General features: G+C 70.9%; 58 protein-coding genes and 3 pseudogenes. 31 read left to right on the top strand and 30 right to left on the bottom strand.

Going from position 1 to position 54,015, the window contains the following annotated elements; translation table 11 throughout:
- The first annotated feature begins 135 nt into the window (after window positions 1–135).
- Window positions 136–540: a hypothetical protein gene (locus AB0I66_RS07270; RefSeq protein ID WP_363206775.1), complete on the top strand. Its 405-nt coding sequence runs from the start codon at window positions 136–138 to the stop codon at window positions 538–540.
- Window positions 541–559: 19 nt separating this feature from the next.
- On the opposite strand, the gene AB0I66_RS07265 is transcribed toward AB0I66_RS07270, so the two are convergent.
- A complete protein-coding gene (locus tag AB0I66_RS07265; protein WP_363206774.1) occupies window positions 560–2,389 on the bottom strand; it encodes a GAF domain-containing protein in 1,830 nt (609 codons plus the stop codon).
- Between the two features lie 232 nt (window positions 2,390–2,621).
- On the opposite strand from AB0I66_RS07265, the gene AB0I66_RS07260 reads away from it, so the two are divergent.
- Window positions 2,622–3,998 (top strand): FAD-linked oxidase C-terminal domain-containing protein, encoded by a 1,377-nt coding sequence (locus AB0I66_RS07260; protein WP_363206773.1) that lies wholly within the window; start codon window positions 2,622–2,624, stop codon window positions 3,996–3,998.
- A 34-nt stretch (window positions 3,999–4,032) separates the two neighbouring features.
- Here AB0I66_RS07260 and AB0I66_RS07255 read toward each other — a convergent pair whose 3' ends face one another.
- On the bottom strand, window positions 4,033–4,392 hold the full coding sequence (locus AB0I66_RS07255; protein WP_363206772.1) for an STAS domain-containing protein: 360 nt from the start codon (window positions 4,390–4,392) through the stop codon (window positions 4,033–4,035).
- Between the two features lie 374 nt (window positions 4,393–4,766).
- On the bottom strand, window positions 4,767–6,068 hold the full coding sequence (locus AB0I66_RS07250; protein WP_363206771.1) for an MFS transporter: 1,302 nt from the start codon (window positions 6,066–6,068) through the stop codon (window positions 4,767–4,769).
- Between the two features lie 56 nt (window positions 6,069–6,124).
- On the opposite strand from AB0I66_RS07250, the gene AB0I66_RS07245 reads away from it, so the two are divergent.
- The 4 genes and pseudogenes from AB0I66_RS07245 to AB0I66_RS07230 all read left to right on the top strand — a co-directional run bounded on the left by AB0I66_RS07245 (window position 6,125) and on the right by AB0I66_RS07230 (window position 8,762).
- Window positions 6,125–7,093, top strand: coding sequence for a DUF5937 family protein (locus AB0I66_RS07245; protein ID WP_363206770.1), 969 nt, complete (start codon window positions 6,125–6,127; stop codon window positions 7,091–7,093).
- A 35-nt stretch (window positions 7,094–7,128) separates the two neighbouring features.
- Window positions 7,129–7,800 carry a DNA alkylation repair protein gene (locus AB0I66_RS07240; RefSeq protein ID WP_363206769.1) on the top strand — a complete coding sequence of 224 codons (672 nt, stop codon included), beginning with the start codon at window positions 7,129–7,131 and terminating at the stop codon, window positions 7,798–7,800.
- 27 nt (window positions 7,801–7,827) lie between these two features.
- Window positions 7,828–7,935: pseudogene (locus AB0I66_RS07235) on the top strand (alpha/beta hydrolase fold domain-containing protein); the annotation flags it as partial.
- 47 nt (window positions 7,936–7,982) lie between these two features.
- Window positions 7,983–8,762, top strand: coding sequence for an NAD(P)-binding domain-containing protein (locus AB0I66_RS07230; RefSeq protein ID WP_363206768.1), 780 nt, complete (start codon window positions 7,983–7,985; stop codon window positions 8,760–8,762).
- A gap of 96 nt (window positions 8,763–8,858) precedes the next feature.
- Here the strand turns inward: AB0I66_RS07230 and AB0I66_RS07225 are convergent, their stop codons facing one another.
- Window positions 8,859–9,260 carry a nitroreductase family deazaflavin-dependent oxidoreductase gene (locus AB0I66_RS07225; RefSeq protein ID WP_363206767.1) on the bottom strand — a complete coding sequence of 134 codons (402 nt, stop codon included), beginning with the start codon at window positions 9,258–9,260 and terminating at the stop codon, window positions 8,859–8,861.
- Window positions 9,261–9,560: 300 nt separating this feature from the next.
- On the opposite strand from AB0I66_RS07225, the gene AB0I66_RS07220 reads away from it, so the two are divergent.
- Complete coding sequence (locus tag AB0I66_RS07220) at window positions 9,561–9,752, top strand: hypothetical protein (protein ID WP_363206766.1); 192 nt, start codon at window positions 9,561–9,563, stop codon at window positions 9,750–9,752.
- Window positions 9,753–9,875: 123 nt separating this feature from the next.
- On the opposite strand, the gene AB0I66_RS07215 is transcribed toward AB0I66_RS07220, so the two are convergent.
- The 4 genes from AB0I66_RS07215 to AB0I66_RS07200 all read right to left on the bottom strand — a co-directional run bounded on the left by AB0I66_RS07215 (window position 9,876) and on the right by AB0I66_RS07200 (window position 13,118).
- The gene (locus tag AB0I66_RS07215; protein ID WP_363206765.1) at window positions 9,876–10,370 is read right to left on the bottom strand and encodes a MarR family winged helix-turn-helix transcriptional regulator; all 495 of its coding nucleotides are present in this window, start codon (window positions 10,368–10,370) and stop codon (window positions 9,876–9,878) included.
- Window positions 10,367–10,849 (bottom strand): MarR family transcriptional regulator, encoded by a 483-nt coding sequence (locus AB0I66_RS07210; RefSeq protein WP_363206764.1) that lies wholly within the window; start codon window positions 10,847–10,849, stop codon window positions 10,367–10,369. The genes AB0I66_RS07215 and AB0I66_RS07210 overlap by 4 nt, the downstream gene beginning before the upstream one ends.
- A 109-nt stretch (window positions 10,850–10,958) precedes the next feature.
- Window positions 10,959–12,314, bottom strand: a complete 1,356-nt coding sequence (locus AB0I66_RS07205) for an AMP-binding protein (protein ID WP_363206763.1) — start codon at window positions 12,312–12,314, stop codon at window positions 10,959–10,961.
- Between the two features lie 156 nt (window positions 12,315–12,470).
- Window positions 12,471–13,118, bottom strand: a complete 648-nt coding sequence (locus AB0I66_RS07200) for a helix-turn-helix domain-containing protein (RefSeq protein WP_363206762.1) — start codon at window positions 13,116–13,118, stop codon at window positions 12,471–12,473.
- Window positions 13,119–13,352: 234 nt separating this feature from the next.
- On the opposite strand from AB0I66_RS07200, the gene AB0I66_RS07195 reads away from it, so the two are divergent.
- Together AB0I66_RS07195 and AB0I66_RS07190 are read left to right on the top strand one after the other, a co-directional pair.
- A complete protein-coding gene (locus AB0I66_RS07195; RefSeq protein WP_363206761.1) occupies window positions 13,353–14,951 on the top strand; it encodes a GMC oxidoreductase in 1,599 nt (532 codons plus the stop codon).
- A gap of 21 nt (window positions 14,952–14,972) precedes the next feature.
- On the top strand, window positions 14,973–16,322 hold the full coding sequence (locus AB0I66_RS07190; RefSeq protein ID WP_363206760.1) for a lipase family protein: 1,350 nt from the start codon (window positions 14,973–14,975) through the stop codon (window positions 16,320–16,322).
- Window positions 16,323–16,361: 39 nt separating this feature from the next.
- Here AB0I66_RS07190 and AB0I66_RS07185 read toward each other — a convergent pair whose 3' ends face one another.
- The gene (locus tag AB0I66_RS07185) at window positions 16,362–16,766 is read right to left on the bottom strand and encodes a MerR family transcriptional regulator (protein ID WP_363206759.1); all 405 of its coding nucleotides are present in this window, start codon (window positions 16,764–16,766) and stop codon (window positions 16,362–16,364) included.
- A gap of 48 nt (window positions 16,767–16,814) precedes the next feature.
- Here AB0I66_RS07185 and AB0I66_RS07180 point away from each other — a divergent pair, with 48 nt between their 5' ends.
- A complete protein-coding gene (locus tag AB0I66_RS07180) occupies window positions 16,815–17,699 on the top strand; it encodes an NAD(P)-binding domain-containing protein (protein ID WP_363206758.1) in 885 nt (294 codons plus the stop codon).
- A gap of 30 nt (window positions 17,700–17,729) precedes the next feature.
- Here the strand turns inward: AB0I66_RS07180 and AB0I66_RS07175 are convergent, their stop codons facing one another.
- Window positions 17,730–18,614: an ANTAR domain-containing protein gene (locus AB0I66_RS07175; protein WP_363206757.1), complete on the bottom strand. Its 885-nt coding sequence runs from the start codon at window positions 18,612–18,614 to the stop codon at window positions 17,730–17,732.
- Window positions 18,615–18,872: 258 nt separating this feature from the next.
- Here AB0I66_RS07175 and AB0I66_RS07170 point away from each other — a divergent pair.
- Window positions 18,873–19,093: pseudogene (locus tag AB0I66_RS07170) on the top strand (CBS domain-containing protein); the annotation flags it as partial.
- Between the two features lie 323 nt (window positions 19,094–19,416).
- Here AB0I66_RS07170 and AB0I66_RS07165 read toward each other — a convergent pair.
- The 3 genes from AB0I66_RS07165 to AB0I66_RS07155 are packed head-to-tail and all read right to left on the bottom strand — an operon-like array spanning window position 19,417 to window position 21,064.
- Complete coding sequence (locus AB0I66_RS07165) at window positions 19,417–19,854, bottom strand: glutaredoxin domain-containing protein (RefSeq protein WP_363206756.1); 438 nt, start codon at window positions 19,852–19,854, stop codon at window positions 19,417–19,419.
- A gap of 57 nt (window positions 19,855–19,911) precedes the next feature.
- The gene (locus tag AB0I66_RS07160; RefSeq protein WP_363206755.1) at window positions 19,912–20,412 is read right to left on the bottom strand and encodes a hypothetical protein; all 501 of its coding nucleotides are present in this window, start codon (window positions 20,410–20,412) and stop codon (window positions 19,912–19,914) included.
- Window positions 20,413–20,464: 52 nt separating this feature from the next.
- Entirely contained in the window at window positions 20,465–21,064 is a 600-nt protein-coding gene (locus tag AB0I66_RS07155) for a helix-turn-helix domain-containing protein (protein ID WP_363206754.1), read from the bottom strand.
- A gap of 147 nt (window positions 21,065–21,211) precedes the next feature.
- Here AB0I66_RS07155 and AB0I66_RS07150 point away from each other — a divergent pair, with 147 nt between their 5' ends.
- On the top strand, window positions 21,212–22,657 hold the full coding sequence (locus AB0I66_RS07150) for an amidase (protein ID WP_363206753.1): 1,446 nt from the start codon (window positions 21,212–21,214) through the stop codon (window positions 22,655–22,657).
- On the opposite strand, the gene AB0I66_RS07145 is transcribed toward AB0I66_RS07150, so the two are convergent.
- Window positions 22,654–23,739 carry a helix-turn-helix domain-containing protein gene (locus tag AB0I66_RS07145; RefSeq protein WP_363206752.1) on the bottom strand — a complete coding sequence of 362 codons (1,086 nt, stop codon included), beginning with the start codon at window positions 23,737–23,739 and terminating at the stop codon, window positions 22,654–22,656. The two genes, AB0I66_RS07150 and AB0I66_RS07145, sit on opposite strands and share 4 nt — an antisense overlap.
- Window positions 23,740–24,002: 263 nt before the next feature.
- On the opposite strand from AB0I66_RS07145, the gene AB0I66_RS07140 reads away from it, so the two are divergent.
- From AB0I66_RS07140 to AB0I66_RS07125, 4 genes are all read left to right on the top strand, one after another.
- Entirely contained in the window at window positions 24,003–24,581 is a 579-nt protein-coding gene (locus tag AB0I66_RS07140) for a hypothetical protein (protein WP_363206751.1), read from the top strand.
- 99 nt (window positions 24,582–24,680) lie between these two features.
- Window positions 24,681–25,358: a helix-turn-helix domain-containing protein gene (locus AB0I66_RS07135; protein ID WP_363206750.1), complete on the top strand. Its 678-nt coding sequence runs from the start codon at window positions 24,681–24,683 to the stop codon at window positions 25,356–25,358.
- Between the two features lie 32 nt (window positions 25,359–25,390).
- On the top strand, window positions 25,391–25,879 hold the full coding sequence (locus AB0I66_RS07130; RefSeq protein WP_363206749.1) for a DUF3291 domain-containing protein: 489 nt from the start codon (window positions 25,391–25,393) through the stop codon (window positions 25,877–25,879).
- Window positions 25,880–25,961: 82 nt separating this feature from the next.
- Window positions 25,962–26,468: a polyketide cyclase gene (locus tag AB0I66_RS07125; RefSeq protein WP_363206748.1), complete on the top strand. Its 507-nt coding sequence runs from the start codon at window positions 25,962–25,964 to the stop codon at window positions 26,466–26,468.
- A gap of 98 nt (window positions 26,469–26,566) precedes the next feature.
- Here AB0I66_RS07125 and AB0I66_RS07120 read toward each other — a convergent pair whose 3' ends face one another.
- The 4 genes from AB0I66_RS07120 to AB0I66_RS07105 form a co-directional block, all read right to left on the bottom strand.
- Entirely contained in the window at window positions 26,567–27,538 is a 972-nt protein-coding gene (locus AB0I66_RS07120) for a SigB/SigF/SigG family RNA polymerase sigma factor (protein ID WP_363206747.1), read from the bottom strand.
- A 35-nt stretch (window positions 27,539–27,573) separates the two neighbouring features.
- Complete coding sequence (locus AB0I66_RS07115) at window positions 27,574–28,518, bottom strand: VOC family protein (RefSeq protein ID WP_363206746.1); 945 nt, start codon at window positions 28,516–28,518, stop codon at window positions 27,574–27,576.
- A gap of 141 nt (window positions 28,519–28,659) precedes the next feature.
- Complete coding sequence (locus AB0I66_RS07110) at window positions 28,660–28,956, bottom strand: hypothetical protein (RefSeq protein WP_363206745.1); 297 nt, start codon at window positions 28,954–28,956, stop codon at window positions 28,660–28,662.
- 141 nt (window positions 28,957–29,097) lie between these two features.
- Window positions 29,098–29,649 carry an alpha/beta hydrolase gene (locus AB0I66_RS07105; RefSeq protein WP_363206744.1) on the bottom strand — a complete coding sequence of 184 codons (552 nt, stop codon included), beginning with the start codon at window positions 29,647–29,649 and terminating at the stop codon, window positions 29,098–29,100.
- Between the two features lie 324 nt (window positions 29,650–29,973).
- On the opposite strand from AB0I66_RS07105, the gene AB0I66_RS07100 reads away from it, so the two are divergent.
- Entirely contained in the window at window positions 29,974–30,381 is a 408-nt protein-coding gene (locus AB0I66_RS07100) for a YciI family protein (protein WP_363207827.1), read from the top strand.
- Between the two features lie 8 nt (window positions 30,382–30,389).
- Window positions 30,390–31,571 (top strand): DUF6596 domain-containing protein, encoded by a 1,182-nt coding sequence (locus AB0I66_RS07095; RefSeq protein ID WP_363206743.1) that lies wholly within the window; start codon window positions 30,390–30,392, stop codon window positions 31,569–31,571.
- On the opposite strand, the gene ligD (AB0I66_RS07090) is transcribed toward AB0I66_RS07095, so the two are convergent.
- Complete coding sequence (gene ligD / locus AB0I66_RS07090; protein ID WP_363206742.1) at window positions 31,555–32,559, bottom strand: non-homologous end-joining DNA ligase; 1,005 nt, start codon at window positions 32,557–32,559, stop codon at window positions 31,555–31,557. The genes AB0I66_RS07095 and ligD (AB0I66_RS07090) overlap by 17 nt on opposite strands.
- Window positions 32,556–33,239, bottom strand: coding sequence for a DNA polymerase ligase N-terminal domain-containing protein (locus AB0I66_RS07085; protein ID WP_363206741.1), 684 nt, complete (start codon window positions 33,237–33,239; stop codon window positions 32,556–32,558). Before AB0I66_RS07085 ends, ligD (AB0I66_RS07090) begins: the two co-directional genes overlap by 4 nt.
- Window positions 33,240–33,535: 296 nt before the next feature.
- Between AB0I66_RS07085 and AB0I66_RS07080 the strand changes: the two genes are divergently transcribed.
- From AB0I66_RS07080 to AB0I66_RS07070, 3 genes and pseudogenes are all read left to right on the top strand, one after another.
- Entirely contained in the window at window positions 33,536–34,417 is an 882-nt protein-coding gene (locus AB0I66_RS07080; protein WP_363206740.1) for an SDR family oxidoreductase, read from the top strand.
- A 55-nt stretch (window positions 34,418–34,472) separates the two neighbouring features.
- Complete coding sequence (gene ligD / locus AB0I66_RS07075; RefSeq protein WP_363206739.1) at window positions 34,473–35,384, top strand: non-homologous end-joining DNA ligase; 912 nt, start codon at window positions 34,473–34,475, stop codon at window positions 35,382–35,384.
- Window positions 35,385–35,427: 43 nt separating this feature from the next.
- Window positions 35,428–35,487 (top strand): annotated as a pseudogene (locus tag AB0I66_RS07070) (hypothetical protein); the annotation flags it as partial.
- A 109-nt stretch (window positions 35,488–35,596) separates the two neighbouring features.
- On the opposite strand, the gene AB0I66_RS07065 reads toward AB0I66_RS07070, so the two are convergent.
- Entirely contained in the window at window positions 35,597–36,397 is an 801-nt protein-coding gene (locus tag AB0I66_RS07065) for a VOC family protein (protein WP_363206738.1), read from the bottom strand.
- Window positions 36,398–36,676: 279 nt separating this feature from the next.
- On the opposite strand from AB0I66_RS07065, the gene AB0I66_RS07060 reads away from it, so the two are divergent.
- Both AB0I66_RS07060 and AB0I66_RS07055 read left to right on the top strand, forming a co-directional pair.
- The gene (locus AB0I66_RS07060) at window positions 36,677–36,922 is read left to right on the top strand and encodes a DUF6479 family protein (RefSeq protein WP_363206737.1); all 246 of its coding nucleotides are present in this window, start codon (window positions 36,677–36,679) and stop codon (window positions 36,920–36,922) included.
- A 117-nt stretch (window positions 36,923–37,039) separates the two neighbouring features.
- Window positions 37,040–38,077 (top strand): Gfo/Idh/MocA family oxidoreductase, encoded by a 1,038-nt coding sequence (locus AB0I66_RS07055; protein ID WP_363206736.1) that lies wholly within the window; start codon window positions 37,040–37,042, stop codon window positions 38,075–38,077.
- Between the two features lie 102 nt (window positions 38,078–38,179).
- Here AB0I66_RS07055 and AB0I66_RS07050 read toward each other — a convergent pair whose 3' ends face one another.
- A complete protein-coding gene (locus tag AB0I66_RS07050) occupies window positions 38,180–39,136 on the bottom strand; it encodes an NADP-dependent oxidoreductase (protein ID WP_363206735.1) in 957 nt (318 codons plus the stop codon).
- 78 nt (window positions 39,137–39,214) lie between these two features.
- On the opposite strand from AB0I66_RS07050, the gene AB0I66_RS07045 reads away from it, so the two are divergent.
- The gene (locus AB0I66_RS07045) at window positions 39,215–40,192 is read left to right on the top strand and encodes a helix-turn-helix domain-containing protein (protein WP_363207826.1); all 978 of its coding nucleotides are present in this window, start codon (window positions 39,215–39,217) and stop codon (window positions 40,190–40,192) included.
- Window positions 40,193–40,447: 255 nt separating this feature from the next.
- On the opposite strand, the gene AB0I66_RS07040 is transcribed toward AB0I66_RS07045, so the two are convergent.
- The 3 genes from AB0I66_RS07040 to AB0I66_RS07030 form a co-directional block, all read right to left on the bottom strand.
- Window positions 40,448–41,086 carry a disulfide bond formation protein B gene (locus tag AB0I66_RS07040; protein WP_363206734.1) on the bottom strand — a complete coding sequence of 213 codons (639 nt, stop codon included), beginning with the start codon at window positions 41,084–41,086 and terminating at the stop codon, window positions 40,448–40,450.
- Window positions 41,086–41,250 carry a DUF5993 family protein gene (locus tag AB0I66_RS07035; protein WP_363206733.1) on the bottom strand — a complete coding sequence of 55 codons (165 nt, stop codon included), beginning with the start codon at window positions 41,248–41,250 and terminating at the stop codon, window positions 41,086–41,088. The genes AB0I66_RS07040 and AB0I66_RS07035 overlap by 1 nt, the downstream gene beginning before the upstream one ends.
- A gap of 103 nt (window positions 41,251–41,353) precedes the next feature.
- Window positions 41,354–41,773, bottom strand: a complete 420-nt coding sequence (locus tag AB0I66_RS07030) for a hemerythrin domain-containing protein (RefSeq protein ID WP_363206732.1) — start codon at window positions 41,771–41,773, stop codon at window positions 41,354–41,356.
- 275 nt (window positions 41,774–42,048) lie between these two features.
- On the opposite strand from AB0I66_RS07030, the gene AB0I66_RS07025 reads away from it, so the two are divergent.
- Window positions 42,049–43,239 carry a hypothetical protein gene (locus AB0I66_RS07025; RefSeq protein ID WP_363206731.1) on the top strand — a complete coding sequence of 397 codons (1,191 nt, stop codon included), beginning with the start codon at window positions 42,049–42,051 and terminating at the stop codon, window positions 43,237–43,239.
- 24 nt (window positions 43,240–43,263) lie between these two features.
- On the opposite strand, the gene AB0I66_RS07020 is transcribed toward AB0I66_RS07025, so the two are convergent.
- Window positions 43,264–43,875, bottom strand: coding sequence for a dihydrofolate reductase family protein (locus AB0I66_RS07020; RefSeq protein WP_363206730.1), 612 nt, complete (start codon window positions 43,873–43,875; stop codon window positions 43,264–43,266).
- Window positions 43,876–44,148: 273 nt separating this feature from the next.
- Between AB0I66_RS07020 and AB0I66_RS07015 the strand changes: the two genes are divergently transcribed.
- Window positions 44,149–45,300, top strand: coding sequence for a hypothetical protein (locus AB0I66_RS07015; RefSeq protein ID WP_363206729.1), 1,152 nt, complete (start codon window positions 44,149–44,151; stop codon window positions 45,298–45,300).
- Window positions 45,301–45,388: 88 nt separating this feature from the next.
- Complete coding sequence (locus AB0I66_RS07010) at window positions 45,389–45,733, top strand: DUF664 domain-containing protein (protein ID WP_363207825.1); 345 nt, start codon at window positions 45,389–45,391, stop codon at window positions 45,731–45,733.
- Here AB0I66_RS07010 and AB0I66_RS07005 read toward each other — a convergent pair.
- Window positions 45,624–46,670, bottom strand: coding sequence for a YafY family protein (locus tag AB0I66_RS07005; RefSeq protein WP_363206728.1), 1,047 nt, complete (start codon window positions 46,668–46,670; stop codon window positions 45,624–45,626). The genes AB0I66_RS07010 and AB0I66_RS07005 overlap by 110 nt on opposite strands.
- A gap of 102 nt (window positions 46,671–46,772) precedes the next feature.
- Between AB0I66_RS07005 and AB0I66_RS07000 the strand changes: the two genes are divergently transcribed.
- The 4 genes from AB0I66_RS07000 (at window position 46,773) to AB0I66_RS06985 (ending at window position 49,799) form a co-directional block, all read left to right on the top strand.
- Window positions 46,773–47,348: a DinB family protein gene (locus AB0I66_RS07000; protein ID WP_363206727.1), complete on the top strand. Its 576-nt coding sequence runs from the start codon at window positions 46,773–46,775 to the stop codon at window positions 47,346–47,348.
- Between the two features lie 34 nt (window positions 47,349–47,382).
- Window positions 47,383–48,486: a winged helix DNA-binding domain-containing protein gene (locus AB0I66_RS06995; protein ID WP_363206726.1), complete on the top strand. Its 1,104-nt coding sequence runs from the start codon at window positions 47,383–47,385 to the stop codon at window positions 48,484–48,486.
- A 173-nt stretch (window positions 48,487–48,659) separates the two neighbouring features.
- Window positions 48,660–49,067 carry a RidA family protein gene (locus AB0I66_RS06990; protein ID WP_363206725.1) on the top strand — a complete coding sequence of 136 codons (408 nt, stop codon included), beginning with the start codon at window positions 48,660–48,662 and terminating at the stop codon, window positions 49,065–49,067.
- Window positions 49,068–49,145: 78 nt separating this feature from the next.
- Window positions 49,146–49,799 (top strand): hypothetical protein, encoded by a 654-nt coding sequence (locus AB0I66_RS06985; protein ID WP_363206724.1) that lies wholly within the window; start codon window positions 49,146–49,148, stop codon window positions 49,797–49,799.
- Here AB0I66_RS06985 and glgB read toward each other — a convergent pair.
- The 3 genes from glgB to AB0I66_RS06970 all read right to left on the bottom strand — a co-directional run.
- A complete protein-coding gene (gene glgB, locus AB0I66_RS06980) occupies window positions 49,735–52,047 on the bottom strand; it encodes a 1,4-alpha-glucan branching protein GlgB (protein ID WP_363206723.1) in 2,313 nt (770 codons plus the stop codon). The two genes, AB0I66_RS06985 and glgB, sit on opposite strands and share 65 nt — an antisense overlap.
- Before the next feature lie 61 nt (window positions 52,048–52,108).
- Window positions 52,109–53,455, bottom strand: a complete 1,347-nt coding sequence (locus AB0I66_RS06975; protein ID WP_363206722.1) for a maltokinase — start codon at window positions 53,453–53,455, stop codon at window positions 52,109–52,111.
- Between the two features lie 14 nt (window positions 53,456–53,469).
- On the bottom strand, window positions 53,470–54,015 hold a 546-nt coding region (locus AB0I66_RS06970), incomplete at its 5' end, for an alpha-glucosidase C-terminal domain-containing protein (protein WP_363206721.1).

The raw sequence follows: 54,015 nt of genomic DNA, 5'->3' as shown, positions 1-54,015 counted from the left end.
GAGAGGTCGTCGACAGGCCATGTTGCGCCCTATTCCTGCCGGGAATTGGAGTGGGTTGTTCCTGGAAACAAGGATTGCTGGCCGATGCCCGTTCCGATAGCGTGCCCGCACCATCGGAGGCGTGAGGAGAGTGCCATGCCATTCGTTTTGTGCTCGGACTTCACGATCTTTCCCGACGACCTGCAACTGGGGCCGATCTTCACCCTGTCGGGAATGGATTTCCAGGATGCCCCGAGCAGCAAGTTCACCTCCTTCGTCAACCGCACTGCCGGGCTGAACGGCCTGCAGTTCGGTGACGTCGGGCTCGAGGTCACCCTGCCCACCATCGTCCCGTGGGCACGTATGCACGTGGGTCAGTTCAACACCGCGTTCACCATCGAAGCCATCGACCCGAACGGCACCACAGTGCACACGTATTCCGCCAACAAACCCAACTCCTATTACTTCGCGAATTTCCCCAGGGGGGATATCGCGTCCTTCCGTTTCACTGGCGGCGGAAACGAGGGAGTCATCGTCTCGCTCTGCGTATTCGTGCCCTGAAGCAGCCCGGCCAGGTGTTTCACGCTGCTCCGTACACCGTGTCCAGGAGGTTGGTGACGAAGCTGTCGAGGTCGTCGAGCCCGGCCGCCGCCTGCGTGGCGGGGCCCTCGGCCACCAGATGGGGGAGGGAGGCGTGCAGGGCCAGCGTGACGGCGGCGGCGCGCTGCGGGGTGACAGGGAGGCCGGCGCTGCGCTGCGCGTTGGCCAGGTACGCCCCGACCGTGGCCGCCAGGTCGCCGCCCCGCCCCCGAGCCCGGTCGTGATCGAGCAGCGGGCCCACGGTCGTCCGGACGAAGACCTGCGCCTCGTCGGCCCCGGCTTGGGCGAACAGGGAACGATAGGCGCCCAGTTCGGCCGGCTCGGCCACCACGCCCTGCCTGCCGAGGGCCCGCAGCATCGTCGCCGTCTGCCTGGCCTCCCGGTGCGCCCGGCGGATCTCCCCGACGCCCTGCCCGCACGCGGCGAGGCCGACGGGCCCGGCGAGAGCGCGCTGTTCCACCAGTGCCCTGAGCGCGGCCAGGTCGAGACCCGGCACCAGGAACGTGATCTGGTCGCCGAGCTGGGCGCTCCAGCCCGTTGTCTCCTGGGCGAGCCGCGCGATCTGGTCGGCCGTGTGGTCGGTGTCGCGGACGTCCACGACGGCCACGGCCGCCACGGAGTCCACGTCCATGCCCGCGCCCAGCGCCCGGCGCCGTACACCGGCCTCGTCGGCCTCGGCGGAGAGCAGCGAGGTCAGCACCTCGCCGCGGGTGCGCAACTGCGTCTCCAGGACCGAGCGTTCCAGCGCGGCCACCAGCGCGACGGTGACCGCGCCGATCGAAAGCAGCCGTACGTCCTCGTCGTGGAACGCGCGCTCCCCGGTCGCCACGAGTGACCCCGTGTGCCCGCCGCGGACGACCACGGGCAGGGCCACGCCGTGGCGGCCGTCGTGCTCGAACCGGCGTGCGGACTGCGGCTCGTCGCCCGTCCAGGGCCGCGGGCGCTCGCACCGCGGCCCGGCGACCAGTTCGCCGTGCGAGTCGAGGACCGACACCGTAAGACCGGTGGCGCCGGTGATGGCCTGCGCGACCTCGCGATAGCCGCCCCCGCCGACCACGACGTCGGTGAGCCGTTCGCGCAGCTCGGCCTCGGCCCGGCGCAGAGAATCGCTGGCGCGCAGCGTCAGGTTGGCCTCGCGCAGGTCCGCGATGAGCGCGGCGTTGCGCAGGGCCACCGCCGCGTGGGCCGCCAGCGCGGCGAGCAGCTCCACCTCGCGGCCGGTGAACCGGCGCGGGCTGCGGTCGGCGGCGAGCAGCACCCCGACCGGCTCGTCGTCGACGATCATCGGCACGCCCAGGATCCCGCCGAGCTGCTCGGCGGCCGCGGCACTGTCGACGGCGGGGGAGCGGTTGATGGCCGGGTCCTCGCGGTAGCGGACGGTCGACTGCGGAGCACCGCTGCGCAGGACGAGTCCCCCGAGGCCCGTGCCCGGATCGAGTTCGATGCCCCGCAGGGTCGAGCCCATCGAGCCGTCGACGGTCTCGATCCGCAGCCGCCGGTCGTCGTGGAGCACCATGATGTAGGCGAGGTCCACGGAGAGCAGGCGCCGCGCGTGCGCCGCCACTTCCCGCAGTACTCCGCTGGACGCGGTCAGTGCCCCCAGGCGCCGGGCCAGGTCGTTGAGCGCCGCGAGCTCGGCCGACTCGCGCTGCTGGCGGTTCATGCGCCGCAGGATCTCGCGGGCGTGCGCGGCGGAGTCCTCGACTTCCGCGGCGGGCCGGCCCTCGGCGAGCAGCGCGCGGCGCAGCGCGTCGATCTCGTCGGGCGACGGAGCCTCGGACAGCAGCCGCAGCCAGCGGTTCTCACCCATGTGCACCCCCTCATGATGCAGGGAGCCCCGCGAGCCCACTGTGGAGGGTCTCTCCGTGGCAGGGGCCGGAGCATGGAGATCATCTCCGTACGGATCGCCGTGCCGCCGTGTTTCGATCGACATCAGCAGCACCGCCCGCGCCGGCCCGGCGGTTCTGCGCCGAGGGGACGGATACAGGCATGCACGCCACCGGAAGGCCCGCCTCGGGGCGAACCCACCGAGAGGACACACGATGAACACCACGGTCGTTCGAGCGATCCTCGAGCACCTTCCCGCCGACCGGGTGCTCACCGATCCGGACAGCGTCGAGGCGTTCCGCCGTGACCAAGCGGCATGGGCGCCCAGCGGTCGCCCCGCGGCCGTCGTCCGCGCGACCTCCACCCAAGAAGTCGCCGACACGGTCCGCGCCTGTATCCGTCACCGCACCCCGGTCGTGGCCCGCGGGGCGGGCACCGGCCTTTCCGGGGGAGCCAACTCGGGCGAGGGGCACGTGGTCGTGGCGCTCGACGCCATGGACCGGATCGTCGAGGTGAGCCCCTTGGAGCGGCTCGCCGTCGTCCAACCCGGGGTGATCAACGACCACTTGCGGGACGCGGTGGCCGAGCACGGTCTCTGGTACCCGCCCGATCCGGCCAGTTCTCCGTGGTCGACCATCGGCGGCAATGTGGCCACCAACGCCGGCGGCGTCTGCTGCGTCAAGTACGGCGTCACCGGTGACTACGTCCTGGCCCTGGAGATGGTCAACGGACGCGGCGAGGTCGTGCGGCTCGGCCGGCGTACCGCGAAAGGCGTGGCGGGCTACGACCTCACGGGGCTCGTCGTCGGGTCGGAGGGGACGCTGGGCATCATCACGGAGGTGACCGTCCGCCTGCGGCCCCTGCCGCCGTCCGCGGTCACGGTCGCCGGGCATTTCGGTTCCGTCGTGGACGCGGGAGCCGCCGTACGCGCGGTCGCCGAGGCGGGGCTGACCCCCTCGGCGCTCGAACTGATCGACCGGCACTGCCTGCGTGCCGTGGACGCGTGGAAGAACATGGGCCTCTCGCTCGACGCGGACGTGGTGCTCCTCGGCCGGATCGACGAGCCGGGCGATACCGGCGCCGCCCAGGCCGAGCGCATGGTCGACTGCTTCCGCGATGCGGGCGCCTCCTGGGCCGAGCGGTCCACCGACGAGCACGAGGCCGACGCTCTGTTCGCGGCCCGCAGGCTCGCCTATCCCGCGCTGGAACGCCTGGGCCCGGTGCTCACCGAGGACGTCTGCGTGCCCAAGGAGCGCATCCCGGAGATGCTCGGCCGCATCGAGAAGACCGCCGCCCGGCACGACATCCTCATCGCCAACATCGCGCATGTGGGTGACGGAAATCTGCACCCCCTGTTGATCACGGAGCCCGGCGACGACGGCGCACGCACGCGCGCCCAGGCCGCCTTCGAGGAGATCATCGCCGACGCGATCGCCCTGGGCGGTACGGTCACCGGCGAGCACGGAGTGGGCCTCCTCAAGCGCCCGGGGCTCGCCGCGGAGGTGACGCCGGAGGTGATGGCCATGCAGCGGGCCGTGAAAGAGGCCCTCGACCCGTACGGGGTGTTGAACCCCGGCAAGGTGCTGTCCTGAACGGCACCGTCGGCCGGCGGCTCGCGGAGGGGGACTACGACAGACCTTCCCCCGGGTTGCGCCTGCCCTCGGTCCTGGGCTGCTCCGCCAGCAGTCGGTCCACGCCGAGGAGCTGAAGGATCTGCCGTACGGCCTTGGAGGGGTGGAGCACGACGAGGCGGCCGCCCGCCGCCCTGCTCCGTTCGTGATGTGACAGGAGCGCGTTCACCCCGGAGGAGTCGATGAAGGTGACGTTGGCGAGATCCAGCTCGACCCGCTTGCCCAGCAAGGGCTCCAGCACCGTCGTCAGCGACGGCACGCTGTCCATGTCCAGGTCCCCGCACACCCGGATCAGCACGGGCTCCAGGCCCAGGACCGCATCCACATGCAGGGGTTGAGGTGAAGCGGGAGCCATGCTGCGTGGTCTCCTCAGGTACATGGACCGGTCGGTCGGTGGCTACTCCTCCGTCGCGCATGAATATGCCCCGAAATGCTGCGCCGCACGCACGGCAGAAGTGGAACGCTGCTTGCAGGAACACCCCGGGCGGAGTCGGTGCCGTGCTGGGGTGGGCAGACCTCCGGATCATACGGTGCGTCTGCGCGGGCCTCGCCTGGAGTGCTCCCTCCTCGAGAGGCGAGGCCCGCTCCCTCGACCAAGTGCACAGGAGCCCGCGCGACTCCCGGTCGGTGCGGCACTTGAGAGGCTGCCCTCGCTGCCATGCCTGCCCTCGTCGGCGGCAGGTAGACGGGCCAGATCGCGTCAAGCAGAGGCGAAGGGGCCGGCGGTGCTCAGGCCGGCCGCTGCACGGGGGTGGGGCGGGCCTCGTTCGCGACGGCGGTCTGCGGCAGTTCCCGCCGGGTGCGCACGGGGGACAACAGGACCGGCAGGAACGCGACCGACATCAGGACCCCGCCCACCCACAGCGCTGCCCGCAGCCCGGCGAACTCACCGAGCACGCCCGCCACGGCGGAGCCGACCGCGATGGCGCCGGTGAGAAGAAAGCGGAAGGTGGCGTTCATGCGCCCCAGGAGGGCGTTCGGCGTCAGCTGCTGGCGCAGGCTCACGCCGAGCACGTTGTCGACACCCATCTTGAAGGTCACCATCAGCCAGCCGGCAGCGGCCACATACAGCCAGACACCGCGGCCGATCAGCGGTACGAGCAGGGCGGCGGGCGCCAGGCAGAGGCCGACGAGGCCGAGGGTGCGGCCATAACCGACGCGTCCCGCGATGGGGCGCGCGGTGCGGGCGCCGAGGAAGATGCCGACCCCGCCGACCGCCCAGTAGAGACCCAACACGCCCTCGGGCAGATGCAGGTCGCGTACGAAGAGCAGCGGGAGCAGGGTGTTCACGATCACCGCGCCGAAGTTGAGCACGGCGGCCGTCAGGGCAAGGGCCCGCAGCTCCGGATTGCCCAGTACGTGCCGAAGGCCCTGGCCTATCTCGGCGCGCAGACCGGTGGCGCGGTCCTTTTCGCGCGGAGCGGGCTGTGACGGGCGCACGCCCGTGAGACTGATCGCCGAGGCCAGGTATCCGACGGCGCTGCAGGCCACCGCGAGCGGGGCGGTGAGCAGCTGGACGAGTGCGCCGCCCGCTCCCCGGCCCGCGACGCTGCCCGCGGCCTGGAGGCTGACCATCGCGGCATTGGCCCCCACCAGCCCGTCCCGGCCCACCAGTTGGGGCAGTACGGTCTGCGAGCCGACGTCGAAGAACACGGTCGCACAGCCGTTGAGCAGCACGACCACATAGAGCTGGCCGAGCGTGAGGTGGCCAAGTCCCCAGGCCACCGGGATCGAGGCGAAGAGCGCCGCCCGCACCACATCCGCGGCGATCAGCACCCGCCGTTGCCGCATCCGGTCCACCCAGGCCCCGGCGGGCAGTCCGATGAGCAGGAAGGCCGCGGTGCCGAGCGCGGCGAGCAGCCCCACCTGCCCTGCGCTCGCGTCCAGCGCGGTGACAGCGAGCAGCGGGACGGCGACGTACCCGATGTTCGTGCCGAGCTGGCTGATCGCGGTCGCGGTGAACAGGGCGCGGAAGTCGGCTGTCCACAGGGAGCTCGTGCTGCCCGAGGGGCGGTCCGGTCGTCGGTGCATGGCGCACAAGCTGCCCCATGACCTGCGCAGCCCTTTAATGATTTAGCGTGAGCTGAATGCTGCAGATCGAGTTCACGGCCGAGGACGTGGCCCGCACCCGCTTCGCGGTCTCTCCGCTGTGGGAGGTCGTGGCCAGCGTGCGGGTCCTCAAGGGCGCAGACGAACAGGGACTGCACCGCGACTGGGCCGATCAGGTCCGCCCCCGCCTCGCGGCCACCAAGTTGGATCTGGCGCCGCTCTCTGCCCTGGTCCAGGTCCCCACGTATGGCATCCCGGGCTTTCTGGTTCCTCCGCCGACCACCCCGCAGCCCTCTCTCGACGTGGAACTCGCGGCGCTGCGCACGACCCCCCTGGAACTCCTGCGCACCACGTCGGAAGCGGCTCAACCGGGCGTCCAGGCCCTGCGCGCGGATCCCGGGCGCGGCCTCGGCCGGCTCGCGGACACCATCGCCGCCTACTGGGAAGTGGCGATCGCCCCGCACTGGCCGCGCATCCGTGCCCTGCTCGAAGGCGACATCCTGCACCGCGCCACACGCCTGGCCGAGGGCGGCGCCCGGCGTCTCTTCGACGACCTCGACCCCCAACTCGCCTGGGAATCGGGCACCTTGAACCTGCAGCACCGCTTCGTCCGCGGCGAACGTACCCTGGACGGCCGCGGCCTCCTGCTCTGTCCCTCCGCGTTCATCTGGCCGCGCATCTTCTCCACGGTGGGCCACGACTCCTGGCAGCCGACCCTGCGGTATCCGCCCCGGGGCGTCGGCACGCTGTGGCACCCCCGCGCCGTGGCGCCCTCCACCGCCCTGGCCGCCGTCCTTGGCCGCTCCCGGACTCTTCTCCTCACCCACCTCACGGCCCCCGCCACCACGACCGACCTCGCCGCGCGCACCGGCCTCACCCCCGGCGGCGTATCGCAGCACCTGACGGCGATGCGGGCCGCGGGCCTGGTGACCGCGCACCGCACAGGACGGCTCGTGCTCTATGCGCGGACGAGCGTGGCGGAGGCCCTGCTCACGGCGGGCGGCTAGGCTGCTTTCTCGTACGTGACCGACGGGAGGCTGAGGTGGCCGGGACGGCGTTGGCCGAGGTGCTGGCCGAGCTGGCCGACCTCGAGGACTCGCGGGTACGCGAGGCGAACGAGAAGCGCGGTGACGATCACGGCGTGAACCTCGGCAAGCTGCGCGCCCTCGCGAAACGGCTGAAGACCCAGCAAGAACTCGCGCGCCAACTCTGGGGGACCGAGGACACCGCGGCGAGACTGCTGTCGCTCCTGATCTGCCGCCCGAAGGCATTCGAGCGCGACGAGCTGGACGCCATGCTGCGCGAGGCGCGCGCACCCAAGGTGCACGACTGGCTCGTGAACTACGTGGTGAAGAAGAACCCTCACGCGCAAGAGCTGCGCCTGACCTGGCTCGCCGATCCTGATCCCGTGGTCGCGAGTGCGGGCTGGGCGCTGACCACCGAACGCGTGGCGAAGAAGCCCGAGGACCTGGACCTCGCGGTGCTGCTCGACGTCATCGAGGCGGAGATGAGGGACGCGCCGGAGCGTCTGCGGTGGGCGATGAACCACTGCCTGGCCCAGATCGGGATCGACCGCCCCGAGCACCGCGCCCGGGCCGTCGACATCGGCGAGCGCCTCGAGGTGCTCAAGAACTACCCCACCTCCCCGGGCTGCACGTCACCGTTCGCGCCCACCTGGATCTCCGAGATGGTGCGCCGACAACAAGCGGGCTGAGAGGCTGACTTGGCCGGCTGCCGGAGGGCGCTCGTGGTGGTGCCCACGCGCGACCCGCCGGCCGATCACGGCCGCCGTTACGCCGAACGCCTGCAAGCGGCCGGGACACCTGCAAGGCTCACCGAGTACCCGGGTGTGCTCCGCACCGCCCTCGCCACGTGACCGGACAGGAGAAAGACGCAGTGAAGAGCATCGGCATCATCGGGGTCGGCGAGATCGGCCGGGCCATCGTGACGGGTCTGTGCGACACGGGTCTGCGTGACGGCGCCGAGAAGTCGCCGCAGGTGTACCTCTCCCCGCGCGGGGCCCGCACATCAGCGGAGTTGGCCGCGCGCCACGAAGGCGTACAGGTCTGCGCCGACAACCAGGAGGTGGTGGACCGCTCCGAGGTGGTGATCGTCGCCGTACGCGCGAAGGACCGGCACGAAGCACTCGCGGGCCTGCGCGTGGACGACGGCAAGACGGTGATCAACGTGATGGCCGGCGTCGCCAACGACGACCTGCGCCAGACACTCGCCACCGACGCCGCGCTGGTGCGGGCCATCCCCCTGCCCTCCATACGCGAACGCCGCTCCGTCACCGTGACGTTCCCCTCCCACCCGGTGGCGGACGCGCTCTTCGAACGGCTGGGCGGGGCGCAGCCGGTCGCGGACGAGGAGGCCTTCAACGTCTTCTCCGCGCTGACGGGGACGCTGACCACCCACTACGCCTACCTCGCCACGCTCACCTCGTGGGCCGTCGGCCACGGCATCGCCTCCGACGACGCCGACCGCTACGTCCGCGGGCTCTTCCAGGCCGTCGGCCGCGCTCTGAGCGACGAGAGCCGCACCCTGCACCAACTCGCCGCCGACCACGAGACCCCCGGCGGAAACAATGAACGCATCCGCACCACCTGGTTCGACCCGGCCAACTCCGCAGCGCTCGACAAGGCCTTGGACGGCCTGCTCGCCCACTTGAGGTAGCCGGGGACGGACAGCAGGGGGATACGTAGGAAAGACCGGGCCGCGCCCGCGCGTCTCCGGCAACTCGCCTACGTATCCGCCCTGTCGGCCCGCGCCTCAGACGCGTTCCAGGACCACCACCGGGATCTGCCGGTCGGTCTTGGTCTGGTACTCGTCGTAGGCCGGCCAGGTCGCGGCCATCGTCCGCCACATGTCCGGCTTCTCGTCCGGCGTCGCCGTACGCGCACGGGCGGTGTAGCGGTCGCCCTTGATCTGCACCTGCACCTCGGGGTTCGCCTCGATGTTGCGGAACCACAGGGGCGGCTGGTCGGCTCCGCCGTTGGAGGCCACCACGAGCACGTCGTCGCCGTAGGGCTGGTAGATCAGGGGAGTGCTGCGCTGCTCACCGCTCTTGCGGCCGACGGTGGTGAGGATCAGCACCGTGGTGTTCTGCCAGTCGTGGCCCACCTCGCCATCGGTCTCGACGTAACGCTCGACGTGCTCTTTGCCGAACAGCATCTGCTGGCTCCTTCGTGTGCTCGTTGGATCGTGCGTGTTCTGCCTGCGCCGACCATCTCTTCATGGTCACTCTGCGGTTTCCCGCCAGCGTGGCCGCGAATCGGCGCGCCCGGCCTCACGACACCCCGGCGAGGGCCACAATCACCCTCGAACCGGCGGGTCGGCGCGGGAAGGCCCCCTTCTACCCACTCCTCCCCGGCTGAAGACAGCACACAGGGAACTTCAGGCGTATGGACGGCTTGCGGAAGCAGTGCGATCACGCCCCCAATACCCCTGCCCTCAGGCCTCGTTGAGCGGAACATGGACGATGACACGCGAGACACGCATCTCGCGCAGCCCCAAGGTCAACTCCTCACCGGCGCCTACTGGTTGGACTCCCTCGTCTACGCGGGAGACGCGTGCATGTGGTGCACGCAGGCGACGCGCGACGAACCCGGCAGGACCCGGACCGGCCAGGAGTACGGTCACGGCCTCACCGCGGGGACGCTCTGACCTGCGAGAACAAGGCGAAGAACACCGTGCCGTAGCGGCGTGGCGGCCGCCACCCGAACATAGGCGCGGTTGTACTCGGCCGCCCCGGCCCGGTAGTAGGTGAGTTGCTCGCCCAGTAAGTCCTCAGGCTTCCGCCAGTTCGGCGTTCGCGCGCTCGGTGACCAGGGTCAGCACACGGCCCGCGACCGCGAGGTCCTCGGCCGGGATGCCGGTGTACAGGCGGGCGGCGATCTGTGCGGCTTCGGCACTGGTGGTGGCGTGCAGTTCCCGTCCGGCGCCCGTCAGGCGGATCCGGGACGCGTCCGCCGGGTCCTTCTCCAGCAGCTCCGTGGACGTCAGCTCCTCGATGACGCCGTGCACGACCGAGTCGTCGACCTTGAGCGAGCCGGTGACGTTGCCGACGAGTTCGTCCTGGCTCATGGGCTCGCCCGCGGTCGCGAGGACCTGGAGCGTCACGTTCTGCGGGAACGTCGTGCCATTGCGGGTCAGCACGCGCTCCAGGAGGGCGCGCGACGCGTAGTGGGCCAGGGCCACGACCCGGCCGTTGGCCGTGGGTGCGGGGGCTGACGCCGGTATGGGTGCGGTGGTGGCTGTGGTGGTGGGCGCGGTGGTGGTCATGTCTGCTCCTCGTTGTTCTCGGTGTGTGGATCAAGAGGTGCGTCGAGCAGGATCGCCAGCTCGCGGGTGAACTGCCGTGTACGCGGGCTGCTTTGCCCTCCGAGCGGTTCGAGCCACTGGTCCAGCAGGCCCTGGACCACCTTGATCGCGCGGAGTGTGACCTCGCGTCCTTGCTCGGTGAGCGAAAGCCGCATGGCGCGTGGGTCGTTCGGATCGCGGGTACGGGCGACGAGCCCGGCGGCTTCCAGGGCGCGGGCGAGCTTGGAGACGTACAGCGCCTCAAGCCCCGTGTGGTCGGCGAGCTGACGCTGGCTGGGCTGCTGCCCGGAGCGCGACATGCCGTACAGCGACGCCATCAACGCGTACTGCGCATGGGTGAGGCCCAGGGGCCCGACCGCCCGGTCGACGGCCACCCGCCATTTCATCGACAGGCGCCAGACCAGAAATCCCGCTGTGGCGCCCTCAGTTGATGTACTCACAGCAAAGTACGGTACATGGCTACTATATCCATGGCTACTATTTTCCTGCGACTCAGGACCCCAGGGCTCAGCACCCGGGCTCAGTACCCCGGTGCTCAGTGCCGCATCTCTAGGCGTGGTCCTCGACGACCAGATGTCCGTCTTCGGTGAGGCGGGCGATGTGGCCGGACTTGAGGAAGCCGTCGGAGGTGAAGGCGCGGGCGTTCTCCTCGGGGGCTTTGTAGTAGCCGCGCGGGGTGCAGGGGCCGCGTGTCCAAAGCTGTCCGGGAGTCCCTGTCGGTACGTCGGTGCCGTCCGGGGCGATGATGCGGATCTCGTCGTCCGGCGAGAGGGGGCGGCCCTGTGTATGACGGATGGCGTCGTCGGTGTCGGTGTCGGTGTCGGTGAGACGAGTGAGGGACAGCAGTCCCTCGGCCATCTCGAAGACTTGCTGGACATGGCAGTGGAAGGTCGAGCGGACGCGGGCCGCGAGGTCGGCGTCGAGCGGCGCGCCGCCGACCTGGACGAGGCGCAGGCTGGAGAGGCCCTGTCCGCGCGGGACGTGAGGGAGGGTGTCGAGCCACAGCCGTGCGTCAGCGGGGGTGAGCGAGGTGACCGTGACCTTTTCCGTCTCGATCGCGCGGAAGGCCGCTTCGGCCGCATGCGACGTGCCGGCGGGCTCGTCGACCAGTACGACGGTGGCGCCGACGGCGAGGGCTCCGGCGATGCCCGGGCAGCCGAAGGCGAAGTTGGTCGCGGCCGGGAGGGCCGCCAGGTAGACGTCCTCGGGGCCGAGGCCGATGAGTTCGGCTGCGGCGCGCGTCTGATACGCGTAGTCGTTGTGGGTGCGCGGGACCAGTTGGGATGCGGCTGCGTCCGACGGCAGGAGGAACGCGACGTCGTTCGGGTCGTACGGGCGGTCCGGGTCCCGCGGGGCGTCCAAGGAGTTGAGGGGGAAGAACAGACATCCGCTGGGGGCGGTGGAGAAGCCGCCTTGAGCGCCGTCGGGGCCGTCGAGGGTGAAGGCGCGGCGCAGACGCGGGTGGTCGTCGCTGAGCATCGAGACCATCTTGGCGTGGTCGAAGCCGTGGTGGACGCCAGGTCCCACGTACGCGGCGGCTTCGGTGACCTGGGCGAGGTGCCCGATCTCGTCGGCGCGGAGGGAGGTGGGCGCCGGCACCGGGAAGGCTCCGGCGCGCATGAGGGCGTACACGGCGATGACGAACTCGGGCACGTTCGGGAGCTGGACGATGACACGGTCGCCCGCGCGGACGCCACGGAGTGTCAGCCCGGCGGCCATGCGGTCGACGCCGCGGTTCAGTTCACGGTAGGTGAGGCGACGTTCCCCGTGGACGAGGGCGGTGCGGGTGGTGTGGATGCGGGCGTGCTCGGCGAGGAGTTGGGGCAGGGCGGCGCCCCGGTAGTAACCCCGGTCGTAGTGGCGGCCGATGGTCTCGGGCAGGTGCGGGGTGCAGCCGTCCAGCATGGTCCAGACTCCTTCCGGGCGCGTGACCATGTGGATCACGGCCGCTCACACTCGCATGCCGGATGCGGAAGCAACAACCAGCACTTGTGCGCCACGGCCCCGGGGGCGTCGTCTCTCGCCTCCCGTCGGATAACGGGGCTGTGGGGCTGTCGAGCCTCAGTAAGGCAGTCCCTCCGCCGCCGCATGCAGGGCCGCGAGCAGGCATGCGGTGATTTCCGCGCCGGACGCCTCGGGGTCGTCCGCGTACCGCTGGGCGAAGTCCTCCGCCGCCGCGCGCAGCGCGCCGTTCAGGGTGGCCGCGTGGACCTTCACGCTCAGGTCGTCGGCGTTGCCGCCGGACCGCTGGGCAAGGAGCCTGCCGAGTACGGGCAGGGCCTCGTCGTGGGCCTGGAGCCAGACGGAGCGCAGGGCCGGGTCGGTGGAGGTCATCCGGATCAGGTCGAGGATGACGGGGGTGTCGGCGGGCAGCTCGCCGATCCGGCAATACTCCGTGAAGAAGTCCAGCAGGCTCATGTCCGGTGGCCAGTGGCGCAGTTGCTCGACCGCGAAGTCCAGTCCGGCCGAGAGGAGGGGCAGTACGCAGCTCTCCTTGGTGGGGAAGTGGCGCCACATCGTGCGGGCGGAGATTCCCACTGCCTGCGCTATCTGTTCCCCTGTGGTGGCGGTGACGCCTTGTGAGGTGAACAGGCGGACGGCCTCACGGGCTATCTCGAAGCGGAGAGCTGCCTTCCGCCGTTGGACGAGCGACGGTCTGACGTCGGCTTCCGCCGTCCGCCAGCGCTCTGTGAATGGCGCCTCGCGCACTCTCGACTCTCCTCTGCCTGGATCACGGCAGCATAGCGAGCCACCAGATGACTCACGCAGACTCCTTGTCACAGACTGACACCCAGCCTTACTCTCCCGTAAGTAACCAGCGGGTAACCCGCGTTGGTCTCTATGTCATGTGCGCGTCAAAACATGCGCCGATGTGCACGCGCCATCGACGAAGGCGCCTCCTCCCTCCTCCCTCCTCACGCCCCGCCCGTCAAGGAGCCGCTCATGCCCCCGCCCAGCAGACGAGCCCTGCTCACCGGCGCCGCCGGCCTCGCGGCCGCGAGTGCCCTGCCGTTACCAACCGCCTCAGCCGCGCCGGCCGCAGTACGCCTGACCCGGGAAGAACACCGGGTCGTCATCATCGGCTCAGGCTTCGGAGGAGGTGTGGCGGCGCTCCGCCTGGCACAGGCGGGCGTGCCGGTGACCGTGCTCGAACGCGGCCGGCGCTGGCCGACGGGGCCGAACGCGGAGACGTTCCCCAGGGTGTCGGGCCTCGACAAGCGGATGCTCTGGTACGGCACCCTGCCGGCCGCGGTCAGGCCCCTCGCCAGGCTGCTGGGAACCCCGCTGAACTTCGCGCCGTACGCGGGGCTCCTGGAACCCGTCCTGGGCGAGAACATTCTCAGCGTCTGCGCGGCCGGGGTCGGCGGCGGATCGCTCGTCTACCAGGGCATGACCCTGCAGCCGTCGGAGGCGGTGTTCAACACCTGGCTGCCCGAAGAGCTCGACTACCGCCGCATGAACGAGATCCACTACCCGCGGGTCGCGAAGATGCTCCAGGTGGCAACGGCGCCCGACGCGCTGATCGCCAGCCGCAACTACACGGCGGCTCGGGTGTTCGCCGAGCGGGTGCGCGGGGCCGGGTACGACCTCGAGAAGATCCCGATGCCGATCGACTGGGACTACGCCCTGGCCGAACTGCGCGGGGAGATGAAGCCCTCGTACACGAACGGCGACTGCGCTCTCGGCGTCAACAACGGCGGCAAGCACTCCGTCGACGTGACCTACCTGCGGGAAGCCGAGGCGACCGGCAAGGTCACCGTCGCGACGCACCACAACGTCACCTCGGTGGCGCGGGCCGCCGACGGCCGCTGGGAGGTGCGGGTCGACCGCACCGACGACTCGGGGCGGGTGCGGGAGCGGAAGATCCTCACCGCGCGCGGTCTGGTCATGGCGGCCGGCAGCGTCAACACCAGCAAGCTCCTCGTGCGCGCGGCGGCCACCGGCACCATCCCCGACCTGCCCGACGGGCTCGGCGAAGGGTGGGGCACCAACGGCGACCGCATCTACGCGTGGACGAACCTGCGGGAGGACTTCGGCAGCGAGCAGGGCGGCCCCGTGGTCTACGGCAGCAAGGCGTGGGAGAACCCCGACACCGCGCACACGATCATCCAGGCGTCGCTGCCGCCCCTGGGCCTCGACACCAGGACGACCATGCTGGTCGGTTTCGGGGTGAGCCCGGACCGCGGCCGCCTCCGGTACGACGCCTCCACCGACTCCGTGTCGCTGCACTGGCCATCGGGTGGCGACGCGGACAGCCACCGCCACATCCACCGGCGGGTCACCGAGATGTCCAAGGGGCTCGGTGTACTCACGGACACCAACTCCCTGGTCAACAGCACCTGGCACCCGCTGGGCGGCGCGGCGATGGGTGCCGTGTGCGACATCGACGGCCGCGTACGGGGCCAACGCGGGCTCTACGTCCTCGACGGCGCGCTCATCCCCGGCACGACGGGAGCGTGCAACCCGTCCATGACCATCGCCGCCGTGGCCGAACGCGCGATGGACGCCATCACAGCCCACGACATCGACTCGATCATCTGAATCCCGAGCGAGGAGCACACCATGAGCCGCAAGAGACATCCTTCGCGCACATCCCGTTCGCTGGCGGCGGGCGTCGTCGTCGGCACCGTCTGCGTGGGCCTGTCGGGGGCACCGGCCACCGCGGCCGACGATGAGCCCGTCGTCTCCCGGGGCGTCACCATCCCCACCTTCTACAACCCGCCCGCCGAACTCCCCGCCGAAAACGGTGCGTTGATCCGCACCGAACCCATGCCGCTCGGGCTGAGCATCCCGGGCCTCGACGGGCGCCCCATGCCGGGCACCGCGAGCCGCCTGATGTACAAGTCCACCGACTCGACCGGGAAGCCCGTCGCGGTGACCGGCGCCTACATCGAGCCCTCGGCCGCCTGGACGAAACCCGGGCCGCGCCCGCTGGTCGCGGTGGCCTCGGGCACCATGGGCCAGGGCGACCAGTGCGCTCCCTCCTTCGCCCTCCAGCACCCCCTGACCCTCAACGGCGAAACCGTGTCCGTGGGGTACGAGGCCTTGGCCGTCTACCGGATCCTGGCCACCGGGGCGGCCGTGGTCATCACCGACTACGTGGGCCTGGGCGCCACCGACCGCGCACACACCTATGTCAACCGGCTCGATCAGGGGCACGCCCTGCTTGACGCGGCCCGAGCCGCCCGCTCGGTACCCGGGGCATCGGTCACCGCGGAGTCCCGCACCGGCCTGTACGGCTACAGCCAGGGAGGTGGCGCCAGCGCGGCGGCGGCCGAACTCCAGTCGTCCTACGCCCCCGACGTCCGCCTTGCCGGGACCTACGCCGGCGCACCGCCCGCGGATCTGACCTCGGTCATGAAGGGCATCGACGGCAGTGCGCTGGCCGGGGCCCTCGCCTGGTCGATCACCGGCTTCGCCCAGGCCGACCCCGACCTGCGCGCGGTCGTCGAGAAACACATCAGCACCGCCGGGAAGGCCGCGCTGAAGGACGCCTCAACGATGTGCGTCGGCGACGCACTGTTCGGCTACGGCTTCACCAAGAGCAACAAGTGGACCAATGACGGCAAGTCCGTCGGGGACATCATCGCCGCCGATCCCCGCGCGAAGGCGGCCCTGGACAAGCAGCGCATCGGCACGCTCAAGCCCAACGGGCCGGTGCGCCTGGCGACGGGCATCCAGGACGACATCGTGCCGCACGGCCAGGCCCGGCAACTGGCCGTGGACTGGTGCCGCAAGGGCGGCAACGTCACCTACGAACCCATCGCGCTGCCGAACCTCGGCGACAAGATCCTCACCAACCACCTCGTGCCTCTCATCACCGACCAGGGCGACGCCATCTCCTGGCTGACCGACCGGATATCGGGCAAGCCGGCGAGTTCCACCTGCTGGAAGGTGCCGCTCCAGCCCTGACCTTGTGGCCGCCCGTCCTCACCCCGGCCGCGAAAGGCCTCAGGCGGGGACGGGCTCCTGGCACACCTCGTCGAAGGGCGGGTAGCTCTCGCTGCCCCGCTCCGCGGCCTCGATGTAGACGGCAAGGGCGTCACGGGACTGAGCCAGGCGGTGCATCTGGTCCTCGAGCCGCTCCAGCCGCGAGCGCATCGCGGTCAGGAGCTCGGAACATCCGGGCAGCTCAGGTGTCTCGCCGACCGCACAGGGAAGTACGTACGCGATGTCCTCGGAGGACAGGCCCGCACCCAGCAAGTGCCGGATCTGCTTCACCCGCAGCAAGGCGCTCTCGTCGTAGTCGCGGTAGCCGTTCGCCCTGCGGTCCGCCTCCAGGAGGCCCTGGGCCTCGTAGTAGCGCAACTGATGGGCGTTGACGCCCGTACGACGACTCAGTTCCCCGATGCGCATCGAACCTCACTTGACCTTCATACCGGTGTGAACGTTGACGATGCTGCCATGAACAACGAAACCGCAGCACCTGTTTCCGTCATCGGACTCGGCCTGATGGGCCAGGCCCTCGCGGGCGCGTTCCTGAAAGCAGGCCACCCCACCACCGTATGGAACCGCACGGCCTCCAAGGCCGACCAACTGGTCGTCCAGGGAGCGCAGTTGGCGCCCACCGTCGGGGACGCCCTCAAGGCGAGCCCCCTGACGGTCATCTGCCTCACCGACTACCAGGCCATGCACGAGTTGCTCGACGCGAGCGATGTCACCCTGGACGGCGCGACCTTGGTGAACCTGACCTCGGGCGACTCGGCCCAGGCCCGGGAAGCCGCCCGCCTGGCCGAGCAGCGCGGCGCGCGTTACCTGGACGGCGCCATCATGGCCGTCCCCCCAGGCATCGGCACCGCCGACGCGGTGATCCTGCACAGCGGACCCCAGCCGGACTTCGAGGCGCACAAGCCGACCCTCGACGCGCTCGGCACCGTCACTTACCTCGGCTCCGATCACGGTCTCGCGTCCCTGTACGACGTGGCGGGCCTGGCCATGATGTGGAGCGTCCTGAACGCCTGGCTCCAGGGCACCGCCATGCTCAGGACGGCCGGGGTCGACGCCGCGACGTACGCGCCGTTCGCGCAGCAGATCGCCGCCGGGGTGGCCACATGGCTGCCCGGCTACGCCGAGCAGATCGACAAGGGGTCCTTCCCGGCCGAGGTGTCGGCCCTGGAGACCGACGTACGGGCCATGACGCACTTGATCGAGGAGAGCGAGGCGGTGGGGGTCAACGCCGAACTGCCTCGGCTGATCAAGGCCATGGCCGACCGCGCGATCGCGGCCGGACATGGTGGCGAGCAATATCCCGTACTCATCGAAGAGTTCGTCAAGCCCCTCGTCGACTGACCGGTCGACCCGCCCCGACGCCTCCGGCCGCTACGGGCGGGAGGCGCGGGCAAGGCGGTGAAGGTCTTCCAGGGCATCGACGACGACGGTGTGCCGGTGCCACTTGACCCAGGTGCCGACGGCGCGGCCGGTGGCCTCCAGGGACTGCAACTGCGCCTGGGTGAAGCCGACCAAGGGCCCGGCGTGATGAGAGGAGATGACACCCTGCACGGTGTCCTGCTCGTCGATCAGCGGAATGCTGTGGCAGGCCCGGCTGCCGGCCGCGAGGATCACACGCCGCGTCTCCTCGTCGAATCCGGCCGACAAGGCCACGTCCTTGACGGTGACCTGCTGGCTGGCGACGGCCGCCCGGGAGCAGGAGGTCTTGCCCTCGACGAACGCGAAGAAGTCGGTGAACTGACGGGGCAGGCCCGTGTGCCTCGCCATCCGCAGGACACCGTCCTCGATCAGCTGGACGTTGCCCATGTGCGCACCGGTGATGTTCAGGACGCGTTGCAGGGCGGCGCCGAGGATCTCGCCCTGGTTGGCGGGGTCGAGCGTGCCCGCCTCAAGCGTGGTCAGGTCGGGCGCCGGCTGGTGTGGCCGTCCGCCGAACCACGACTTGGCGCCCGGCGCCGGCCCCGGCGTCCGGGCCACCGCGGCGGCCATCTGGTGCAGCTTGATGTTGGCTCGCTGGGACGCCTGGCGCAGCAGCGCGAACGCCGCCTCCGCGTTCTCCAGGCGATACCGCTCGACCAGGACACCCTCGGCCATGGCGATCCTGGGGCGCGTACGCGCCTGGACCTCAAGGCCGGACACCTGGCCGCGCAGCTGCTCGGCGGTGGCTCTCAGCTCTTCGGTCTCGGCCCTGAGGGCGGGGGAGTCGTGGGGCGAGGGCTGGTCCTCGGGCGGGGGCGCAGAGGGAATGTTCGTCATGTTGTCTCCCATGGCGGCACCCTGGTCCGCACTCCTCGTCGATCGTGAGCAGCGCGACGTCGCTGACGCCGCCCACCCCAGCCCCGTTCGCTGAAGCGGACCCCCGCTCACACACCAGGGGTGACCTTAACCCGAGGTGTGGATGATGTGACGACCGGCCCCGGAAGTCAGCCGCGTGCGGTGACGGTTGGGGGTGATGTGCCGGATTTGGGCATGGGTGCCTCCGGTGCCTCCGGTGCCTCCGGTGCTTCCACGCGCGCGTCCGTCCTGGCCGGTGAACTCGCCCAGGGTGAGGCCGTCACCATCGGCGCCGACGGCAGCGCGGACGAGATCGTGGCGACCATGACGCAGCACAAGGTGCGGCGGCTTCCCGTGATCGACGGCGCCGGTACGTCGGCATGGTGGCCCTCGCCGATGCCGCCCGGGCCCTGCAGGACCTCAAGGCCGGGCAGCTCCTCGACGCGCTCTCCACCGACTGACACCGGCGCCGCCGGGGTCGACTGGGGCCGCATCGCCGACCACGCGGCCCCAGCCTCCGCCCTCCGTGCGCGGCGGCGAGGCAACTCCCGCGACCTCGCACCGCCGGGGGCATTTCGCGCGAGAGCCGATCGAGGGGGAGCCTCGGTCCTCGCACCCCCGGACGCTGCCGCACTCGAGCGGCGGCGGCCGGGCACTCACAGCGTCCCACCGCGAGGGCGGCCTGTCCCCATGCCGGTCCAATCCCGAACGAGTCGCCCTCGAACCGGCGTCGGGGGTCCCTGCCCGGCAGGGCGCCGCCCCCCGTCACGGGAGGGGGGTGGGATTACGGGGAAGGACGTACCTGCTCGCGTACCCACGCGGGATCAGGGTTGACGTGCGCCTGGCCCGCCACAAAGACCGTCGGCACGGTCTCATTGCCCTCGTTGACCGCCCGCACCGCGGCGGCCCCGGCCGGATCGCGCCAGATGTCGACCCAGTGCACCTGACGGGCCCCGAGCCCCAACCGGATGCGCAGCCGCAGACAGTACGGGCAGCCCGACCGCCAGTAGACGATCGGCCGGCCATCGGCCTCGGCGCGGCGCTGTGCCTCGAGCGCACCGGTCGACTTCGGGAAGAACAGCGGCGAGTGCACCCCCGCGAGCAGCACGAACACCAGCAGGAGTGCCGCGGCCGCGCCGGGATTGCCCCCGGAGGCCAAGCCGGCCGCGGCGAATGAGCCGCAGATCATCAGCAGCAGGGGAGTAATCCAGGCGCGCATCATGAGAACGCAGAGTAATCGCGGGCCGAGGTGCCTCGACAGTGCCCCCGTACGAGGGCGTCACTCAGGATTCCGCCAGCGCGGGGCCTGGTCGTCAGGAGTGTCCGGTGAAGCGAAGTGGAAGGGCACGCCGAGGTGATCGGCCAGCGCTTGGCCGGCCTCGGTGGCAGCGTCGGCGGGGGAGCGGTCGGGAAGGTGATAGATGACGGCCAACCGACCCTCTCCCTGCGGTTCGTCCAGGACCGCGAACAGATCCACGAACCAGTCGTGCACGGTGTCGCCGTCCCAGAGTGCCTCGACGGCGACCACGCGACCGGGGAGAGCCGCGGCGCGGGCCGCGAGTGCGGGTGTGTCCAGCGGGTCGGGGGGCGTGCGCCGCACCTGGTCGCCGAGAGCCTCGTACCGCGAATGGACCACAGATTGCGCCTCAAGCAGCCCCAACCCCACCGGGCGCAAGGCTTCCCAGACGGACCTGACCGCTGCCATCCGGCGGTCACGCAGCACGTCGGCGTCAACCTCGCGGCGGGTCTGTTCCGCCAACTGACCCCACCAGTCGCTCACTTGACCACCACCCCGTACGCCATGGCGGGTGTGGGAGGCCGAGTGGCCGTCATCATCGAGACCGCCGCTCGTCGACGATCCCCTCGATGCTTCTCATCAGCCGGTCACCCGTCAGGTCGATGCTTCCGTTCTGCGTGCTGACCTGCGCACCTTCGAGCAGGAAAGTGATCTCGGCCGCGGTCTGCACGGGATCGGGCAGCCCGGCCTCGGTGCACATCCCGACCAGCCTGCGGGTCTGGTGCGCCTTGTGCTCCTCGATCACCCGCCGCGCGGGATCGTCGCGATCGGGCAGCTCGGCAAGGGAGTTGATGAACGGGCAGCCCCGGTGCGAGATCGCGGGCAAGCCCTCGGCGATGAAGCGGGCCAGACCCAGGATCTGCTCCCTGGGGCGGCCGGGATGCGCCGCCTCGACCTGGTCGAAGGCGGCCTGGTAGTCGGCCGCGACGATCCGCAGCCACTCCGCGACCAGTGCGTCCTTGGTCTCGAAGTGCCGGTAGATCGCCATCTTGGTGGTCTCGGCCCGCTCGGCGACGGCCTGGACGCTCACCCGCCGGATCCCCTCGCGCTGGAAGAGCTCCTCCGCCGCGTCGAGGATGCGCTCGCGGGGCGGCAGTTTCGCCACCCTGCTCGGCCTGCCGGCGGTCGATGCCATGACTACTCCGTGACGTCCGGTCAGTTGTGGGGCGTCGGAGCCCACATTGGCTGCCCCATCCCCTGCTACGGTACCAGTCCGTTCCGAACGATACCGATGGGTATCATCTGGAACTCAACGGTATCTTTTCTTCCGCTGGGAGTGACAGTGAAAGTCAGCGAGTACGTGAACTTCGACGCGGTAGGGCTCGCGCGCCTGGTCGCCGCGGGTGAGGTGGGCCCGGCCGAACTGGAGGCGGCCGCACGCGAGGCCGCGCGGGCGGTCGATCCGCGGATCAACGCCGTCGTGGAGACGTGGCCGTCCGATGACCGCCCCACACCCGGCAGCTCACCGCTGGCCGGAGTCCCCTTCCTGATCAAGGACATCGGAGTCTCCATGGCAGGCAGGCGCACGGAGCTGGGGAGCCGCCTCGCGGCCGGCAACGTCGCCCGGGCCGATTCCTTCCTGATGCGTCGCTTCCGCCGCGCGGGCCTCGTGACGTTCGGGCGCACCGCGACGCCGGAGATGGCGTACAGCATCACCACGGAACCCAAGCTGTACGGGCCGGTCCGCAACCCATGGGACCTGGAGCGCAGTGCGGGCGGTTCCAGCGGGGGTGCGGGCGCGGCCGTCGCTGCCGGAGTGGTTCCGCTCGCGCACGGCACCGACGCCGCGGGCTCGCTTCGTGTCCCCGCGGCCTACAACGGGCTCTTCGGTCTCAAGCCGACGCGCGGCCGGGTCTCCATGGGCCCCGACGCTGACGAGGTCTTCAACGGCCTGGCCGTGCAGGGCAGTGTGAGCCGGACCGTACGTGACAGTGCCGTACTGCTCGACCAGATACGCGGACCTGAGCCCGGCGACCCCTACTGCGCCCCGGAGCCGGCCCGGCCCTACGCGGAAGAAGTTACCCGCGACCCGGGCATCTTGCGGATCGGGGTCCTCGGCCAGGCGTGGGGCGGGCGCCGCACGACCCCGCCGGTGGCCGACGCTCTCGCGCGGACCGTGCGTCTGCTCGAAGACCTCGGTCACCGGGTGGAGGAGGCCGAGGTCGGCATCGGGGTCGACTGGGAGGAGTTCGTCCTGGCCTGCGCGCGCCTCATGACGGCGAATCTCACCGCGTTGGTGGACGAGCTGGCGGCCGCCTTCGGCCGGCCCGTCGACACCTCCACCCTCGAAGCGGAGACCCTTGCCGGCTACCACTACGGGCAGCGGGTCACCGGCACTCAACTCCTCGGCGCCCTCGCGCTCCGCAACCGGGTCGCGCGCAGCCTGGCACGGCACTTCGACGCGTACGACGTGCTGCTCACCCCGACCTTGCCGGAGCTTCCCATGCCCCTGAGCGCCCAGGGCGAGGGTGCGCGGATGCTTGACGGCCTCGGCTGGATCGACCGGCTCAACGACCGTTCGCCGTTCACCCTGGCGTTCAATGTGGCGGGCACCCCCGCCATGTCCGTGCCCGTGACGGCCGACATCGGGACGGGGCTGCCGGTCGGCATGCAGTTCGCCGCCGGTTACGGACGCGAGGACCGACTCTTCCGCCTCGCGGGACAACTCGAACAGGCAAGCCCGTGGTCGGGCAGGGCCCCGGGGGTGTGGGCGGGGCGCGCGTCCTAGCGGAGCACGGCGGAGAGCAGGTCCGAGCCCAGTGTCGCCATCGCGGACACGTTCAGGGTGTAGTGGATGTAGCGGCCCTGACGGCGCGCCGTCAGCAGGTCGGCGCGCCGCAGTACGGCGAGGTGGCGGGAGACCTCCGGGGGCGTCAGCTCCCATATGTGGGCCAGTTCGCCGGTGGTGTGCGGGCCGCGGGCCAGGGTGCGCAGGAGGCGCAGCCGTACCGGGTGGGCGAGCGCCTCCAGCCGTAGCTCGACCGTTTCCAGGGGCACCGGCTCCGGCGGGTTCGGTTCGGCCACCGGGTACTGCACCACCGGCTGCCATCCGGGCGCGTGGACCACCACCAGGTGCGGGCTGCCGAAGACGCTGGGGATGAAGGTGACCCCGGCGCCGTGGGCGGCGGTTGATTTGTCCTGCAGCTTGTCCACGGTGATGCGGGTCCCGTCGGGCGCCAGCGCGACGGCGCCGGAGACCGAGGCGAGTGCCGCGCCGATGCCCTGGTGCTTCAGCAGGTCGTTCTTCAGGCGCAGATCGGCGGCAAGCCGTTCGGCCACGCCGGTCCAGGCGGCGTCGAAGAAGGCCGCGGCACACTGTTCGAGGGTGTGACGCACGCGCGCCCGCACGGCGGCCGGGTCCGCGAGCAGCCGTTCCGCGAAGGCCCCCTGCCGGGCGCCACGAGCTTGGGCCAGGTCGAGGGCCCGCTCGCGCGCCTTCGCGTCGGTGAGCGGTGAGGGCGCGGTGCAAGGGGCCCGGTTGCCACCGCACGTGGTGGCGAGCGCGGCGGTCACGTACGTCTCGTCGTCGAGCCGGTCCACGTCGTCCAGTTCCTGGCAGAGGGCCGGCCGCGGGCGGGCGGGGAACAGGAAATCGGCCTGGGAGGAACGCCAGAGGAACTCCGCCTCCCGCAACCGCTCGGCCAGCTCCGGTCGCAGCCGGGCCCGGACGTCCGCGACCCAGTCGGCGAGATGCGGGTGGTGCCCGGGGGCGGCCAACGCGTGCAGCATCGCGGTGAGTTCGGCCAGCGGAGACGCGGCGAACCGCAGCCGGTCGGGCGGCAGGCCGGTGATGTCGATGCGCAGCGTCATCCGCTCATCATCGCTGGCCGGACGGCCCGTGACGGCGTCGGTTGACGGACTTCGTCAACTGTACGGAGTCACCGTGCCCGCAACTATTCGTGACGACGCGTCGACTCAGCGCTCCGACGGTCCTTAGGATGTCGATCATCGATGTGGGGTGACGGACGGGGTGGGTTGTGAACGACGTTCCATACGCGGCGTGGCCGCGCATCGGGGGACCAACTCCCTGGACTGCCCTGGACGATCACCTCCTTTACACATGCCACGTCGTCATGGACCTCACGCAGGGCAAGCTCGGCGAGAGGCCGCCGGTGCCTTCGATGGCCCGCCTGTCACCCGGCGAGACATCGGTGGCCGTGGGGCCCGCGTCCCGGTCCACTTGGCGTGCTGTCGGGGACGGCTCGTACGCGTACAACACGACGCTGGCCGTCGGGCGGCCCGGATTCGTGATCGGGAGCATGGTCGGTTCGGCGCTCGGCAACGCGGCCCGTCGGCGTCAGGCGGCCGCGGACGCCCGGCCGCGCTGGGTGGCCGACGGTCATGGAGAGGTGACGGTCACCGACCGCCGGGCCTACTTCGGACATCCGCAGAGCTCGCTGGACCTGGAATGGGGCGGCCTCGACACCGCGGATCTCGTCGCACCCGAAGTCTTCCGGTGTTCCTTCCGGGACATGTACAACGGCTCGCCCCAGCTGATCCAGCTCCACGGCCCATGGGCATCGCTGATGTTCGTCCTGGCCGCCCACGCCGCTTTCCCGGCTCACCCGAGGCTCCTGGGCGGGAACTGGCTGCCGCCGGACTTCGAGACCAAGTGCCGGACGTACGGTCGGACGTGCCCTCAGGTGCGCTGAGCCCGACCGTGCCCTCAGGTGCGCTGAGCGCGAGCGCGGTGCTCGGCTCGACGGCCACGGCTTTCTATCTCCAACCTGTGTTGTTCCTAGAATGGCCGGGTGGAGGACATCGATGCGATCGCGGTGCTGCAGGATCCTGTGCGGCGCCGACTGTACGAGTACGTGGCGGCGCAAGGCCGGGAGGTAGGCCGGAACGAAGCCGCCGAGGCGGCGGGGGTGGCGCGCACGCTCGCCGCGCACCATCTGGACAAGCTGACGGACGCCGGGCTGCTGGAGAGCGGCAGCCGCCGCCTGACGGGGCGTTCCGGGCCGGGCGCGGGGCGTCCCGCCAAGGTCTACACGCGGGCGCCGGGCGAACGGTCGGTCTCGCTGCCCGCCCGCGACTACCGCACTGCCGCCGAGCTGCTCGCCGAGGCCGCCGAGCAGGCCGGACTCGATGCCGGGCTCTGTGCGGCCGCGCGGCGCCGGGGCGAGGCCCTGCGCGGCGCGGCGACGCCCTGCGGCGGCCTCGACGAGGCCATGGAGATGCTGGCCGCACGCGGCTACGAACCGCACCTTGAGGATGTCGAGGGGCCGGAAGGCGGGGCGCCGGTCGTTCGCATGCGCAACTGCCCCTTCCATGCCGTGGCCGAGCGCTTTCCGCCCCTCGTCTGCGGAATGAACCTCGCGCTGCTGGAGGGGCTGCTCGGTGCGGACGGGCCCGTTCACGCTCGTATGGACGCGCGGCCGGGGGAGTGCTGCGTGGTGCTCGACTCTTCTAAAAACAATGACGATTGACATAGAAAAGCCGGGCGTGCTGGGATGAGGCCATGACCGCATCCGAGCATGCTGCCGCCCACCTCGCCGAGCTCAATGTCGCCACGCTCCTCCACCCCTTCGACGACGAGCGCATCGCGCCGTTCGTCGAGCTGCTCAACCCCATCAATGCCGCAGCCGACGACGCCCCCGGCTTCGTGTGGCGGCTGGTGGAGGAGGGCGCGGCCGACGCCACCGGCATGCGCCCGGCGGGCGAGGACGTCATCGTCAACCTGTCGGTGTGGGAGACCCAGGAAGCGCTGTGGGACTTCACCTACCGCAGCGGGCACCTGGAGGTGATGCGGCGGCGCCGCGAGTGGTTCGAGCGGCACATCGAGTCGCACATGGTCCTGTGGTGGGTTCCCGCCGGCCATGTGCCGACGGTCGGGGAAGCCCTGGAGCGGCTGGCCGACCTGCGGGCGCACGGGCCGTCGCCGCGCGCGTTCACCTTCGCCTCGTCCTACACCGCGGCCGAGTCCGTGGGGGCCGCGGCGGTGGTGTAGGCCGGGCACCGATGAGTTCCGCCTCGCCGGGTGGTCTGCATGGGGGGAAGCACCCCTTCCGCGTCCGCGGAGGCCCGATGAGATGACGAGGAGCGTGCACATCGTGGACCAGGAGTACGTGAGCGCCACCCTGACCGTCGAGGCGCCCGCCGCCGAAGTGTTCGCGGTGCTGGCGGACCCGACGACGCACGCCGCGATCGACGGCACCGGATGGGTCCAACAGCCCGTCGACCGCGCCCCGTTGACCGAGAAGGGGCAGATTTTCCGGATGGCCATGTACCACCCCGACCACCCGGACGGTGACTACCAGGTGGCCAACCAGGTCGAAGTGCTCGACCCGCCCCGGTCCATCAGCTGGCTGACGGGTGAGGAGAAGGAAGGCGGCCGCCTGGAGTTCGGCGGCTGGATCTGGCGCTACGACCTCGCGCCCCTCGGCCCGGCCGCAACCGAAGTCACGCTCACCTACGACTGGACGGCCGTGCCGCAGTTCATCCGGGAGTACCTCGAGTTCCCGATGTTCGGCCCCGATCATCTGACCAACTCACTGCGGCACCTGGCCGAGCTGGCCGCCCCGGCAACGCGGCCCTGACCGGCCACCCTGCCAGCCCCTGCCGCCCTGCCGTGTGGACCCAACACCTGGGGCCGGGCAGTCATGCTGCCCGGCCCCAGGTGCTGGGTTGTTCCCGCCTATTCGTGGCACAGGAGGCCGGTGCGCAGAGCGGCGAGCGTGCTCGACAGGAGGCGTGAGACGTGCATCTGGGAGAGGCCAAGGGCGGCGCCGATCTGCGCCTGGGTCATCTCCTGGCCGAAGCGCATCTCGATGATGCGGCGTTCGCGTTCGTCGAGACCGGCCAGCAGCGGCGCCAGGGCGTGCAGATCCTCGAACACCGCGATGGCCGGGTCCTCTTGGCCCATGGTGTCGGAGAGGGAGCGGCCGTTGGTGGGGGCCCCGCCCTCCTCGCCCTCGCTGCGCGGGCTGTCCAGTGACCCGGCGGCGTAGCCATTGGCCGCCACGATCACTTCCAGGACCTGTTCCTGCGTCACCGCGAGCTCGGTCGCGAGCTCCGCGACCGTCGGTTCGCGGCCGAGCGTCGAGGACAACCGCTCCTGGGACTTGACCAGTTGGAGGCGCAACTCCTGCAGTCTGCGCGGTACGTGCACGGCCCAGCTCGTGTCACGGAAGTGGCGCTTGATCTCCCCGAGGATGTAAGGGACGGCGAAGGAGACGAACTCGAAGCCGCGGTCGACGTCGAACCGGTCGATCGCCTTGATCAGGCCCACGGTCCCGACCTGGACGATGTCCTCAAGCTGGCCGTTGCCGCGGTTGCGGTAGCGGCCGGCCACGTAGTGCACCAGGGAGAGGTTCATCTCGATCAGGGTGCTGCGCGTGTAGAGGTAGGCGGGGGAGCCGTCCTCAAGTGTCCGCAGCTCCTCGAAGAAGAGCTTCGACAGCTCCCGCGCGTCCTTCGGCGCGACCTGGTCGGCTTCCTCGATCCACGGCAGCCCGTCACGCTCGCCCCGCACCCACAGCCCATCGCTCTCGCTCCGCCCCCGCAGCCCATCGCTCTTGCCTCGCGCCCGCGGCCCGTCGCTCTCGCCCCGCGCCCACGCGGCCGGCTCGGCGGTTTCGTCCACGTCCGCCGCTGCCTGCAGAAACATCCTCTGACTCCTCGCTCTCTCTCGTTCCGCACTGCTCAGCTCGCGGTGACCGTGAAGGCGTTGCCCTCACGGTCGGCCAGCACGGCCGCGCGCCGATCACGGGCCCCCTCGGGGGGTGCGATGACACGTCCGCCCCAGCCGATGGCCGCCATCGCGGCCAGGTCGACGTCGGCGACGCGAAAGCACGGGTGCCAGCCGGACGGCGTGGCGTCCCTGAACGCGGCGACCGTGCGCAGCCCGTCGCGCACCTCGATCTGCCCGTGGGCGTACTCCACCTCGCAGCAGTCACCCGACGTGCCGGCCCAGTCCAGTACGTCCCCGTAGAAGAAGGCGGCGGCGAAGATGTCCCGGGTACGCAGCTCAAGCCGGGCGACCGGGCCCGCGCCCGCCTTCCAGCGGTCGTCGGGGGCGCGTCGGCGCAGCCCGAACACCGCTTCCTGCGGGCCCGCCGCCACCGCGAGCCGCCCGGTCTCGGTGCTCAGCGGCCCTACGGCGACGGTGGCACCGCGCTCACGCAGCCGGCCCACCGTGGCGTCCACGTCATCGACGCCGAAGTACGGAATCCACCCGGCCGAGCCGCCCAGGTCACACGTGGCCTGGCTGAGGCTTCCCACCGGGGCGCCGGCCCGCAGCGCCAGAAACCGCGCCCTGCCCTGTGGGCCGAGCAGCGGGACGTGGCACCAGCCGAGAACGCGGGCGTAGAACTCCTTGGCTGCCAGGACGTCACCGGAGGCCAGGCTCAGCCAGCACGGGGCGCCCCGCTTCCTGCCCGTGGTTCCTGTGGTCCCCGCAGCGCCCGGCTGCGGAACGTTGGCGTACGGGGCGGTCCGCGACTCGCCCGGCTGCGGGACCAGGCGCAGCCCTCCGGCCCGGCGGAACGGCCTGACGCCGGTCCCCGCGCGCCCCGCCTCCCGGCCCCGGACTCTCGCGTGCGGGGCGGCCCCCTCTCGCCGCTGCTGCTGCTCACGCTCTCTGCTCACACCGATGTCCCTTGGCACAGCGCCCTCTCCCCATCTGGTTCCGGCGGTCTCGCCAGTGGTTCCGCAGACGGGAGGCGCCATACCGGGACCTTCCTCACCCATCCCGGGGACCAAGGGCCTGACCTGGCCGGTGCCAAAGTCTCAGGCAGGAGGCGAATCGCCCCAGGCCGCGCGGAGCTCGGCCACCGCGCGCCGGGCCTCCTCGCGCACACCGGGATCGGGGTGAGTCAGGAACGGCTCGATCGACGGCAGCGCACGCCTGTCGTGCGTCGCCGACAGACTGAAAAGGACGTACTCCAACAGCTGAGGGGCGAAGGCGTCGACAGGGGCGGCCAGCGGAACGAGGACCTCGAAGGGGATCTTGTGACGCGCGCAGGCCTCACCGACGGCGTGCAGGGCGGCCTCCCGCACCGCGTGTTCCGCGTCGGCGACCGCCACCTGGAAGCCGGCCGACGGCTCGCTCGGCGTCGGCCCGCGCCAAGCTCCCCGACGCCAGAAGATCGCCGAGTTCGTCGGCCCAGACCTCGCGCCGACGCACGTCAGCGCCGGCGAGCGCCGCCCACGCCGAGTCGAGCTGCCTCACGCCCGCCCCGGCGAGGGCACCGCATGCGCGACCGCGTGCGCCGTCTGGCGCCCGAGGGCCGACACGGCGGGCTCGTTCGCCGGCACGCAGTGCCCCGCGGTGGGGTCGTACACGCAGCCGAGCACCCCGGCGTGGTTGGTGACCGGCTCGGACAACCGGGAGTCCCAGCCGTGGGAGAGCAGCGCTTCGTGCAGCTCGCGCGAGGATTCGACGGGGACGGCCTCATCGGCGGTGCCGTGCACGAGCCGGACCGGTATCGGTGCCACCGCCCGGTCCACTGCCTGAAGGGGCACGATGCCCGTGGTCCGTGCCGGGCGCCGATAGCCGCCCGCGATGCCCACCACCGCGGCGGGCGGCGGCCCGTCGAACTCCTTCGGCTGGAGGGCGACACCCATCGCGGCGCCGGCGCCCGCCGACCATCCCGCGAGGATCAACCGGCTTGCGCCGAAGCCGGGTTGGCGGGCGTGTTCGTGGGCGTACCGCAAGGAGTCGACGAGATGTTCCTGTCCGCCGTCGGGCTGGTCCGAGCGCCAGTCCGGGACAAGCACGGTGGGCCCGAGCCCGGCTATCCCGGGCCAGTACCGCCATCACGTGCCGCTCATCGGGCCCCGTCCCGTGCCACAGCAGCACACACCGGTCGTCCTGCTGTCCGGAGGAGTAGACGTCGAGCAGTTTGCTGCCGCCGCCGGTGGCATAGGGCACCGTCCGGGTGGTGATCGTCAAGTCCGTTCCTCCAGGCCGGGCGGGGTCGCGGGGCGAACCAGCCCTCGTATCCGAAAAAAGTCGCACGAGGATGTCGAGAACTCCTGACCGGCTCCGTCCCCGTGGTGAACGTGACCACAATGGGTCGCATCAGCACCGAGGAGAACATCATGGCCAAGTACCTGCTGCTCAAGCACTACCGTGGCGCTCCGGCTGCGGTCAACGACGTTCCGATGGGGCAGTGGACGCCCGAGGAGATCTCGGCGCACGTGCAGTACATGAACGACTTCGCGGCGCGGCTCGAGGAGAGCGGTGAGTTCGTCGACAGTCAGGCGCTCGCCCCCGAGGGAAGCTTCGTCCGGTATGACGGTGAGGGCCGGCCGCCGGTCACCGACGGCCCCTTCGCCGAGACCAAGGACCTCATCGCCGGCTGGATGGTGATCGACGTAGACAGCCACGACCGTGCCCTCGAACTGGCCGGGGAACTGTCGGCGGCCCCCGGCGCGGGCGGCAAGCCGATCCACGAGTGGCTCGAGGTCCGCCCGTTCCTGGGCGCGCAGCACACCGTCACGGAGTGAACCCGGACATGGACGAAGGGTACGAGGTCCGGCTCCGAAGCCTCACGCCGAGCGTGATCGGCATTCTCGTCCGCCGCGGAGCCGACTTCGCGGCGGCCGAGGACGCCGTGCAGGACGCCTTGGTCGAGGCGGTCCGCGTCTGGCCCGCCGATCAGCCCCGGGACCCCAAGGGCTGGCTGGTCACCGTGGCCTGGCGCAAGTTCCTCGACGCGACGCGCGCGGACACCGCACGCCGCAGACGTGAGGACCGCGTCGACGAGGAACCGGCTCCCGGACCCGCCCCTTCCGTGGACGACACGCTGCAGCTCTACTTCCTGTGCGCCCACCCGTCGCTGACACCGTCCTCGGCGGTCGCGCTCACCCTGCGTGCCGTCGGCGGTCTCACCACCCGGCAGATCGCCCAGGCCTATCTGGTGCCAGAGGCGACCATGGCGCAACGCATCAGCCGCGCCAAGCGGACTGTTTCCGACGTGCGGCTCGACAAGGCCGGCGACGTCGCCACCGTGCTGCGTGTCCTCTACCTGGTCTTCAACGAGGGCTACTCCGGTGACGTCGACCTCGTCGCCGAGGCCATCCGGCTCACCCGGCAGCTCGCGGCCGCGATCGACGCCCGCCACCTCTACCACGGCGAGGTGGCGGGCCTGCTCGCCCTCATGCTGATCCACCACGCCCGGCGCGACGCCCGGACCGCCCCCGACGGCAGCCTGGTGCCGCTCGCCGAGCAGGACCGCGGCCGGTGGGACACCGAGGCGATCGCCGAGGGCATCGGGATCCTGCACGCGGCACTCGCCCGCGACCGCCTCGGCGAGTTCCAGGCGCAGGCCGCCATCGCGGCACTCCACGCCGACGCGCCCACCGCCGAGGAGACCGACTGGGTGCAGATCGTCGAGTGGTACGACGAACTGGCGAGCCTGACCGACAACCCGGTCGTCCTGCTCAACCGCGCGGTGGCCGTCGGCGAGGCCGACGGAGCGCGCGCCGGCCTGGCGGCGCTCGCACCCCTCGACGACACACTGCCCCGCCACGCCGCGGTGGCGGCGTACCTCCATGAGCGGGACGGCGACCTGGCGACGGCGGCAGATCTGTACGCCGAGGCGGCCCGCAAGGCGCCCAACTTGCCCGAGCGCGACCATCTGACGCGTCAGGCCGCGCGGCTCAACGCGATGCTCAAGATCAGGCCTGCTCCCTGACGACATCGGCCGGGTTCTTGTCGTCCCGCAGTCCCTGATAGCGGGGGTGGCGCAGCATGCCGTCGCGCGTCCATTCGGTGAAGGCGACCTGAGCCACCAGACGTGGCTGTGCCCAGTGCGCGGTCCGTTCCGCCACCGGATCGACGAACGGCGAGCCCGGCAGCCGCAGTTCGTCGAGTTGCCGGCGCAGGGACAGGAGCGTACGCCGGTCGAAACCGGTGCCGACCTTGCCCGCGTAGCGCAGCCGTTTACCTTCGTGGTAGCCGATGAGCAGTGCGCCGATGCCTTCTCTGCTGCCCGTGGGCTCGGTGAAGCCGCCCACCACGAATTCCTGGCCCCGGGAGCACTTCAGCTTGAGCCAGTCGCCCGAGCGGCGCGCCTGGTAGGTGCTTTCGGCCCGTTTGGCGATGAGGCCCTCCCAGCCGCGGCGGCACGCGTCGGCCAAAAGTTCGGGCCCGCCTTCGTTGCGATGCGTGCTGAAACGCAGCGGGGCCGTGAACGTGATCGAGCGTCGCAGCAAGGACTTACGGGTGCGCAGCGGCAGCCGCCGTACGTCCCTGCCGTCCAGGCGCAGCAGGTCGAAGACGTAGTAGGTGACCGCGACCTTGCTCGCCGCGACGTCGGCGGGCCGGGTGAGTCCCATGCGCTGCTGCAGCCGTCCGAAGTCGGTCCTGCCGTGGGAGTAGGCGACGATCTCGCCGTCGAGCGTGAAGTCCTCGGTGTCCTGTCCCGCGAGGGCCTCGATGATCTCCGGGTACGTGGCGTCGAGCCGTCGCCCGGACCGGGACCGGAGTGTCACCTTGCCGTTCTCGCGCACCGCGAGTGCCCGGATGCCGTCCAGCTTCCGCTCGAAGATCCAGCCGTCCGGAAAGTTCCGCAGGTCGGTGAGGGTCGCCAGCATCGGGGAAGCGGCCAGTTCGACGCCGGGCCTTGCCTCGCGGACGCGGCCGTCAAGGCCCGGCGGCAGGCCGTCGAGCAGGCCGGTCATACCTGCTCACCGCTGTCGGAGTGCCAGGTGGGCGCGTCCGGTGCCTCGGCGACCTGGCGCAGCGTACGGCCGCTGCGTGCTGACCGCGCCCGCCGTGGGTCGGGGGTTCCGCCGCCCGAGCGGTGCCCGGTCCGCACGAGCAGCCAGGTCGGTTTTGCCGCGGAGCCTCCGCTCTTCTCCTCGCGGCCGTGGAAGCGGGTGAGCGCGTACTGCCCGCGCAGCTTCTCGCCGTGCAGATCGAAGGTGGCGTGGCCCTTTTCCAGGGCTTCGCCGAAGGGCACCGGCCGGTGGCGCTTGTCGTGGCTGGTGGGCCGGTAGGTGCCGCGGTCCCAGACGATGACGGTGCCGCCGCCGTACTCGCCGGAGGGGATCACCCCTTCGAAGTCCCGGTACTCCAGGGGATGGTCCTCGGTGGGGATGGCGAGCCGCTTGTCGTGCGGGTCGGTGGAGGGCCCTTTGGGGACCGACCAGGACTTCAGCACGCCGTCGACCTCCAGGCGGAAGTCGAAGTGCATCGTGCTCGCGTCGTGGATCTGCACCACGAAGGTGGGCTCATCGGCCGCGTCCGTCTTCGGGTCCGCCGCGGCCGCGTCCCGCGCCGAGGGCTCGCCGCTCGGCTCGCTCGTCCTGTCGAAGTGCCGCTTGCCGCGGTAGGTCCGCAGACCGTCCTTCTCGCTCACGGCGGGCCCCTTCCGTCGGGTCGCTGATCCGTTCGGGCATGGGTTGGCTCGGCCCCGGCCAGGTTATGCACCCCCGTTCCCACCCGCACGGCGAGTGCTCCCCGGTCGTCGGTCCTGTGGCCCCGGTCGGCGTTCTGTGCGCACTTGTATGTGTGGGACCGCGGCCCGCGGGACACCCGATGCACGGATGGCTTGCGTTCGCGCAGGTCGTACACCGTGAGCGGTGTCAGGCGTTCGCGCCTCCGAGAGGTGCGGAGCAAGCTGGGATGAGTGGATCCGAGGAAGGAAGAGCACCCATGGGTGACACCCCGCAGGACCCGACGACGAAGCACCCGCAGCCCGAGTTCGCCTCGCAGGACCAGGAGCCGCCGGGCTGGACCGGCCCGATGGACCCGCCCCCGGACCACGGCGAGGAGTCCTACCAGGGGAGCGGACTGCTGCGGAACCGGGCAGCGGTCGTGACCGGCGGCGACTCCGGCATCGGCCGGGCCGTGGCCCTGGCCTACGCACGCGAGGGTGCCGACGTCCTGTTCACCTATCTGCCCTCGGAGGCGGAGGACGCCCAGGAGACGGTGCGGCTCGTCGAGAAGGCCGGGCGGCGCGGTCTGGCCGTGCCGTGCGACATCCGCGAGGAGGAGCAGTGCCGCCGCCTCGTGGAACGCGCGGTGGCGGAGTTCGGGCGCATCGACGTGCTGGTCAACAACGCGGCCTATCAGATGTCCCAGCCCGACGGCATCACGGAGATCTCCACGGAGCAGTTCGATCGCGTCGTACGCACGAATCTCTACGGCATGTTCTGGCTGTGCAAGATGGCCGTGCCGCACATCCCGTCGGGCGGATCCATCATCAACACCACGTCGGTGCAGGCCTACAAGCCCAGCCCCCACCTGCTCGACTACGCCATGACCAAGGGCGCCATCGTCACCTTCACCCAGGGCCTCGCGCAGATGCTGGTCGAGGACGGGATCCGCGTCAACGCCGTCGCTCCTGGCCCCGTGTGGACGCCGCTGATCCCGGCCACGTTGCCCGACACCAAGGAGTTCGGCAAGCAGGCCCCCATCGGACGTCCCGCCCAGCCCGCCGAGATGGCACCCGCCTATGTGTTCCTGGCATCGGAGCAGGCGAGCTTCATCACCGCCGAGATCATGAACGCCACCGGAGGCACGCCGCTGCCGTGACCCGGCCGGGGGAGCGAGAGGACCGCGGAAGCATCGGTGCGAAGGAGGCGGTGACGTGAGCCCCACAGTTGAGCTGCAGGTCGGACGGCGCAAGGTCGAGGTCAAGCGAGCCGAGAAGGAGCTCTTCCCGCAGGACGGCATCACCAAGGCCGACCTCGCCGAGCACTATCGGCGTGTGGCACCGCGCATGCTGCCCGAGCTGCGCGGCAGGCCCCTGATGCTGGAGCGGATGCCGGACGGGATCGACGGCGACCGCTTCTACCAGAAGGAGGTCTCCGACTACTTCCCCGACTGGATCCAGCGCGCCACGGTGGCCAAGGAGGGCGGCAAGGTCACGCATGTCGTCTGTGAGGACACGGCGACGCTCGTCTATCTCGCGGGCCAGGCCTGCATCACCCCCCATCGCTGGCTGAGCCGGGCCGACCGGCCTCGGTGCCCCGACCGCCTGGTCTTCGACCTCGACCCGCCCGGCGACGACTTCGAACCCGTGCGGAGGGCCGCCCACCATCTGCGCGAGCTGCTCGAAGAGCTCGACCTGCCGTCGGGCCTGATGACCACCGGCTCACGCGGTCTGCACGTCGTCGTGCCGCTGAACCGGCGCGACGACGCCGACGACGTGCTCGCGTTCTCCCGCGCCGCCGCCGAGACCCTGGCCGCGCGGCATGACAAGGAGCTGACGGCCGAACCCCGCAAGGACGCGCGCAAGGGTCGGCTGTACCTCGATGTCGCGCGCAACGGCTACGCCCAGACCGTGGTCGCCCCGTTCGCCGTCCGGTCCAGGCCCGGCGCCCCCGTCGCCGTGCCGCTGGGCTGGGACGAACTGGACACACCGGGGCTGAGCGCCCGCCGCTGGACGGTGGCCGACCTCGGGGACCGCCTCGACAAGGACCCCTGGGCCGGACTCGCCCGCCGCGCGCGCGGCGTGAGCGCAGCCGCCAAGCGGCTGCGAGGACGCACACAGGCATAGCGACACCCTCGCAAGAGACCCGCGGGGCCGAGCGCCACCGCTACTGGAGGAGACGGGCATCGTCGATGAAGTCGCCCCGGGCGTCACCGAACTGGCGGCCGGTGACCGTGTGATGATGCCGCTCACCCTCTCCCGCGGGCAGTGCGCGCATCACATGGCGCTCGAAGAGGGCCCCAACGCCCCAAGGCGTGCCAGGTGTTCCAGGGGGGAGTTCACCGTGCCGGTTTGGAGTTCACCACGAAGTGCGCCCCGTCGGGGTCGCTCAGGAGAGCCTCCGTGGCTCCTTGCGCGCCGTGCAGCACGCTGCCGCCGTGGGCGCGCGCGGCCCGGACGCAGGCGTCCACGTCGTCGACCGTGAAGTGGATCTGCCAGTGGGGCCGGATCTCCGGATCGGGCGCTGATTCCACCGCGCCCGAGTGGATGCGGGCCACGGTGTCGCCCTGGCTGCGCAGCACGACCCGTTCGTCCTCGTAGTGGACCTCGCAGCATCCCGATGAGGAGGACGCCCAGCCGAGGACCTCCGCGTAGAAGATGGCCGCGTCGAAGGCGTCCCGGGTGTAGAGCTCCACGAAGACCGGGGCCGCGCGGCGCCACGCCTCCCAGTCGGACACCAGCTCGCCCTCCCAGATGCCGAAGACGGCTCCTTCGCGGTCGGCGAGCAGCGCCGCCCGGCCCGGAGGGAACGAGATGGGCCCCACCGCGGTCGTCCCGCCACGCTCCTGGCTGCGGGCCACGGTCTCGTTCGCGTCGGACGCGGCGAAGAAGGGGGTCCAGGCCACGGCCGCCTGCCCGACGGCCTCGACGGCGGACACTCCCGCCACCGGGACTCCGTTCACGCTCGCGAACCTGTACTGGTCGCCCAGCTTGCCGACGCGCCAGTCCCACCCCAGCACGGCGTGGTAGAAGGCCTGCGCGGTCTCCAGATCCCGCGTGGTCAGGCTGACCCAACAGGGTGCGCCGAACACCGAGCTGCTGGGTACGTTGCGGCTTGCGGATGCCTTTTGGCTGCTCATCTTTTTGTACCGTTCCGAGGTCGAAGGGCGCCCCACCCTCTTCGGGCTACTGGCGCCCGACCCTGTGCGGCCGGGAGGCGACCCGCATCGGCGGCCCGCGCCCGTGATCCCTGTCGGCTCCATCATCCCCAGAGAGGGCCCGCACGTCGCGCCAGGCACCCGGGCCAATGCCCTCACATGGATGACGGTGAACGGGGAACCCGGGCCGAGAGCGCGGTGTCGGCACGCATCAGGCGACTGGCGGGCGCGTTTTCTCACCAGATGGGGTACATGAGTGATATGCGCACTCACAGCTATACCGTTCTGGCCGTCGAGGGCGGCGGCTCGCTGATCTTCATCATCGTCGGCGTCGCCGTGGTCATCGGTCTGCTCGCCATGTTCATCAGCGGGCGGCGCCGCGCGGCCCGCCGCACCGAGCCCACCACCCCCGCCCACAACGTCGATCCCCCCAGCGGCGAAGCCCAGCGCGGCACCACCTGGCAGACCCCCGACGACGACCCCGACCAGGGGCATCCGCACCCCTGACCGTCGGGGCGGGGCGGTGAACCGGGGTCTGGCGTCGACGGTGTGACGCGAGGGAGGGTTCTCTCGCCGGAGACGAGTGCGGGAGAGCCCGCCACCAGGAGGGGAGACACCACCGTCATGCCATCTCAACGAGGACTCGGTGTGGCCGTCATCGGCACCGGGAAAATGGGCGCGGATCATGTGCGTCGGCTCCACGACGTCATCAGCGGGGCACGGGTGGCGGCCGTCGCCGACATCGAGGCGGAACGGGCGAAGTCCCTGGCCGCCACGATCGACGGCTGTACGGCCTATACGGATCCGGTGGCCGCGATGGCCTCGGGGGAGGTGGACGCCGTACTCATCGCCTCTCCCGGTCCTGCCCACGAGGCGGCCCTGGTCGAGGCGCTCAAGCAGGACCTGCCGGTGTTGTGCGAGAAGCCGATGACTCCGGACACGGCCTCCTCCCTGCGGATCCTGGAGGCGGAGCAGCGGCTCGGGCACCGGCGCATCCAGGTGGGCTTCATGCGGCGCTACGACTCCGAGTACGTGAAGCTCAAGGCGATGCTCGACGGGGGCGAGTTGGGCCGGGCGCTGATGCTGCACCAACGCCACCGCAACCTGGCCATGCCGCCCGGGTTCACCGACGACATGCTCATCACCAGTTCGGTCGCCCATGAGGTGGACGCGACCCGCTGGCTGCTCGACCAGGAGATCGTGGCGATCACCGTGCACAAGGCGGCGCCTTCGTCGCTCGCCCCGGCCGGCATGAACGACCCGCAGCTCGTCCTGTTCGAGACCGCGGCGGGCGCGCTCGTCGACGTCGAGATCTTCGGCCACTGCGGCTACGGCTACCAGGTCCAGGCCGAGGCGGTCTGCGAGCGGGGAACCGTGCGGATCGGGGAGGAGCAAGGGCCCCGGGTGAGCGTGGACGGCCGGTGGGGAGGCCACGTGCCCCCGGACTACGTCGAGCGTTTCGAGGACGCGTACGACCGTGAGGTGCAGGCATGGGTGGACGCCACCAGCAGGGGTGAGGTCACCGGACCGAGTGCCTGGGACGGCTATGCGGCCGCGGCGGTGTGCGAGGCGGGAGTGGTGTCCCAGCGGGAGGGCGGCCGCGTGGAGGTGGAGCTGGTCGAACGGCCCGACTTCTACGGGCGGGCCGTTCGGCAGGACTGAACGGCAAGGGCGGCAAGGCGGGGTGGGCGGCACCGATCCGGTGCCGCCCACCCCGCCTTCGTCCCGATGCCGATGGCTTCGTGCCGTGGCGATCAGATGTGCCTACGGGCGGACGGTGAGCACCAGCTTCCCCGTGACGCGACCCGTCTCGCCCTCCGCGTGTGCCTTGGCGGCCTCGGAGAGCGGGTACGTCTGCGACACGTGGACCCGCAGTTGCCCGGACTCGGCGAGCGCGGCGACGGCCTTCATGCCCGCCTGGTCGTGCTCCACGAGCATGTCCGTGGCGCGTACGCCCAACTCGGCGGCACGCTCGGCCACTTCACCGAAGTTGCCGGGCAGGATCGACACCAGGATGCCGCCCGGGCGCAGCACCTCCAGGGAGCGCAGCCGGTCCTCGCCGCCCAGCGGGTCGAGGACGACGTCGATGTCGCGGGCCTCCTTGACGAAGTCGGCGGTGCGGTAGTCGATGACCTCGTCCGCGCCCAGGCCGCGCACGAAGTCGTGCTTGGCGGCCGAGGCCGTGCCGATGACGTGGGCGCCGCGGGCCTTGGCGATCTGCACCGCCGCGTGGCCCACGCCGCCGGCCGCCGCGTGCACCAGCACCCGCTGGCCCGCCTCTACCTGCGCGTTGTCGACCAGGGCCTGCCAGGCGGTCAGCGAGACCAGCGGCAGGGCGCCCGCCTCGATGTGGCTCAAGCCCGCGGGCCTGGGCACGAAGGCGCGGGTGGGGCCGGTCACGTACTCGGCGTGCGAACCGGCCCCGTACGGGTACGGCAGCATGCCGAACACCTCGTCGCCCGGCTCGAACAGCGAGACGCCGATGCCGACCGCCTCGACGACGCCCGACACGTCCCAGCCGAGTGTGAACGGCGGCTGTCCGAGGAACGCGCCGAACCTGCGGTGCTTCCAGTCGGTCGGGTTCACGCCCGCCGCGTGCACGGCGACGAGGATCTGGCCGACTCCGGGCTCGGGGCGGGCCACCTCGATCTCCTTGAGTACGTCGGGCTCGCCCAGGGCGTCCTGGCTGATGGCCTTCATGGTCACGGTGTCGTTGGTCATGACTCCAGCCTGCGGCAAGGGCCTGACCTGGGCAATGGCAAGATTGCCAGTAAGCGATAGAATCGTGCCATGGCTTCGATGGACTTTCTTCCTGGTCGCCCGCACCGCGTGGTCGTGCTCGCCCTCGACGGCGTCTACCCCTTCGAGCTCGGCATCCCGAACAGGGTCTTCCCGCTGGTCCCCGGGGCTTACGAAGTGGTGACCTGCACGGCGACGGACGACCGAACGGTGGCCACCGACGCCGACTTCAGCATCACCGTCGGGCACGGCCCCGAGGCGCTGGCGAGCGCCGACACGGTGGTGCTGCCGCCGTACTCCCTGCGGCACATCACCGCCGAGCTGGCGGAGCCGGTGCGCGACGCGCTGTCGCGGATCAGGCCGGGCACGCGCTTCGTCTCCATCTGTACGGGGGCCTTCACGCTCGCCGCGGCCGGGCTCCTCGACGGACGGCCCGCGACGACGCACTGGGCGCTCGCGGACCATTTCCGGAAGATGTTTCCCGGCGTCGACCTGGACCCCGACGTTCTGTTCGTCGATGACGGCGACATTCTCACCTCGGCGGGGGCCGCTTCCGGGGTCGACGTGTGCCTGCACGTGGTGCGCTCCGATCACGGCAGCGCGGTCGCCAACCGGGTCGCCCGGCACTGTGTCGTACCCCCGTGGCGGGAGGGCGGCCAGGCCCAGTACATCGAGCAGCCGATCCCGGACGAGGGCGCCACCGGTACCGCCGCCACCCGCGCCTGGGCCCTGGAGCACCTCGACCGGCCGCTGGCCCTGCGAGAGCTGGCCACGCACGCCCGGCTGAGCCCGCGCACCTTCGCCCGCCGCTTCCAGGAGGAGACGGGCACGAGCCCCGGCCGGTGGCTGATCCAGCAGCGGGTGCACCGGGCCCGGCACCTGCTGGAGTCCAGTGACCTGCCGGTCGACCGGATCGCCGCGGAGGTGGGCTTCGCCACCGGCACATCGTTGCGGCAGCATCTGCACGCGGCGATCGGGGTGTCGCCGCAGGTATACCGAAAGACGTTCCAGGCGGGAGCGGTCACTGGCGGTGCATAGGCCCTGACCAGCACTGATGGGCGCCCATCCACGCTCCGGGACAAGCGCCGCGCTCGCGACCAGGAGCGCAGCAAGCAGCAGCCCCGCAGGCAGGACGAGCAGACCGACGTCGAGAGGGTCGAGGAGCACCGACGCCCCGAGCGCGGCAAGCCGGGCGGCGACATGGACTTCTAGGCCCAGGGCCTGGACGCGGCGCCTCAATGGAACCCCGAGGGGTTCAGTGAGGCGCCGCGATCATGTTCACCTTCGCTTGCGTCAGCTCTTGAGCCCCACGTCGTAGAAGAAGCGGTAGCGGTTTGGGTCGTCCGGCAGGAACCAGTGGAAGCCCTCCAGGAGGAAGACCGCGACCAGATTCACCGCGATCACCAGCGCGAGGAAGCCGAGCACGACCCGGCCCGCCATCCCATGGACCCCTGAGACGGGCACCGTGGTGGCGGCCGTGGTGTGCGCGAAGGACATCACGACGCCGATCGCCACCACCGAGGCCATGAAGAGGATCCAGGCCCACACGTACATGTGCAGACCGAGCACGGGGGAGCCGTAACCCTTGTCGCCCGGCAGGATGTGCAGCATCGTCTGGCGCCAGGACGTGAAGGCGCCGCACATCACGGCGACCAGAGCCAGCCCCCAGCCCGTCATGTAGTCGCGGCCCGTGATCGTGCCGGTCATGCCCCGGCGCACGATGTACGCCGCCCCCAGCGCGGCGAGGAGCATGAACATGCGCTGCACCATGCACAGCGGACACGGGTAGTCCCAGGAGATGAACTGCACGCCGAGCCCGCCGCAGACCACGCCGGTCCAGCCGACGGCGAAGAAACAGGCGAACCAGTACTGGGCCCTGCCGAGCACGTGGTAGCGCTCGGTGCCCGGCAACGGGGTCGTCAGCGTGCTCATCAGTAGCTCAGCCCCAGCTTGAGGCCGCTGGTGATGTGGTGCGCGAGGAGGACGATCGTGAGCACGAGCATGATCCACCAGGCGCCGAGCATCATGGCTCGTGACCGCTGCCGGTGAAGCGCGTACAGGGTGGCCAGAAGGCCGCCGAAGATGAGGGTGTCCATGGCCGCGGAAGCTATCCGGGGCGCCGGCCCGACGGCCGCAGGACGGCGGGGACGCGCCACCGGTCCACGGGAAGGGACCAACCCGCCTCGCCTCCTGCGAGGCTCAGGCGGGGTGCGCCGCACGCCAGGCCGCCATGGAGAGGTTCCACTCCTCGCCGTCCAGTGCGGTGAGCGAGGCCGGGAACAGGCCGTCCTCCTCCTTGGCGATGTGCCGGTGCAGCTCGTCGACGGCTTCGACGAGAGTGCGTACGTCGTCGGGATCGGACAGGTCGAGAGCGGGCAACAGGGCTGCCAGCTCGCGGTGTTCGAGCTCAAGGTTCGCGATGTAGTCCGCGTACTCGGGATCTTTGCGCATCACCGCGAACAGCCCGTTCTCCTCACCGCGCCAGTGCGTCTCCAGCTCGCGGGCCATTCCATCCAAGAGTGCGCGCGCCCGCTCGGTGTCCCCCCGCTCCAGAGCACGGACCGCGTCCCCCGCGGCATCGGTGACGCGCTCGTGCTCGGCGATGAACTCCTTGATCAAAGGAATCTCCCGACAACCGCAGTAGTGGCACATGGCCTGTTTCTAGGCGAGACCCGGCCCTGAGGCCGGGACGCCACGCGCGTGCCGGGCAACTAGTGTCGCGCCATGGGGCGGGTCGGGTGGGGCAGGCGTGTTGGTGGGGTGTCGGCGGCTGGTTGACCGACTGGGTGACGGGCTGACAGTGCTCGGGGACCGACCAGATACGCTGCCCGCTCGCTGAAGTGGGACTAGGGGGAGCGATCATTAGCGGCGTGGTGGGGATCAGGGGCAGGAGCATGGCGGTCGGCGTCGTGCTGGGCGTCGTGTTCGGGGCCGTGGGGTGTGGGGCGGAGGCCGAGCCCGGTGAGTCCCGGGGTGCCGGCACCGCCGGGAAGGACGACCGGCCCAAGGGCTCCCTCACCTGGGAGTTCGAGCACATCGCGGACTTCAGTGGCGAGCTCTCCGATGTCGCTGTCCTGGACGAGGACGACATCTGGGCCGTCGGGAGCGAGAACAACGGCCGGGCCAACGCCCACCTGTTGCATTACGACGGCTCGAAGTGGAAGCGCGAACCCCTCCCCGAAGCCCTCGGCGACAGCGTCTACCCGCCGCTGCTCGAAGAGGCAGCGGAAAAAGAGCTCTGGCTGCGGCCGCAGGCCTCGGAGGATGCCTCCGCCGTGAGCCGCTGGGCCAAGTGGGACGGCAGTCGCTGGTCAGCGATGGCCGGCCCCCCGCCGGGCAACCCGGGGGAGCTCGACGCCTCGGGCCCGGACGACATCTGGGCCCTCTCAGGCGAGCGGACCGCCCAGCACTGGGACGGCACCCGCTGGGTCGCGACCCAGCTGCCGTACGAGGCGTCCGACCTCGCCGTGGTGGGACCCGACGACGTCTGGGCGGTCGGCAGCCGCTCGACGGGGCCAGGCACCCAGCTGGGGAGTTCCGGCGAGGGGTACAGCCAGCCCGCGTCGATGCACTGGGACGGCACCTCCTGGAAGGCGGTGGAGACTCCGGAGTTCCGCTTCGAGGAGCCGCTCCCGCCGGAGCCCGGCGCCGGCCTCAGCCAAGTCTTCGCGCTGGACAGCGGTGAGGTGCGCGCGTACGGCATCAACTCCTTCAACCACGGCGAGGTCGAGAACGAACCCGCGGAGCAGTACATCCGGCTGCGCTGGGACGGCTCGAAATGGACCGAACAGGAGGCCGCACCCGGCGGATGCGAGCTGCGGACCCCGGTGGGTCAGGACGACAAGGGCCTGTTCCTCGACGGCAACTGGTACATGACCGAGGACGGCCGGTGCGTGAAGATCAAGCGCCACCGCCTGCCGCTGTCGACGGGAGCCCGCAAGGAGTCCAGCCAGTCACTGTGGCTGAAGGAGATCCACCGGGTGCCGGGCACCGGCGAGTGGCTCGGCGCCGGGCACGTCCAGGTCAACCAGTCCGGCGACCCCTTCGGCGCCCCCGTCGTCGTACGCCTCAAGCGAGCCGGCTGACCCGAGCGAGCGGCGCCGGGAGGGCTACGCGTCGGCCCCGTACGTCCCGTACTCCGGTCGTCCCGTCGCCTCGTAGACCTGAATCGCCAGTCCGCCCGGCGTCGTCTCGTTGCTCAGGAGCCGCAGACCGACCGGCGCGCCGCCGTCCGGCAGCAGGCGGCGGCCCGTGCCCACGACCACGGGCGCGACGGCCAGGCGCAGTTCATCGACCAGGCCCGCGGCCAGCAGGGACTGGCCGAGGCGCCCGCTGCCGTGGATCTGCAGCTCGCGGCCGGGCTGCCGCTTCAGCTCGGCGACCTGGGCGGGGATGTCGCCGGACAGGATCGTGGTCGGGTCCCACTCGGCCGAGGTCAGGCTGTGGGAGGCCACGTACTTCGGCAGCCCGTTCAAGAGGGCGGCCGACGGGTGCTCGGTCATCTTCGGCCAGTCCCGCGCGAAGTTCAGATACGTACGGCGGCCGAAGAGGAACGCGTCGGCCTGACCGAGCCACGTACCCGCCAGCCGTTCGAACTCCTCGTCGAGATGCGGCACGAACCAGCCGCCCCTGGTGAACCCGTCACTGGTGTCCTCGTCCGGCGCCCCCGGACCCTGGTAGACGCCGTCGAGCGACAGGAACTCCTGCAGTACCAACCTCATCGCGCACCACTTTCGTGATCGGGGACCGTCTGTCTTTCTCCCCCTTCAGACAGCGTGCCGCACTGAGACTCATCGGTCCGGGCGACGCCGTTCTGATGTTCCCGGAGGCCCCGCTGTTCCCGCCCCTGTTTGACCCGCGATGGCGGGATCGGAGCGGCTTGACGCCTTACGTACGGTCCGTCCGGCGTGACGCGGCCGCGGGCGGGGTCCCGCTTCCCCTTTGAGGTTCAAGGTCCATACTGGTCGGGCCCCGATCACTCACAGAACGACTTTATGGCCAAGAAAAGCAGCTCCTCGACCACCGTCCCCGACACCGCGTGGCTGGGGCGCGGGCGCCACCTCGGGCCCGAGCCCGAGCAGGATGTCCGGCGCAACCTGATCGCCCTCAAGGCGGCCGGGGTGCTCGACGACTTCCTGGACCTCGACCCCGTCGACGCGGCCCGCTCCACCGTCCTGCACCCGCGGGACGAGTCCGCCGACCTCGGCCCCTCGGCCCGCCGCCTCTTCGAGGCCCGCTGGCAGGTGGCCGACGACGTCACGGTGCGCGCGCAGCTGACCCTGTACGACGCCGAAAGCCGCCGCAAGGAAGGCGAGGGCGTCACCTGGGTCCTCGCCGCCGAGGCGGAGGCGGTGTGGGACATGCACTGGCCGTCGCCCGCCCTCATGTTCTGGCCCGACAGCGACCGGGTCGCCTGGGACCACGACACGGTGCCTGGCGTGCGCCTGCGGACGGCGAACCACCTGCCGAAGGACGACGACGAACTGCGCCACCGGCTGCGTGACTGCACCCGGCAGAGCTGGTTCATCCATCTCGTGGTGCATGAGGCGATGACGCCGGACGCCATCGGAGAGCGCCCGCTCTCCGTGTTTCTGCCGCCGAGCCTGCGGCATCAGGTGGTCGAACACCGGGGCACGCCGGAACAGGCGCAGATCGCCGACTTCGCGATGAAGCGGGAGCTGAGCGTGCGGATGCCGCGCGGCGGCGCCGTCGTGCTGCCCACGGCGCCGCCCACCCCGGACTACGACGCGGAGCGCTTCACGGTGCGCAGCGTGTTCCTGGACGGCTCGGAACCGACCGAACTCCTCGACAGGATCAAGGAGTTCGCGGCGCTTCCGCGACCGCTGAGCGCCGAGGCCGAGCAGGCCCTGACCCGGCTGCGCCAGGGCTGGCACCTGCTCACCCCGGACGAGGAGCTGACCCACGCCCAGGGCATGGTCACCAGGTATGCCGAGGCCCTCGAGGCCATGACGACCTCCCGCGACCTGTACCAGCAGGCGGCCGAGGCGGCGCAGGCCGCGCTGGCCGAGCTGACCGGCGGCGACGGCGTGCCCCGGCCTTCCGCTTCCGGTCACGACAAGGCGGACGGCTCACCTCTGAGCGCCTTGACGAAGGCGTTCGGCCGCTTCCGCGACCCGAACAAGTAGGCGGCGGGGGACGCGGGGACGTGGGCCCTCGCGCTCGCCGGCCTCGACGACGCGGAGTTGCGGTGACCCATGACGCCGTCGGGCGCGGATCTGCGGGTGGAGCCGCACGAGACCACGGCCGACATCGTGGCGTACGTACTACGCCCGGGCGCGGGCCGCCGCCGACGAGGCGATCGCCGAGGTCGGCATCGAGGACCTGGGCACGACGCCCTTCGGTGCGAACCCCTCGTTGCGCTGGGTGCTCATCCACATGATCGAGGAGACGGCCCGGCGCGCGGGCCACATGGACATCGTGCGCGAACTCATCGACGCGCCACCGGCGATCACCCTGTCGGCTGAGCCTGACCGCCGGACGCGGGGCGGTCTTCGCAACTGGGCGTCGGGGAGGCCGCGTTGCCGTAGCGGTGCGCCAAGTGGGCGAAGGCGGCCTTGAGTTCGATGGGGCCTATGACCTCGATGTCGGCGTCGTATCTGCCGATGGCGGCGGCCAAGGCGACCCATGACCACGAGCCGAGGACGAGTCGGCAGCGGTCGGGGCCGAGTTCTTCGACGACTCCCTCACGGCTGTAGCGGGACACCTCGGCCGCGGGCAGGTCCAGGATCACCTCGCCGCGGCAGGGCCAGTCCCCCGAGCCGTCGAAGCCCTGGAACCTGGCGGCGACGAAGGCCGCCACCTCGCCGCCGGGCACCTCGCGCGGCGTGAAGCGGGGGCCCGTGGGAGTGCGCGGGGTGATCCGGTCGGCGCGGAAGGTGCGCCAGTCCTCGCGGTCGAGGTCCCAGGCGACGAGATACCAGCGCGAGCCCCAGGTGACGAGGTGGTGGGGCTCCACCCGGCGCGGAGGGGGCCCGGTGCGGTCGGTTCCGGTGGCTCCGGGCGGGGACACGGGGGCGTAGTCGAAACGCAGTACCTCGCGGGCGTGCACGGCGGCGCTGAGCGCCACGAGCACGTGGCCGGCCACCGGGGGGTTCGGCGGGACGGACGGCCGCTCGACGGCGGTCACCTGGAGGGTGTCGATGCGGCGACGCAGCCGGGCGGGCATGACCTGGCGGACCGTGGTCAGCGCACGCGCCGCGGCCTCCTCGATGCCGGCGCCGGAAGTGGTGGCGATCTGGAGGGCAACGGCGAGGGCCACGGCCTGCTCGTCGTCGAACAGCAGCGGCGGCAGGTCCGCGCCCGCGTCAAGGCGGTAGCCCCCGTCGGGTCCCTTGACGGCCGCGACGGGGTAGCCGAGCTCGCGCAGGCGGTCGACGTCCCGGCGTACGGTGCGCGGGCTGATGCCAAGACGCTCCGCCAGCAGCGCCCCTGGCCAGTCCCGCCGCGCCTGGAGCAGAGAGAGCAGCGCGAGCAGTCGCCCCGAGGTTTTCGGCATGTCTCCATGGTGCCCCGAGAAGCGGACACAACCTGACCGCTTCTCTTGCGAGGGTCGTGCTTGCCAGACAACGAGCACCACCGACCGGAAGGCGCGACCACAGTGACCACCACCCCCAGTACCCCCACTCTCGACGCCGAGCGCACCGACCTGCTCGCCGGACTCGCCCACGCGCGATCCGCCCTGATCAACACGGTGCGTGAGCTCAGCGACGAGCAAGCGGGCCGACAGCCGACCGTCAGCGCGCTGTGCCTCGGCGGGCTCGTCAAGCATGTCGCGTCCATCGAGGAGGGCTGGCTGCGCTTCGTCCTCGACGGCCCGTCGGCCATGCGCTACGACCTGCCCGACGGTGTCACCTGGGAGGACCTCGCCGCCGGTACCGCCCGCGAGTTCCCGCAGTGGGCGATCGACCACCAGAACGGCTTCCGGATGCTTCCCGGCGAAACGTTGGCCGGGATCGTCGCGCGCTACGAGGAAGTCGCCGCCCGCAGCGAGGAGATCATCGCCTCCGTGCCCGACCTCTCGGTGACGCACCCGCTGCCGGAAGCCCCCTGGCACGAGCCGGGAGCCGTACGCAGCGTGCGCAGGGTGCTGATGCATGTCATCGCCGAGACCGCCCAGCACGCCGGGCACGCGGACATCCTCCGTGAGACGCTCGACGGTCGGACGTCGAGTTGAGCGTGATCGTCAAACCCGCCGCAGGAGGCATCCGATGACCGTTCTCGACACCAGAGCGCTCAACCGCGCGACGCTCGCCCGGCAACTGCTGCTGGAGCGGGCCGACGTACCGGTCCTCGACGCGGTCGCGCACCTCGGCGGTCTGCAGGCGCAGGAGCCGCAGGAGCCGTTCTTCGGCCTCTGGTCGCGGCTGCGGGCGTTCGACCCGGCGGAGCTCTCCGATCACCTCGTACGGCGGCGCGTGGTGCGCACCCACCTCATGCGCCGCACCGTCCACCTGGTCACCGCCGACGACGCCCTGGCCTGGCGCGCCCGCCACGAGGCGATGCTGCGTCAACGGGTGCTCGGCGTCTACCGGGGCGAGCTCGAAGGGGTGGACCTCGATGAGCTCGCGGCAGCGGGCCGGGCGGTCATGGCCGACGGGGAGCCGCGCTCCATGACCCAGCTCGCGCGTGCCCTCGCCGAGCGCTGGCCGCAGCCGGGGCCGCGGGCGCTGGGGGAGATGCTGATGGCCGTCGTACCCATGGTGCAGTTGCCGCCGCGGGGGCTGTGGCGGACGAAGGCCGGAGTACGCAACGTCCCGCTGTCGGCCTGGCTGGAGCGCGAGGTCGCCCCGCTGTCCCCGGACGGCTCCGACCCCGTGGGCCAGGCGCTGCTGCGCCGCTACCTGGCGGCCTTCGGACCCGCCGCGTCGGCCGACCTGCGCGCCTGGTGCGGTCTTGCCGGTCTGCCCAAAGCCGTGGCCGCGCTGCGCGAGGAGCTGATCACCTTCAGGGACGAGCGGGGCCGGGAGCTGCTCGACCTGCCCGACGCACCGCGCCCGGACCCCGAAACGCCTGCCCCCGTGCGGTTCTTGCCCGCCTTCGACAACGCGATCCTCGGTTACCAGGACCGCACCCGCATCATCGACGACGCCCACCGTGGTCTGTCCGTCGCCGGAGCGCGCGTCGTCCTGGTGGACGGCCGGGTCGCCGCCACCTGGACGGTGGAGGCGGACACCGTGACGGTCGTCCCGCTGGGCCGCTTCTCACGCGCCGAGCGCACCGCGGTCACCGAGGAGGGCCAGGCGCTGGCGGCGTTCCTCTCCGACAAGGCGAGCGACCGCGTACGGATCTCGGCCTCGGGTCCACCGCAGTGAGTCAGGCGGCGCGGACTCCATGGTCACCAAAGGGTTCCTCAGTCACCGGAAAGTGCGTTCTTCCACGTCAGCGCACGCTCTCCTAGGGTTCTCAAGTAACCACCGGAGAGCGAGGATGCCTTGCCCCGGTGGCACCAATTCCCCATGTTCTTAAGACGAGGAGCGAGCACATCATGGCCATCACTCTGGTGAATCCCGACGGGTTGCCGAAGATCGACGCCTACCATCAGGTGTCCGTCGCGACGGGGTCGAAGCTGGTGTTCCTCGCCGGGCAGGTCGCCTGGGACGCCGAGGGAGTCACGGTCGGCGAGGACGACCTCGCCGCCCAGGTCGAGCAGTGCTATCTGAACGTCGCCACCGCCCTCGCCGGAGTCGGTGCCTCCTTCGACGACGTGGCGAAGCTGACCGTGTACGTCGTCGACTGGACCCCCGACAAGATGCCCCTCTTCCTTGAGGGTGCGGCCAGGGCCGCCGCGAAGTTGGGGATCACGCCGGTGCCGCCGGGCACCTTGATCGGCGTGGCGGCCCTGGACGTCCCCGCTCACCTGGTGGAGGTCGAGGCCACCGCGGTCATCGACTGAACCACCGGCCGGGACTTCGGCCGAAACACCCGCTGAACTAGGGTGATCGGTGCGAGTTCCCAGTGAGGAGAAGAGCTGTTGACGACCTTCCGGCAGCACATGACGGAGATGGCGGACCGCGTCCTGGCGGAGTTTCCGCAGGAGCTGACCGGCGAGATCTACGCGGTCACGTTCCGGATCGACAGCGTCGACCAGGACCCGAGGTTCCCGTACCTGGCGATCGGCTACAACACCGAGACCGACGTGGCCCGGGAGTTCGTGCAGGGGGGCGGGACGGAGCCGTGGGAGAGTCGCTGGCACTACGCCTACTTCGGGCCCTCGGGGCTGGACGGCATCCGCGTCATCGGCCACGATTCCGCACATGATCCCGTCGGCGCCGAGCTGCACCGGGCCGAGTCGGTGGCCCAGGACCTCTGGTACGAGGACGAGGACGACGACGAGGATGACGGCGAAGGCGACGACGGCCTCACCGAGCAGGAGGAGGACGAGCGCGGCGAGGCGCTCGCCGAACAGTTCCACGAGCTCTGCGTCGACCTCGCGCGCGGCCTGCACGCCGACGGCCGGCTCGTCGCCGTCCTCGGACGGCCCGTGCCCGTGATCCTCTACGACATGTTCGACCGCGACGCGATGTTCGCCCTGACCCGTGCCGCGAACCCGCCCGAGCTGGTCACGGAGTTCCTGAGCGAGGATCCGCAGGAGCAGGACCCGCAGGGGCAGGACCCGCAGGGCTAGCCGCGACCGGTCGCAGCCAGAGGGCCGTCAGGGGTGGGAGCGTCAGGCTGATGGACGCGGCGAAGCCGTGGCCCGCTTCGGGTTCCTGCGGAAGCGGGGCGTTCTCGATGCCGCTGCCGCCGTAGCGTGAGGCGTCGGTGTTGAGGATCTCCTCCCAGGCCTCGCCCGCCTCGGGGGGTACACCGAGCCGGTAGTCGTGGCGCACCACCGGCGAGAAGTTGAAGACGGCAAGCAGCGGGCTGCCGTCGGAGGCGTGGCGCAGGAAGGCGAGGACATTGTCCTCGGCGGCGTCGGCGGTGATCCAGCGGAAGCCGGACGGTGAGGTGTCCTGCTCCCACAGGGACGGTGCCGTGAGGTAGTGCTGGTTCAGGTCGGCCACGAGGTGCTGGATCGCGCGGTGTTCCAGGTGGGCGGGGTTGTTCTCCTCCAGGACCCACCACTGGGGGCCCTCGGCCTCCGACCACTCGGCGCCTTGTGCGAACTCCTGCCCCATGAACAGGAGTTGCTTGCCGGGATGCGCCCACATATAGGCCAGGTAGGCGCGGTGGTTGGCGCGCTGCTGCCACCAGTCGCCGGGCATCTTCGACACCAGTGCCTGCTTGCCGTGCACGACCTCGTCGTGTGAGAGCGGCAGGACGTAGTTCTCGCTGTAGGCGTACACCATCGAGAACGTCATCTCGTCGTGGTGGTACTTGCGGTGCACGGGTTCATGGGCGATGTAGGCCAGGGAGTCATGGGACCAGCCCATGTTCCACTTGAGTCCGAAGCCCAGGCCCCCCAGTCCGGCCGCCGAGGGGTGGTCCGTGGGCCGGGTGACCCCGTCCCACGCGGTCGATTCCTCGGCGATGGTGACGACGCCCGGGCAGCGGCGGTAGACGGTGGCGTTCATCTCCTGGAGGAAGGCCACGGCGTCCAGGTTCTCGCGTCCGCCGTGGGCGTTGGGTGACCAGCCGCCCTCCTCGCGGGAGTAGTCCAGGTAGAGCATGGAGGCGACGGCGTCGACGCGCAGGCCGTCGATATGGAACTCCTGGCACCAGTAAGTGGCGTTGGCGACGAGGAAGTTGCGTACTTCCTTGCGGCCGTAGTCGAAGACCAGGGTGCCCCAGTCGGGGTGCTCGGCCTGCCGCGGGTCCTGCGGCTCGTAGAGGGGTAGGCCGTCGAACGCGGCCAGCGCCCACTCGTCGCGGGGGAAGTGGCCGGGGACCCAGTCAAGGAGGACGCCGATGCCCGCCTGGTGCAGCGTGTCGACGAGGTACTTGAAGTCGTCGGGCGTGCCGAGGCGGGCCGTGGGGGCGTAGAAGCCGGTGACCTGGTAGCCCCACGAGCCCCCGAAGGGGTGCTCGGCCACCGGCATCAGCTCGACGTGGGTGAAGCCCAACATCCGTACATAGTCGGTGAGTTCCACCGCCAGCTCGCGGTAGGTGGCGCCGGGCTTCCACGAGCCGAGGTGGACCTCGTACACGGACAGGGGAGCCGCGTGGACCGGACGGTCGGCCCGGTGCTCCATCCAGTGGGCGTCGCCCCACACGTGGTGGCTGCTCGTGACCACGGAGGCCGTCGCCGGAGGGGTCTGCGTGGCGCGCGCCATCGGGTCGGCGCGCTGCGTCCGGGAGCCGTCCGCCCGGGTGATCTCGAACTTGTACATCGCCCCTTCACCCAGGCCGGGCACGAAGAGCTCCCAGATGCCCGATGACCCGAGGGACCGCATGGGCAGCGCGGTTCCGTCCCAGTGGTTGAAGTCGCCGCAGACGCGCACCCCGACCGCGTTCGGGGCCCACACGGCGAAGCGCGTGCCCCGCACTCCCTGGTGCTCGCTCACGTGTGCGCCGAGTGCCGTCCAGAGCTCCTCGTGGCGGCCCTCGGAAATGAGATGCAGGTCCAGTTCGCCCAGGGTGGGAAGGAACCCGTACGGGTCCACCGCCTCCACGACGGCTTCGGGGTAGCGCACCCGCAGCGTGTGGGGGACGGCCGGCTGCATCGGGATGCCGCCCGAGAACAGGCCGTCCCCTTCGTCGTGCAGCTCCCAGACCACGCCGTCAAGGACCGCACAGACAGCCTGCGCGCCGGGCCGCAGGCAGCGCAGGTGTACGCCATGGGGCACGGGATGCGCACCCAGGACCGCGTGCGGGTCGTGATGTGCGCCGCGCAACAGCCGGGCCCGGTCCTCGGCGGCCAGTGGGGGCAGCGCGCTTGCCCCGCGGACGGCTGCTGCGGCGGTGGCGGCTGGGGACACCTCGGTGACGGACATATGTACTGCTCCTCGAACCCGACGGAAGAACCGTGGCGGGCGATCAGTGGTGGGGGGGCGATCAGTGGTGACGGGCGAGCCGGGCGACGGCCCGGAGGGGGACGGTGATCCAGTCGGGGCGGTGCGTGGCCTCGTAGAGAACCTCGTAGACGGCCCGGTCCGCCTCGTGTGCGTGCAGCAAGACCGGGATGTCCTGCGGATCGAAGAGGCCCGTCGCGCCGTATCCGTCGCAGAACGCGGTGCGGCAGCGTGCGGCCCATTCCGGGCGTGCCGCCTTCTCGACGTGGGCGGCGTAGTCGAAGGAGCGCAGCATGCCGGCGATGTCGTGGATCGGGGAGCGGTCGGCGCGCCGTTCCGCCAGGGGTTTGGCGGGCTCGCCCTCGAAGTCGACGACATGCCACCGGTTGTCGGCCTGCAGCACCTGCCCCAGATGGAGGTCGCCGTGGATGCGCTGCAGGTGCAGACCGCCGTCCGTCGCGGCGAGCCTGATGAAGACCTCCCGCAGGCCGGACACGTGCGAGCGCAGGGCAGGCACACTGGCCGCCGCCTGCAGGAGCCGGTGGGTCATCTGGTCGGCCAGCCGCGTGTGATGGTCCGCGGTGGGCTCGGCCACCGGGAACGACTCGGCCAGCGCCACGTGCAACTCGCCTGTCAGGCAGCCCAGTTCGTGGGCCTGTTCGGAGAAGTCGCCGTGGGCGACGGCCGATTGCATGGCCAGGGTCCAGCCGTCCGTCGCTCCGGGCAGAAAGCGCTGCACGACGCCCAGGGTGCCCCAGAAGGGCTGGGAGGTGTGGAACCAGGCGACAGGCTCCGGGACCCGGGTGTATCCGTGCCGGGCCAGCACCCCCGGGATCTCCAGGTCGGGGTTGATGCCGGGCTGGATGCGGCGGAACAGCTTCAGGATGATCTCGTCGCCGTACACGATGGACGTGTTGGACTGCTCGACGTCCAGGACACGCGGCATGAGGCCCGCCGGGACCGCCGAGCGGGGGAACGACTCGAAGCGCAGGTCCCCCATGACGCCGCCGCGCCGGATCCGGTCGAGGAGCAGGATCGTGGCGCGCGGGTCGTAGAGCGCGTCGTAGACCCACAGATCCTGGCCCTGGGAGCCCTCCATCCGGCCCAGGAGGCAGCCTTTCAGGCGGGGCGGCAGGTCGGTGACGGCGCCGAGCAGCAGTTGGTAGCAGGCGGTTTCCTGCGGGAGTCCGGTCTGTTCGACCCGCACCAGCAGGTGAAAGACGTCGGGGGTCAGCTCCGTCGCGGCCGTCACGGAGACGCCGGTGACGGCACGCTCCCGGTGGGCGAACCATCTTTGCCGTGGCAGCCAGCGACTCAGCAGGGTCGTCAGCGTGGGGCCGGCGAGCGGATGAGGCTTGGTGCCGTACGACAGCAGCAGGGGCGAAGACATGACGTCACGTCCGATCACTTTGTGGAACGCACGGTCCTAGGCGCTCTTTCGCAGAGTCGGAACCAGTAGGAGCCGTGCCCGGCGAGGGTCAGGAGATAGGGAAGTTCGCCGATGGCGGGGAAGCGGACGCCGCCCATGAGCTCGACGGGGTGGCGGCCGTCGTAGGCCCGCAGGTCGAGCTCGGTGGGCTGCGCGAAGCGGGAGAAGTTGTGCACGCACAGGACCAGGTCGTCCTTGTACTCACGCAGGAAGGCGAGGACGGCGGCGTTGGAGGAGGCGAGCTCGATGTAGGAGCCGAGTCCGAAGGCGGGGTTCTGTTTGCGGATCTCGATCATCCTGCGGGTCCAGTGCAGGAGTGAGGAGGGGGATGACATGGATGCTTCGACGTTGGTGACCTGGTAGCCGTAGACCGGGTCCATGATCGCGGGGAGGTAGAGGCGTCCGGGGTCGCAGGAGGAGAAGCCGGCGTTGCGGTCGGGCGTCCACTGCATGGGCGTGCGGACGGCGTCGCGGTCGCCGAGCCAGATGTTGTCGCCCATGCCGATCTCGTCGCCGTAGTA

Origin of the sequence: Streptomyces sp. NPDC050439, assembly GCF_040655335.1 — a bacterium.
Lineage (GTDB): Bacteria > Actinomycetota > Actinomycetes > Streptomycetales > Streptomycetaceae > Streptomyces.
This window is presented reverse-complemented; position numbering and strand designations above follow the sequence as displayed.

What these genes read in the sequence shown, in the direction of transcription:
- AB0I66_RS07270 (WP_363206775.1), top strand. Translation starts at nt 136, where the DNA reads ATGCCATTCGTTTTGTGCTCGGACTTCACGATCTTTCCCGACGACCTG.
- AB0I66_RS07265 (WP_363206774.1), bottom strand. Translation starts at nt 2,389, where the DNA reads ATGGGTGAGAACCGCTGGCTGCGGCTGCTGTCCGAGGCTCCGTCGCCC.
- AB0I66_RS07260 (WP_363206773.1), top strand. Translation starts at nt 2,622, where the DNA reads ATGAACACCACGGTCGTTCGAGCGATCCTCGAGCACCTTCCCGCCGAC.
- AB0I66_RS07255 (WP_363206772.1), bottom strand. Translation starts at nt 4,392, where the DNA reads ATGGCTCCCGCTTCACCTCAACCCCTGCATGTGGATGCGGTCCTGGGC.
- AB0I66_RS07250 (WP_363206771.1), bottom strand. Translation starts at nt 6,068, where the DNA reads ATGCACCGACGACCGGACCGCCCCTCGGGCAGCACGAGCTCCCTGTGG.
- AB0I66_RS07245 (WP_363206770.1), top strand. Translation starts at nt 6,125, where the DNA reads ATGCTGCAGATCGAGTTCACGGCCGAGGACGTGGCCCGCACCCGCTTC.
- AB0I66_RS07225 (WP_363206767.1), bottom strand. Translation starts at nt 9,260, where the DNA reads ATGCTGTTCGGCAAAGAGCACGTCGAGCGTTACGTCGAGACCGATGGC.
- AB0I66_RS07220 (WP_363206766.1), top strand. Translation starts at nt 9,561, where the DNA reads ATGGACGATGACACGCGAGACACGCATCTCGCGCAGCCCCAAGGTCAA.
- AB0I66_RS07215 (WP_363206765.1), bottom strand. Translation starts at nt 10,370, where the DNA reads ATGACCACCACCGCGCCCACCACCACAGCCACCACCGCACCCATACCG.
- AB0I66_RS07205 (WP_363206763.1), bottom strand. Translation starts at nt 12,314, where the DNA reads ATGCTGGACGGCTGCACCCCGCACCTGCCCGAGACCATCGGCCGCCAC.
- AB0I66_RS07195 (WP_363206761.1), top strand. Translation starts at nt 13,353, where the DNA reads ATGCCCCCGCCCAGCAGACGAGCCCTGCTCACCGGCGCCGCCGGCCTC.
- AB0I66_RS07190 (WP_363206760.1), top strand. Translation starts at nt 14,973, where the DNA reads ATGAGCCGCAAGAGACATCCTTCGCGCACATCCCGTTCGCTGGCGGCG.
- AB0I66_RS07185 (WP_363206759.1), bottom strand. Translation starts at nt 16,766, where the DNA reads ATGCGCATCGGGGAACTGAGTCGTCGTACGGGCGTCAACGCCCATCAG.
- AB0I66_RS07180 (WP_363206758.1), top strand. Translation starts at nt 16,815, where the DNA reads ATGAACAACGAAACCGCAGCACCTGTTTCCGTCATCGGACTCGGCCTG.
- AB0I66_RS07175 (WP_363206757.1), bottom strand. Translation starts at nt 18,614, where the DNA reads ATGACGAACATTCCCTCTGCGCCCCCGCCCGAGGACCAGCCCTCGCCC.
- AB0I66_RS07165 (WP_363206756.1), bottom strand. Translation starts at nt 19,854, where the DNA reads ATGATGCGCGCCTGGATTACTCCCCTGCTGCTGATGATCTGCGGCTCA.
- AB0I66_RS07155 (WP_363206754.1), bottom strand. Translation starts at nt 21,064, where the DNA reads ATGGCATCGACCGCCGGCAGGCCGAGCAGGGTGGCGAAACTGCCGCCC.
- AB0I66_RS07145 (WP_363206752.1), bottom strand. Translation starts at nt 23,739, where the DNA reads ATGACGCTGCGCATCGACATCACCGGCCTGCCGCCCGACCGGCTGCGG.
- AB0I66_RS07140 (WP_363206751.1), top strand. Translation starts at nt 24,003, where the DNA reads ATGGACCTCACGCAGGGCAAGCTCGGCGAGAGGCCGCCGGTGCCTTCG.
- AB0I66_RS07130 (WP_363206749.1), top strand. Translation starts at nt 25,391, where the DNA reads ATGACCGCATCCGAGCATGCTGCCGCCCACCTCGCCGAGCTCAATGTC.
- AB0I66_RS07125 (WP_363206748.1), top strand. Translation starts at nt 25,962, where the DNA reads ATGACGAGGAGCGTGCACATCGTGGACCAGGAGTACGTGAGCGCCACC.
- AB0I66_RS07120 (WP_363206747.1), bottom strand. Translation starts at nt 27,538, where the DNA reads ATGTTTCTGCAGGCAGCGGCGGACGTGGACGAAACCGCCGAGCCGGCC.
- AB0I66_RS07100 (WP_363207827.1), top strand. Translation starts at nt 29,974, where the DNA reads ATGGCCAAGTACCTGCTGCTCAAGCACTACCGTGGCGCTCCGGCTGCG.
- AB0I66_RS07095 (WP_363206743.1), top strand. Translation starts at nt 30,390, where the DNA reads ATGGACGAAGGGTACGAGGTCCGGCTCCGAAGCCTCACGCCGAGCGTG.
- ligD (WP_363206742.1), bottom strand. Translation starts at nt 32,559, where the DNA reads ATGACCGGCCTGCTCGACGGCCTGCCGCCGGGCCTTGACGGCCGCGTC.
- AB0I66_RS07080 (WP_363206740.1), top strand. Translation starts at nt 33,536, where the DNA reads ATGGGTGACACCCCGCAGGACCCGACGACGAAGCACCCGCAGCCCGAG.
- AB0I66_RS07065 (WP_363206738.1), bottom strand. Translation starts at nt 36,397, where the DNA reads ATGAGCAGCCAAAAGGCATCCGCAAGCCGCAACGTACCCAGCAGCTCG.
- AB0I66_RS07060 (WP_363206737.1), top strand. Translation starts at nt 36,677, where the DNA reads ATGCGCACTCACAGCTATACCGTTCTGGCCGTCGAGGGCGGCGGCTCG.
- AB0I66_RS07055 (WP_363206736.1), top strand. Translation starts at nt 37,040, where the DNA reads ATGCCATCTCAACGAGGACTCGGTGTGGCCGTCATCGGCACCGGGAAA.
- AB0I66_RS07050 (WP_363206735.1), bottom strand. Translation starts at nt 39,136, where the DNA reads ATGACCAACGACACCGTGACCATGAAGGCCATCAGCCAGGACGCCCTG.
- AB0I66_RS07045 (WP_363207826.1), top strand. Translation starts at nt 39,215, where the DNA reads ATGGACTTTCTTCCTGGTCGCCCGCACCGCGTGGTCGTGCTCGCCCTC.
- AB0I66_RS07040 (WP_363206734.1), bottom strand. Translation starts at nt 41,086, where the DNA reads ATGAGCACGCTGACGACCCCGTTGCCGGGCACCGAGCGCTACCACGTG.
- AB0I66_RS07035 (WP_363206733.1), bottom strand. Translation starts at nt 41,250, where the DNA reads ATGGACACCCTCATCTTCGGCGGCCTTCTGGCCACCCTGTACGCGCTT.
- AB0I66_RS07025 (WP_363206731.1), top strand. Translation starts at nt 42,049, where the DNA reads ATGGCGGTCGGCGTCGTGCTGGGCGTCGTGTTCGGGGCCGTGGGGTGT.
- AB0I66_RS07020 (WP_363206730.1), bottom strand. Translation starts at nt 43,875, where the DNA reads ATGAGGTTGGTACTGCAGGAGTTCCTGTCGCTCGACGGCGTCTACCAG.
- AB0I66_RS07015 (WP_363206729.1), top strand. Translation starts at nt 44,149, where the DNA reads ATGGCCAAGAAAAGCAGCTCCTCGACCACCGTCCCCGACACCGCGTGG.
- AB0I66_RS07005 (WP_363206728.1), bottom strand. Translation starts at nt 46,670, where the DNA reads ATGCCGAAAACCTCGGGGCGACTGCTCGCGCTGCTCTCTCTGCTCCAG.
- AB0I66_RS06995 (WP_363206726.1), top strand. Translation starts at nt 47,383, where the DNA reads ATGACCGTTCTCGACACCAGAGCGCTCAACCGCGCGACGCTCGCCCGG.
- AB0I66_RS06990 (WP_363206725.1), top strand. Translation starts at nt 48,660, where the DNA reads ATGGCCATCACTCTGGTGAATCCCGACGGGTTGCCGAAGATCGACGCC.
- glgB (WP_363206723.1), bottom strand. Translation starts at nt 52,047, where the DNA reads ATGTCCGTCACCGAGGTGTCCCCAGCCGCCACCGCCGCAGCAGCCGTC.
- AB0I66_RS06975 (WP_363206722.1), bottom strand. Translation starts at nt 53,455, where the DNA reads ATGTCTTCGCCCCTGCTGCTGTCGTACGGCACCAAGCCTCATCCGCTC.